Origin of the sequence: Nocardioides sp. (assembly GCF_025965415.1) — a bacterium.
Taxonomy (GTDB): domain Bacteria; phylum Actinomycetota; class Actinomycetes; order Propionibacteriales; family Nocardioidaceae; genus Nocardioides.
The window spans coordinates 1-57,671 of sequence record NZ_JAOPWY010000186.1 but is presented as its reverse complement, the minus strand read 5'-3'; the positions used below and the strand labels follow the sequence as shown (position 1 = coordinate 57,671).

Sequence of the window (57,671 nt, the reverse complement as noted above, 5' to 3'; positions counted from 1 at the left end):
CCGTCGAGCACGATGACGTGGTCGCTGACCTGCTCGAGCTCGCCGAGCAGGTGTGAGGTGACCAGGACGGCGATGCCGAAGTCGCTGCCGATGCGCTCCACCAGTCGCAGCATGTCGTTGCGGGCGGCGGGGTCGAGGCCGTTGGTCGGCTCGTCGAGGAAGACCAGCTGCGGGTCGTGCGCGAGCGCCTGGGCGAGCTTGGCGCGCTGCTTCATGCCGGTGGAGTAGCCGCCCATCGGCCGGTAGCGCTCCTCGTCGAGGCCGACGTGGCGCAGCACGTCGGCCGACCGCTCGCGGGCCGCGGAGGCGCCGAGGCCCGACATCCGGGCCATGTGGACCACGAAGTCGCTCGCGCTGACGTCGGGGGGCAGACAGTCGTGCTCGGGCATGTAGCCGACGAGCCGGCGGATCTCCTGGCTCTCGTGCTCGATGTCGTGGCCCAGCACGAGCGCGTGCCCGCCGGTCGGCTCGAGCAGCCCCAGGAGGATCTTGATGAGAGTGGACTTGCCCGCGCCGTTGGCGCCGACCAGGCCGGTCACACCGGCGCCGACGTCGACCGTCAGGTCGGTGAGCGCGTGGACGCTCCCGTAGTGCTTCGTCAGGCCTGCAGTCGTGATGACTGGTGGGCGGCCGGTGATTTCCCCCGTCACGGCAGCCACGCTAGCGGTCGGCGCCGTCCGGGGGCATCAGGGACGTCCCCGAGGCGTGTGAGGATTCGGTGAAGGTGGCACTGCCACATTCCCCGGTTGGTCTGCCGGGTCCTTGGCAGTCCCGCCCGAGGCGGGCCCTAGGCTTGTCCCACAATCCCCGGTTGGTCTGCCGGCAGGGCCCGCCTGACTTTGAATCAGGACTAGCGACGATGGTTCGACTCCATCCCGGGGAGCTCTGGATCCTGCGGGCCCGGCGCGCGGAGCGGCCGCCGCGGACTCACTCACGACGGCGGGACCTTGGACCCTGCCGGGCGACAACAGGTGCGGCGAGACTCGGGGGCACAGACCTGAGGAGACCGCCATGCGTCACGCACCAGTCCCTCGCCCACCCGCGACCGTCCGGGTCCTGGTCGAGGATGTCCCCGAGCTCCAGGAACGCGTCCACGAGGCGGCATGCCGCGCCCGGGACTCCGGCTGCGCGGTGGAGCTCGTCGAGGGGGTCGTGGGCGAGCACGACCACCCGGCACGGGCACGCATGATCCGCTGCATGGATGCGGCTCTGGAGGTGGCCCGGCACGCCGCCCCGGGTGTCGACGTCCGGGTGGGGGTGCCGATCGAGCTACCACGCCCCCGGGGCGCGCCGTGACGGGTGTGCTCGAGGTCCAGGTCGTCCCGATCCCGTTGGCACGGCTGTCGCCCCTGCTGCCACCGGAGCGGGTCGAGCGGGTCGAGGAGTACGCCGCTGCCGCCCGACAGCTGCTCGCCGACCGCACCGTGTGGAACGTGAGCTCCACGGCGCGCGGAGGCGGCGTCGCGGAGATGCTGCACACCCTCGTGGCCTATGCCGCGGGAACGGGGGTCGAGGTCCGCTGGCTGGTCCTGACCGCGGACGCCGAGTTCTTCGACATCACCAAGCGGATCCACAACCGGCTGCACGGCGTCGCCGGTGACGGGGGTGCGCTCGACGCCGCCGCCAGGGCGACGTACGACGCCACGCTCGCGCGGCACGCCGGCGACATCGACGGCCTGGTCCGGCCGGGCGACGTCGTCCTCCTCCACGACCCGCAGACGGCCGGCCTCGCCCGGCACCTGCGGGACCGTGGCGTCCACGTCCTGTGGCGCTGCCACGTCGGACTGGACGAGCGCAACGAGTGGACGGAGCAGGCATGGGGCTTCCTGCGCGAGCTGGTCGAGCCCGCGCAGGCCTGCGTCTTCTCGCGGGCCGAGTTCGCCCCGGACTGGGTCGACCGGCAGTGGCTGCGGATCATCCCGCCGTCGCTCGACCCGTTCAGCCCCAAGAACGTCGACCTGCCCGACGAGGAGGTCGAGGCACTGGTGCACCGTGCGGGGCTCGTGCTCGAGGGCGCAGCCCTGCCGTTGGACGCGCCGATCGCCCTGCAGGTCAGCCGGTGGGACCGGCTCAAGGACATGGCCGGGGTCCTGGAGGCCTTCGCCGAGCACCTCGACGGGCTTCCGCCCGACGTCCACCTGGTGCTGGCAGGCCCGGAACCGCGAGGGGTGGCCGACGACCCCGAGGCGGACGAGGTGCTGGCGGACTGCCGCGACCGGTGGCGCCATCAACCCGTCCGGGCACGTCGGCGCAGCCACCTCGTGACCGTCCCGGCGGACGACCTCGACGAGAACGCACGGATCGTCAACGCCCTCCAGCGCCGGGCGACGGTCGTGGTCCAGAAGAGCCTCGCGGAGGGCTTCGGCCTCACCGTGACCGAACCGATGTGGAAGGGCAGGGCCGTCGTGGCCTCGGCCGTGGGCGGCATCCGGGACCAGGTCGAGCACGGCGTGAGCGGCCTCCTGCTCGACGACCCCCGCGACGGCGCCCAGCTGGCGTCGGCGCTGTCCGTGCTGCTCACCGATGCCGATCGGCGCGAGGCGATGGGACGTGCCGCCCACCTGCGCGTCCGGGACCGCTACCTGCCCGACCGGCACCTCATCGAGTACGTCGACCTCTTCGCGCGGCTCATCGACGGCGACCTGGCCTAGCGACCCGGGCGGGCCAGGAACGCGCGGTAGTCCGCGGCGCTGCGCCGCGGCGCCTCCACCATCGGCATGTGCCCGAGGTCGGGATAGGTGACGGTGCGGGCACCGGGGATGCCGTCGGCCCAGGTCCGCGCAGTGCTGGGGTGGACGAGCCGGTCCTTCTCGCCCCACATGACCAGGGTCGGCGCGGTGATCTCGCCGAGCCGGTCGTCCAGCGTCGCGACGCCGTGGAAGTCCTCGAAGATCTCGGCGAGCGCCCCGCGCCGGGCGACGTAGTCGGCCGCCACGGCCGAGCGCAGGAAGCCCGGCAGGAAGGGCGGTCGCGCCATGGTCATGGCGTAGAACGCCGGGAAGTCGGCCACGTCGTCGAGCAGGAACGGGTTGCGGCCCTGGCGGAACAGCTCCTCGGCCTCGCTCGGCTCGGGGGAGGCGACGCCCACGGCGTCGCTGAGCAGCAGCGACCGGACCCGGCCGGGGTGGTCGACGGCGACCGTGGCCGCGATGAAGCCGCCCATCGAGTTGCCGGCGACGTGGGCCCGGTCGATCCCGAGCCGGTCCAGCACGGCGACGACCCGGTCGGCCTGGGCGGGCGCGGAGTGCCCGATGCCGCTGGTGAAGCCGGAGGCCCCGTGGCCGGCGAGGTCGGGCACCAGCACCCGGTGGTCGCGCACCAGGTGCTTCGCGAAGCGCATCCACACCACGCGGTCGGCGGAGTAGCCGTGCAGCAGCACCACGACGGGTCCATCGGCGGGCCCTCCCTCGAAGACGGCCAGCGTGGTGTCGCCGGCGTCGACGAGGCGCTTGCGCAGGCCGTAGGCCCTGGCCTCGGCGCCGGTCGCGGCGGCGTACATCCGGCCCGCGAGCGCCGTACGCCGGCTCACTTCGCGCCCCGCGACCGCACGACGCCGGTGATCAGCCGCTGGTAGCCGGCCGGGGCGACGCGCGCCATCGCGTCGAAGACGCGGGCGTCGGGCCCGATGAGCACGCGCCGCTTGTTCTTCTGCACGGCACCCACGATGACGTCCGCCGCCTTGGCAGGAGTCGTGATGAAGGACTTCTCGAACTCCGTCGTCGCCGCCTCCGAGGGCTTGCCGGTGGCCCCGACGACGCTGGCGTCGACGCGCGCGGCGCGGGCGATGTTGGTCTTGATGCCGCCGGGGTGCACGCAGGTGGCGCTCACGCAGGACCGGGTCAGCTCGAGGTCCTGCCGCAGCGACTCGGTGAAGCCGCGTACGGCGTACTTGCTGGCGTTGTAGCCGCTCATCAGCGGCTGAGCCGTGAGGCCGAAGACGCTGGAGATGTTGACGACGTGGCCCGCGCCCGACGCCTCGAGGTGGGGGAGGAACGCCTTGGTGCCGTGGACGACGCCCCAGAAGTTCACGCCCATGATCCAGCGGTAGTCCTCGGTGGAGAGCGAGGCCACGGTGCCCGAAAGGGCGACGCCGGCGTTGTTGAAGACGAGGTTGGCGCGACCGTGGTCGGTCACGACGGCGTCGGCCCAGGCGAGCACCGCGGCCTCGTCGGCGACGTCCACGACGGCGGTGGTCACCGCACGGGCCCGTCCGGCGAGCAGCCGCTCGGTCTCGGCCAGGCCGGCGGCGTCGACGTCGGACAGCGCGAGGCGGCACCCCGCGTCGGCGAGTCGCCGGGCCAGGGCCCGGCCGATGCCGGATCCGGCGCCGGTGACCGCGGCGACCTTGTCGTCCAGGTCCTTCATGCGGGTGTCCTCTCGAGAGCGGGTGAGGTGATGACGTGGTGCTCGGGCCGGAAGCTCCGGGCCAGGCGGCGGAACGAGAACGAGAAGCCGGGGAACATCGCGACCACCCTGCCCGAGCGCGACCGGTACCACGACGTGCAGCCGCCGTCGTGCCACACGGTGCGCTCCATCTCGCGGTGGATGGCGGTGGTGTAGGCGTCCTCGGCCTCGGGCGTGACCTCGATGCTGGCGGCTCGCGCGGCGAGCACCTCCTCGATCGCCCGCATCAGGTAGTGCATCTGCGACTCGATCACGAAGATCGCGCTGGTGTGGCCGATGCCGGTGTTGGGCCCGGTGACGACGAAGAAGTTGGGGAACCCCGGGACCGTGGTGCCGAGGTAGGCACGGGGGTACTCGTGCCAGACGTCGGCCAGCGTGGTGCCGTCGCGCCCGCGCACCTCGTAGGGGATGAGGCCGTCGGTGGCGTCGTAGCCGGTCGAGAAGACGACGACGTCCAGGTCGAGGTGCTCCCCGGTCGCGGTGACGACGCCCGTCGCGTCGAAGCGGTCGATGCCGTCGGAGCGGTCGTGCAGCGTGGTGTTGGCTGCAGACAGTGCCGGATAGAGCGTGTCGGACAGGATGATCCGCTTGCACCCGATCGTGTAGTCGGGCGTGACCTGCGCGCGCAGCACCGGGTCGGGCACCTGGGCCTCGATGTGGCGCAGCGCCTCACGCTGGGCGACCTGCCGCAGCAGCCAGCGGTTGTGCTTGAAGCCGATGACGCGCGTCTCCAGCTTCCAGTAGATCCAGGTGCGCAGCGCCCGCTGCAGGGGACGCAGGCGCAGCAGCCGTCGCTGCAGCGGGGAGAAGACCCGGTCGGGGCGGGGGAGCACCCAGTGGGGGCTGCGCTGGAAGACGTGCAGCTCGCCCACCTCGGGCTGGATCGCGGGGATGACCTGGGCGGCGCTCGCGCCGGAGCCGATGACGGCGACCCGCCTGCCGGCGAGGTCGACGCCGTGGTCCCAGCCGTTGGTGTGGAAGGCCGCGCCCTCGAAGTCGTCGAGACCGGGGAAGGGAGGCACGACGGGGGTGCTGAGCGGGCCGGAGGCGTTGACGAGGAACCGCCCGCGGTGGACGTCCCCGGTCCTGGTCCGCACGGTCCACGCCTCGCCGTCCCACTCCGCACCCACGACCTCGGCGCCGAGCACCGTGCGATCGCGCAGGCCGTGGCTGTCGATGACGTGCTCGGTGTAGTCGCGCAGCTCCGCCTGCTCGGCGTACATCCGGGTCCAGGGGTAGGGCTCGGCGGCGATGGAGTAGAGGGGCGAGGGCACGTCGACGGCCGCGCCGGGGTAGGAGTTCTGGCACCAGGTGCCGCCCATGAAGTCGCGGCGCTCGAGGATGCGGAAGTCGGTGATGCCGCGCCGCAGCAGGTTCATCGCGGTCACCTGGCCGCCGAAGCCGCTGCCGATGACGAGCACGGTGACGGGGTGCTGCTGCATGGCGCCTCCGATCTGGAATCTGGGGTCGTCACATTAGGGTGAGGACGGTCGATTCCGCATCGACAGGTGACCCACGTCACGTGCCGGGGGGCGACTCCAGCAGCGCTGCGGAGGCGCCGGCGAGGAAGCGCGCGAGCGTGTCCGCGACGATCTCGCGGGCGGGGGAGAAGTCGGCGCTGACCCAGGTCATGACGGTGTGGCTGACGGCCCCGACGGCCGTGCTCGCCATCAGCTCCCGGGCCACGTCCGGCACGTCGTCGGCGCCCTCCTGCTCCGCGAGCACCCCGACCATCAGGTGGCCGAACGCCTGCATCCGCGACAGGTACGTCGCCTCCACCCGCGGGCTGATGCCCAGCACCTCGAACCACACCAGCCGGGCCAGGCGCGGGTCGGACTCGAGCGCGCCGAGGAAGGCGTCGAGACCGCGGTGCGCGAGGGCGAGCACGGGGTCGCCGCGGTCGCCGATCGCCGCGAGCGCGGCCTGCTCGAGCCGGGCGGTCGACTCCTCGTAGACGGCCAGCAGGAGGTCCTCGGTGGAGTCGAACTGCTCGTAGAAGTAGCGGTCGCTGACCCTGGCCTCGCGACAGAGCTGGCGCACGGTCGTCACGCGGTAGCCGGCGGTGCCGAAGAGCTCGAGCCCGGCGTCCAGCAGCTGCCGGCGCCGACGCGCCAGGCGGGCGGTCGCCGACTCCCCGCCGTAGGTCCGCCCGCTCACCTGGCCATTCGACCACAGCGGACCGGCCCGGGATCCGACGGTGACAGACTGCGGCCATGGACAACCTCACCGTCATCGTCCTCGCCGCCGGCGGCGGCACCCGCATGAAGTCGAAGACCATGAAGGTGCTGCACCCCATCGCCGGGCGCTCCATGATCGGCCACGTGCTGCGCGCCGTGCAGGCCGTGGAGCCGACCAGCGTCGTCGCGGTCGTGGGCCACCAGCGCGAGCAGGTGGGTCCGCACATCACCGGGCTGCTGCCGAGCGCGGTGCTGGCCGTCCAGGAGACGCAGGAGGGCACCGGGCACGCCGTACGCATCGCGATGGAGGCCTCGGGCACCACCACCGGGACGGTGATCGTCGCCGCGGGCGACACCCCGCTGCTGGAGGGTGACTCGCTGCGCGCGTTCGCGATCGAGCACGAGGCCGCCCAGCGCGCGGTGAGCATCCTGAGCGGCAAGGTGCCCAACCCGTTCGGCTACGGCCGCATCGTCCGCAACGACGAGGGCGACGTCGAGGCGATCGTGGAGGAGAAGGAGGCGACCCCCGAGCAGCGGGAGATCGACGAGATCAACTCCGGGATCCTGGCCTTCGACGCGGAGTTCCTGGTCTCGGCGCTGGCGCGGATCACCAACGACAACGCCAAGGGCGAGTACTACCTCACCGACGCCGTGGGCCTGGCACGCGAGGACGGCCTCACCGTCGGCGCCCACCTGATCGACGACGTGGCGCAGACCGAGGGCGCCAACGACCGCGCCCAGCTCGCCGACCTCGGCAAGGAGCTCAACCGCCGCATCGTGACGCGCTGGATGCAGGACGGCGTCACCGTCATGGATCCCGCCACCACGTGGATCGAGGCCGACGTGGTCCTCGAGCCGGACGTGACGATCCTGCCCGGCACCCACCTCCTCGGCGCGACCGTGGTGCGCGAGGACGCCGTGATCGGTCCCGACACCACGCTCAAGGACTGCGAGGTCGGGGTCGGCGCCCGCGTCGTCCGCACCCACGGCGAGCTCGCCGTGATCGGTGACGGCGCCTCCGTGGGCCCCTTCGCCTACCTCCGCCCCGGCACCCAGCTCGGCACCGGCGGCAAGATCGGCACGTTCGTGGAGACCAAGAACTCCCGGATCGGCGACGGCGCGAAGGTCCCGCACCTGTCCTACGTCGGCGACGCCGAGATCGGCGAGGGCACCAACATCGGCGCCGGCACGATCTTCGCCAACTACGACGGGGTGGCCAAGCACCGCACCGTCATCGGCCGCCACGCCAAGACCGGCTCCAACAACACCTTCGTCGCCCCGGTGTCGGTGGGCGACGGTGCGGGCACCGCGGGCGGGACCGTCGTACGCCGCAACGTGCCGGCCGGGGCGCTCGCCGTGAGCAGCAACCCGCAGCGCAACCTGGAGGGGTGGACGGAGGCCAAGCGGGCCGGCACGGCCCAGGCAGAGGCGGCGCGAACGGCCCGTGAACAGCAGGAGAAGTCCGACGGGTGACCCCGGGGTTGGGGATGGACCGGTCGGTGGGCGAGAATCTGGGCAGCACCTCCGAACGAGCCACCCCCGAAGCTGACGAGCCCAGCGAGGAGTCGCGTCGCGTGACCGGAATGAAGCGGACCACCGAGAAGAACTTGATGGTCTTCAGTGGTCGGGCGCACCCCGACCTGTCGCAGGAGGTCGTCGACCTCCTCGAGTGCGGACTCGTGCCGCAGAGCGCCTACGAGTTCGCCAACGGCGAGCTCTACGTCCGCTACGAGGAGTCGGTGCGGGGCTGTGACGCCTTCGTGATCCAGAGCCACACCGCTCCGATCAACGAGTGGATCATGGAGCACCTGATCATGGTCGACGCCCTCAAGCGGGCCTCGGCGAAGCGGATCACGGTGGTCATGCCCTTCTACGGCTACGCCCGCCAGGACAAGAAGCACCGCGGCCGCGAGCCGATCTCGGCGCGGCTCATGGCCGACCTCTTCAAGACCGCCGGCGCCGACCGGCTGATCACGGTCGACCTGCACGCCGACCAGATCCAGGGCTTCTTCGACGGCCCCGTCGACCACCTGATGGCACTGCCGATCCTCACCGACTACGTCAATGAGAAGTACGGCGACCAGCAGCTCGCCGTCGTCTCGCCGGACGCCGGCCGGATCAAGGTCGCCGAGCGCTGGTCGGCCCGCCTCGGCGGCGCCCCGCTGGCGTTCATCCACAAGACCCGCCGCACCGACGTGGCCAACGAGGTCGTCGCCAACCGCGTCGTCGGTGACGTGGCCGGCAAGATCTGCATCCTGACCGACGACATGATCGACACCGGCGGCACGATCGTGAAGGCCGCTGAGGCGTGCATGGCCGCCGGCGCCGCCGGCGTGATCATCGCGGCGACGCACCCGATCCTCTCCGACCCGGCGGTCGACCGGCTCAAGAACTCGATGGCGATGGAGGTCGTGGTCACCAACACGCTCCCGATCCCCTCGGAGAAGCAGTTCGACAAGCTGACCACGCTTTCGATCGCGCCGCTCATCGCGCGGGCGATCCGCGAGGTCTTCGAGGACGGGTCCGTCACCTCCATGTTCGACGGCCACGCCTGATCAGCGCCGCCCGGCACGCACGCTGGCTGCGTTGTCCGGGGCCGAGGCTCAGAGCGTGCGGTCGAGGTCGTCGAGCGCGTCGTTCCACGACCGCGCCAGCACGGTCGGCACCTCGCCGCCGGCCAGCGCCTCGGCGACCGCGGCGCGCAGCTCACGTCGTACGCCGACGGTGAGCGGCAGCACCGGGAAGGCGTCGCCGATAACGTCGCCCATCCCCTGGCCGGAGCGGCGGGCCAGCTCGAGGCCGTCGGTGACGTAGCGGGTGAGGTAGGGGCGGACCAGGTCGGCCTGCTCCCAGCCCCAGAAGCCGATGTCGACCGCGTGGAACTCGTGGCTGCCGAGCTCGCCACCCATCAGCCGCTCCCACATCTCGGCCTTGGCCTCGGGGGTGGGGACGGCGGCCCGCGCCATCAGCTCGGCGAGGTGCCCTGAGACGGACCGGTCGCGCGCGACCTCGTCGTCGATGTGCGAGGCGTCGCCGAGCTCGGCGAGCCGGTGGACCGCCGCCCACCGCACCGCCTGCTCGACGTCGTCGCGCCCGAGCAGCTCGACGAGCGGGGCCGGGTCGGTGCCGAAGCGCGCCAGCGTGCGGCTCGCGCTCGGTGCCAGCAGGGGATTGCCGCTGTCGACCGCGGCGCGGGCGATGTCGGCGACCACGGCGAGGAGACCGGCAACCTCAGCGGGCTCGGCGTACCTGCGGATCATCGATTGGGTCGGCGCGCTGAAGGACACCGGCCCGACCAGCCAGCGCATCATGCCCTCGAAGACCACCGGGTGCTCCTCGGGGCGCAGGTGCCGGTCGGCGAGATCGACGAGGTCGGCGATGGAGATGACCTGCGACTCGCAGAGGTCGACGGCGGTCCACCACAGCATCGCGCGGGTCAGGGGGGACTCGACCGACGAGAGCCCGGCCGTGATCGCGACCCACGACTGCTCGTCGGGACGGATCACCGCGAAGGTCTCGTCGCCGGAGTTGGGGACCACGACCCGACCGGTGAACTCCTCCAGCCGCACCGGCTCGTCACCGAGATGCACGTCCCGCGAGCCGACCAGCGCCATCGCGTCGTCGTACGCCGACACGGTGAGGCGGTGCGGCCGCGAGCCCTCACGGGTGAGCACGGGGACGTCGCCCTCTCGCGTCACCACCAGGGTGTCGAAGCCCGTCGTCCGCAGCCAGGCCTGCGCCCACGACCGGACGTCGAGGTCGGTCGCGGAGTCGAGCGAGTCGAGGAAGTCGGCGAGGTCGGCGTTGCCGAAGGCGTGGGAGGTCAGGTGCCGGTTGACGCCGGCGAGGAAGTCCTCCTCGCCCAGCCAGTGGCCCAGCTGCGCCAGGGTCGCGTTGCCCTTGGCGTAGGTGATCATGTCGAAGTTGGCGAAGGCGGTGTCGACGTCGACGATCTTCTCGGTGTCCTCCGCGATCGGGTGCGTCGAGCGGCGCCGGTCGGCGCGGTAGCCCATCGGCTTGCGGGTGATCGCGGCCGAGGTCCACGCGTCGGTGTAGCCGGCCGCGACGCCCGCGACGTCGTAGCCCATGAAGTCGGCGAACGACTCGTTGAGCCACGAGTCCTCCCACCACTTCATCGTGACCAGGTCGCCGAACCACATGTGCGCCATCTCGTGCGCGATGGTCGAGGCGAGCCACTCGCGCTCGAGCTCGGTCGGCGTGCCCTGGGTGAGCGCCTGGTCGCGGAAGACGACGCACCCGGGGAACTCCATGGCGCCCCAGTTGAGCCCGGGCGCGAAGACCTGCTGGTAGTCGGCGTAGGGATATTCGGGCTCGAAGACGGTCGTGTAGTGCTGGAAGCAGGCGCTGGTGATCCGCCTCAGCTCGTCGAAGTCGCGCCGCAGCTCAGGCTCCTGCGACGCCCGGGCGTGCCAGCCGAAGGGCAGCGTGCCGCCCGGTGCGGGGGCGTAGGGCTCGTCCCAGGTCAGCGAGACCCAGGGGCCGCCGACGAGCGTGAAGAGGTAGGACGAGAAGGGCGGCGTCTTCTCGAAGGTCCACGTGTCGCCCTCCCGGCCGGCGAGCGTGCCGTTGGCCAGCACCGTCCAGTGCGTCGGCGCGGTCACGGACAGCGCGAACGTCGACTTGATGTCGGGCTGGTCGAAGCAGGGGATGACCTTCTGGGTGATGTCCATCGAGGTGTGCGCGCAGACGTAGCGCTCGCCGTCGGCGGGGTCCACGGTGACCGTCATCCCGTCACCGTCGGTGACGTAGGGCATCCGCGCGGTGACCCGCACCTCGTTGTGCTCGGCGAGGTCGGGCAGCGCGATGCGGCCGTCGGCGTACGCCGCCGGCTCGCCGTCGAGGGTGACGTCGGTGCCGCCGTTGAGCTCGAGGAACGACGAGGCGCCGGGCTCGGTGCAGCGGAAGGAGATCGTCGCCTCGACCCCGAAGTCCTCGGTGGAGGTGAGGTCGAGGTGCAGCTCGGTGTGGACGTCGGTCAGCAGGACGGCGCGCTCGCGCGCCTCGGGCAGCATCAGGGGCACCCGGCCACCCTAGGGGCAGGCTCCGTCGCACGACGCCCGCGTACGCGCCCGCCAAATGAGGGGCCCTCGGCCGTCGTCGGTCGGTAACGTGCCGCGAGTGCCGCCGTCCCAGGACCTCTCCGCCGTGGTGGCGCGCGACCTGCGCCGCACCTTCAGGACCAAGCAGGGGGTGCTCCGCCCGCAGCGCAAGACCGTCGAGGCGGTGAAGGGCGTCAGCTTCGAGATCGCTCCGGGAGAGCTCTTCGGCCTGCTCGGTCCCAACGGCGCCGGCAAGACCACCACGATCAAGATGCTCATCACCCTGCTCCTCCCGACGTCGGGCAGTGCGAGCGTGCTCGGCCACGACGTGGTCGCCGACGTGCGTGAGGTGCGCAGCCGGATCGGCTACGTCTTCGGCGGCGACCGTGGGCTCTACGAACGGCTCAGCGGCCTCGACAACCTGCGCTACTTCTCCGAGCTCTACGGCGTGCCGGCGCGCGAGCAGAAGGCGCGCATCGGCGGCCTGCTGGAGCTCGTGGGGCTGACCGGCCGCGAGGGCGAGAAGGTCGAGGGCTACTCCCGCGGCATGCGGCAGCGGCTGCACATCGCCCGCGGCCTGCTGCACGACCCCGACGTGTTCTTCCTCGACGAGCCCTCCATCGGCATCGACCCCGTCGGGGCCCGCGAGCTGCGTGCGACGATCGCGGGTCTGCGCGAGCAGGGCAAGACCGTGCTGCTGACCACGCACTACATGTTCGAGGCCGACGAGCTGTGTGACCGGATCGCGGTGATCAGGTCGGGCGAGCTCGTCGCCGAGGGCACGCCCGCCGAGCTCAAGACCCTCGTCAGCTCCGGACGGGTCGTCGAGGTCGAGACGTTCGGCGTGCCCGACGAGGCGCTCGCCGCCGTCGGGTCCGTCGCCGGCGTCCGCTCGGTCAACGTCGAGGAGCGCGGTCAGTCGCAGGTGCTGGTCGTCGCGTGCGAGCCCGGCGTCGAGGTCACCGGTGCCGTGCTCGGCCGGCTCGGCGACGTACGCGTCGGGCGGGTCAGCCACCGCGACCCCACCCTCGAGGACGCCTACGTCGAGCTGGTCACCAGATGAGCCGCCTCCGGCAGCTCTGGGTCTGCTACCAGCTCCAGCTCAAGATCCTGGTGTTCTCGCCCTTCGAGGGCTTCCTCGCGGTCTTCTTCCCGCTGATGTTCGCCACCGCCGCACTGCTCGTCTACCAGGTCGACGGCGACCCCGAGGCGATGCTGTACGCCGGCATCGGCGCCGCGGCGATGGGGATCTGGACCTCGCAGACCGTGAGCGCCAGCACCCTCGTCCAGCGCGAGCGGTGGGCGGGGACGCTCGAGCTGGTGGTCGCCGCCCCGACGCCCTTCGCGCTCGTGCTGCTGCCCATCACCTTCGCGATGGCCACCATCGGCCTCTACAGCGTGGTGGCCACCGTGCTGTGGGACTGGTGGGTCTTCGACGTCCCGCTCCGCGTCGAGAACTGGCCGCTGTTCGTCGTGGCGATCCTGATGGCCACCGTCACGATCGCGCTGTTCGGCTTCCTCCTGTCCGTGACCGCCGTGCGCTACCGCACCTCGTGGGCGCTCGGCGCGGCCCTCGAGTACCCCGGCTGGCTGCTGTGCGGCTTCGTGATCCCCCTCGACCTCCTGCCCGACGCGCTGCGCCCGCTGTCGTGGGCGCTCGCCCCGACCTGGGCGGTCGAGGCGATGCGGGCCGCGGCCGCGGGGGAGAGCCCGTGGCTGAATCTGGCGATCTGCGCGGCGGTGGGGCTGGTCTACGCCGCGATCGCCGGCTGGCTCGGCGTACGCCTCATCGACTCGGCCCGGCGCAACGCGACGCTGGCGCTGACGTGAGGGCCGCGGGATGACGAGCGCGCGCATCTTCTTCATCGGCGGGCTGATGAGCTATCGCGCGATGTTCGGGTGGATGAACCCGTGGATCTTCGTCCCGGCACTGCTGGTCTCGCCGGTCTGCCAGATCCTGCTGTTCGCCTACATCGGTCGCGCGGCGGGGGTGGGTGACGACCGGTTCTACATCATCGGCAACGCCCTCAACTACGCGGCGATCCCGTGCCTGTTCGCGATGTCGTCGACGATCGCGGGGGAGCGCTACTCCCAGACCCTGGGGCTCGTGCTGACGACGCCGGCGCGACGGATCCCGCTGTTCCTCGGGCGGGCGATGCCGGTGATCGCCAACGGCTGGTTCGTCGCGATGTTCGGCGTCGTCGTCGGCACCCTGCTCCTCGGCGCCGACGTCCCGGGGAACGCATGGCTGCCGATGGCACTCGTGGTCGCCGTCGGCTCGCTCGCCTCGACCGGGCTCGGGCTGGTCATGGGCGCGATCAACCTCGTCTACCGGGAGGGTGCGACCCTCGGCAACGTCTTCTTCCTCGTCCTGCTCGTCTTCACCGGCACCAACGTCGCGCTCGACGACCTCCCGGGCTGGATGGCCGCGGTCGGCCGCTGCCTGCCGCTGACGCACGCCATCGAGGCGACCCGGATGCTCGCCGAGGGGGCGGCCTGGGGTGCGGTGTCGGGGCTGGTGCTGACCGAGCTGCTCATCGGGCTGGCCTACCTCGCGGTGGGCATGGCGGCGATCCGGCTCTTCGAGCAGCTGAGCCGCTCCGGTGCCACCCTCGACAAGATCTGAGGATTCGACCCGGCCCACGGCGCGGGTCTAGAGTTCACGGGTTGCCTCGGCGAGGGAGCCCATCGAACGACGGGGACTCCGTGATCGACTGGGCCGGCCGTCCACACTGCGCCGCGCTCACGATCCGGAGCGCGGCGTTCGTCGTCTCCGGAGCGCCGAGCCCCAGATCCTCAGGCCCCGCCGGGCCTGACCCAGACCCCGACAGATGGAGAACAGCATGTCTGCCCCCGAGAAGATCGTCGCCGAGGCCCGCACCGAGTTCGGCAAGGGTGCCGCCCGCCGCATCCGCCGCGACAACAAGATCCCTGCCGTCATCTACGGCCACGGCAACGACCCGATCCACGTGATCCTGCCCGGCCACCAGACGATGATGGCCCTCAAGCACGGTGGCGCCAACGCGCTCCTCGCGCTCGACGTCGACGGCTCCGAGCAGCTCGCGCTGACCAAGGACGTCCAGGTCGACCCGATCCGCCGCGTCATCGAGCACCTCGACTTCGTCGCCGTCATTCGCGGCGAGAAGGTCACCGTCGACGTCCCGATCCACGTCGTGGGCGACGCCGCTCCCGAGACCCTGGTCGTCAACGAGAACACCGTGGTCTCCGTCGAGGCCGAGGCCACGCACATCCCCGAGTTCTTCGAGGTCTCCGTCGCGGGCGCCGTCGCCGGCACCCAGATCCTCGCCAAGGACCTGGACCTCCCGTCGGGCACCACGCTGCTCGCCGACGAGGAGCTGCTCATCGTCAACGTGACCGAGCAGATCTCCGCCGAGGCCCTCGAGGCCGAGCTGGAGGAGGCCGAGGCCGAGGCCGGCATCGAGCACGACGTCTCCGATGCCGAGATCGCCGACGCGCAGGTCGAGGCCAAGGCCGAGGACGCTGCCATCGAGGCCGAGGGCACCGACTCCGAGTGACCCCCGCCGAGTCGGCGCGTCTGCCCACGATCCGTGGGCGGGTGCGCCGACTCGTCGCATTTCTGCGGCGCACCCGCGCCGACCCGACGGCTTGGGAGGATGGACACATGGCGGGCACTGACGACGGGGTGTGGCTGGTGGTCGGCCTCGGCAACCCCGGTCCGGCCTATGCCGGGCACCGCCACAACATCGGCTACCTCGTCACCGACGAGCTGGCGAGCCGGATGGGAAGCTCCTTCCGCAGCCACAAGTCCGGCCGGGCCGACGTCGTCGAGGGCCGTCTCGCCCTCGGCGGTCCCCGCGTGGTGCTGGCCCGCGGCCGCGGCTACATGAACGAGTCCGGCGGGCCGGTCAAGGCGCTGGCCTCGTTCTACAAGGTCGAGCCCGACCACGTGATCGCCATCCACGACGAGCTCGACATCGCTTTCGGCGCCCTCCGCATCAAGTTCGGCGGTGGCGACAACGGCCACAACGGCCTCAAGTCGATGCGCTCGTCCTTCGGCACCGGCGACTTCTACCGCGTGCGGGCCGGCATCGGCCGCCCGTCGGGACGCCAGGACGTCGCCGACTTCGTGCTCTCCAACTACTCCACGGTCGAGCGCAAGGAGCTGCCGTTCCAGGTCTCCGACGCCGCCGACGCGGTCGAGTCGCTGATCTCCGACGGCCTGGAGAAGACCCAGCAGCGCTTCAACTCCTGAGTCCCGCACCTGCCGCACCCGCGGGTCGAAGACGCCGGTGGGTTTTCCCCCGTTTGGGCCACGCCCGGCCCCTGACCGACGCCCTAGCGTCGGAGGTCCCCGGCGGTGAGGAGCACCCGATGGCGACGCGACAGCTGGTCCGCGCGCCCGCACCGCCGGGCCGCCCGCGCCGGCGACGCGTACGCGTGGTGCTGGGGACCGTCGCGGTCCTGGGCCTGCTGGTCGTCGCGGGCGTCGTCGCGGTCGGGCTGCGCCTGGAGGCGCGCCTGGACCGCATCGACGGCGCCTTCGCCAGCCTCGCCCAGCGTCCCGCCGGCGCACCGGGGGAGACGATCCTGATGGTCGGCACCCGGCCCGGTGGCAGCGGGGACGTGGACTGGCTGCCGGGGTCGCAGTCGATCGACTCGGTGATGCTGGTCGAGCTGGACCCGCGAGGAACGCTCGGGTCGGTCGAGTCCCTGCCGCTCGGCGCCTTCACCGCGGCCGACGCGTCCGCGCGCCCCGACCGGGCCGTCGCCGAGGCCGAGTCCCGGACGGGTCGACGCGTCGACCACCTGCTCGCCCTCGACTGGCGGGCCCTCGCGCAGCTGGCGGCCGACAACGACCTGGCGGCGACCTACCGCTACGGGTCGGCGCCCGCCGTCCAGCTCGACTACCTGCAGCAGGTCATGGAGGGCACCCTGCACGCCGAGTTCCGCAAGCACCCTCTCGACCTGCACCGAGCGCTCAGCACGGTGGCCTCCGGTGCTGCCGTCGACGAGGAGTGGTCCCCCCTCGAGATGGCCCGGCTGATGCTCCACCTGCGCAACCTCCGCACCCAGGACATCGGGTTCTCGGTGGCCCGGTCGAGCGTGGCACTCCCCAAAATGGGCGAAACCACCCGAGCGCGGCCCGCGCCGGGCCCCGCACTCCCCATGATCTGAGCGTGCCGGCCGTTCTGCCGGGCACGCGACTTGGGGGAGTTGGGGATGGCCGTTGCCAGCGTCATCATTCCGGCGCACAACGAGGCGGCCACGATCGGTCGCAACCTGCGTGCGCTGCGCGAGGGCACCCGCGGGGACGACCTGGACGTGGTCGTGGTCTGCAACGGCTGCACCGACCAGACCGCCGAGGTCGCCCGCCTGGCCGACCCGCTCGCACGGGTCATCGAGATCCAGCAGCCGTCCAAGGCCGAGGCCGTCCGGGTGGGCAACACCGCCACCGACGTGTTCCCCCGGGTCCACCTCGACGCCGACATCGAGCTCCACGGCAGCGCCGTGATGCAGCTCCTCGAGCCGATCACCCGCGACCACGTCCTGGCGACCGCGCCGCGGCGCGACGTGCCCCGGGCCGGCTGCTCGCGCTGGGTGCGCTGGTACTACGACGTCTGGGAGTCGCTGCCGCAGGTGGAGTCCGGGCTCTTCGGACGGGGCGTGGTCGTCCTGTCCGAGCAGGCCCAGGCGCGGGTCACCGCCCTGCCGCGGATGATGAGCGACGACCTCGGCATGTCCGACTCGTTCGGGACCGACGAGCGACGCGTCGTCGCCGACGCCGTCGCCGTCGTCCACCCGCCGCGCACCGTGCGCGACCTGGTCCGCCGCCGGATCCGGGTCGCCACCGGCAACGCCCAGGCCGCCCGGCTCGGCGTACGCCGACCGGCCTCGCGCACCAGCGTGCGCACCCTCCTCGGCCTGGCCGTCAGCCGCCCCGGGCTCGCCCTCCGGCTCCCGGTCTTCGTCGCGGTCCACCTGGCCGCGCAGGCCGGCGCCCGACGGGCCCTGCGGTCCGGAGACTTCACCACCTGGCAACGAGACGAAAGCTCACGAACATGACAACGATGTCCCGCCCGCCCACCCGCAGGGGAGCCGACACCGTCGTCGCCCCCACAGCGTCCATCGAGGACGGCGCCCGCGTCGGCCCCGGCGCCCAGGTGTGGGACCAGTGCGTGGTCCGCACCGGCGCCGAGGTGGGTGCCGACACGATCCTGGGTCGCGGCGTCTACGTCGGCCCCGGCGCCCGGATCGGCGAGCGCTGCAAGGTCCAGAACCAGGCGCTGGTCTACGAGCCGGCCGTCCTCGAGGACGGCGTCTTCATCGGCCCCGCCGTCGTGCTCACCAACGACACCTACCCCCGGGCGGTGACGCCCGACGGGCGGCTCAAGGGGGCCGAGGACTGGGAGGCGGTCGGGGTGACCGTCCGCGAGGGAGCGGCCGTCGGGGCGCGCGCGGTCTGCGTGGCGCCGGTGACCATCGGACGCTGGGCCAGCGTCGGCGCCGGGTCCGTCGTGACCCGGGACGTGCCCGACCACGCCCTCGTCGTGGGGAGCCCTGCCCGCCAGGTCGGATGGGTCGGTCGCAGCGGCGTACCCCTCGTCTCCGACTCGCACGACCGATGGATCTGCCCGAGGTCGGGCGAGGTCTACGTGGAGACCCACGGACGACTGGAGGAGGCGCGATGAGCACCGACCCGAGCAGCACGCCGGGCACCACCCCGAGCACCCGGCTGGGCATCGCCGTGATCGGCGCGGGCTACTGGGGACCCAACCTGGTCCGCAACTTCGGCGGCTCGCCGCACTGGGACCTCCGGATGGTCTGCGACCTCGACCTCGACCGGGCGCGGCAGGTCGCCGGTCCCCACGTCGAGGTGACCGACAGCCTGGAGAGGGTGCTCGACGACCCGGACATCACCGCGGTCGCGATCGCCACCCCGGCACGCACGCACCACGGACTCGCGCTCCAGGCGCTCCGCGCCGGCAAGCACGTGCTGGTGGAGAAGCCGCTGGCCGACAGCGTGGCCAACGGGCGGGCCATGGTCGACCTGGCCGAGGAGCAGGGTCTCGTCCTGATGACCGACCACACCTACTGCTACACCCCCGCGGTCCAGAAGATGCGCGACCTCGTGGTCAGCGGTGAGCTGGGCCAGGTGCACTTCATCGACTCGGTGCGCATCAACCTCGGCCTGATCCAGCCGGACATCGACGTCCTGTGGGACCTCGCGCCGCACGACCTCGCGATCCTCGACTTCGTGCTGCCCGGAGGGCTGCCCACGGTCGGCATCGGCGCCACGGGTGCCGACCCCATCGGCGCCGGCAGGGCGTGCGTCGGCCACCTGACGCTGCCCCTGCCCGACAACGGCCTGGCCCACGTGCACGTCAACTGGCTCAGCCCCACCAAGATCCGCCAGATGGTGATCGGCGGCTCGCGCCGCACCCTCGTCTGGGACGACCTCAACCCCCAGCAGCGGCTGAGCATCTACGACCGCGGCGTCGACCTGGCCCGTACGTCGGTGGGCAGCACCGACCGCGCCGCCTCGTCGGTCTCCTACCGGCTGGGCGACACCTGGTCACCGGCCCTGCCCGAGCGGGAGGCGCTGGGCTCGATGGTCGGAGAGTTCGCGGCCGCGATCCGCGAGGGACGCCCGGCGCTCACCGACGGACGGTCCGGCCTGCGGGTGCTCGAGGTGCTGGAGCAGGCCTCGCGGCGCCTCTCCGACTCGTCGCACGCGCCGGCCGTCGACGCCCACCCGGTGCCGGCGGGACCCCCACCGGTGCCCCGCCCGACCGTCGCCGAGCCGGTCCTCGAGGTCGTCCGATGACCGCGCTCGCCGGGGCCACCGCCCTCGTGACCGGCGGCGCCGGCACCATCGGCTCGACGCTCGTCGACCAGCTCCTCGAGGCCGACGTCGCCCGGATCGTGGTGCTCGACAACCTGGTGCGGGGGCGGGAGGCCAACCTCGAGGACGCCCTCGCCGGCGACCGGGTCGAGCTCGTGCGCGGCGACATCCGCGACCGCGACCTCGTCCACGACCTGACCCGCGGCTGCGACCTGGTGTTCCACCAGGCCGCCATCCGGATCACCCAGTGCGCGGAGGAGCCGCGGCTCGCCCTCGAGGTGCTCGTCGACGGGACGTTCAACGTCCTCGAGGCGGCGGCGGACGCCGGCGTCGACAAGGTGGTCGCCGCCTCGTCCGCGTCCGTCTACGGACTGGCCGAGCAGTTCCCCACGCCGGAGTCCCAGCACCCCTACGCCAACGACACCTTCTACGGCGCGGCGAAGACCTTCAACGAGGGCATGCTCCGCAGCTTCCGGGCGATGAGGGGCCTGGACTACGTCGCGTTGCGCTACTTCAACGTCTACGGACCGCGGATGGACGTGCACGGCCTCTACACCGAGGTGCTGGTGCGGTGGATGGAGCGGATCGACGACGGTCGACCTCCGCTGATCTTCGGCGACGGACGACAGACGATGGACTTCGTCTTCACCTCCGACATCGCCCGCGCCAACGTGCTGGCCGCCGCCTCTCCGGTGGTGCAGGGCGTCTACAACGTCGCCCGCGGCGAGGAGACCAGCCTGCTCGACCTGGCCCGGACGCTGCTCCACGTCATGGGCTCGGACCTGTCGGTGGAGCACGGGCCCGAGCGCGGCGTCAACGGCGTCGTACGCCGCCTGGCCGACACCTGCGCCGCCGAGCGCGACCTCGGCTTCGTCGCCCGCACGGGACTGGAGGAGGGCCTCCGCGACCTGGTCGAGTGGTGGCGCCCGCTGCGCGAGGAGATCTCCGCCGGACGGCCCGAGGCGGCGGTGGCGCGATGAGCCTCGACCAGCAGCTCTCCCGCATCAACGTGATGCAGCCCTGGCTCGGCGAGGAGGAGGTCGCCGCCGTGTCCGAGGTGCTGCGCTCCGGCTGGGTCGCCCAGGGCCCCCGCGTCGCCGCCTTCGAGGCGGCGTTCGCCGAGTCCCAGCAGGCGGCCCACGCCGTGGCGGTCAGCAACTGCACGACGGCGCTGCAGCTGGCGCTCGTGGTGGCCGGGGTCGGACCCGGCGACGAGGTCGTGGTGCCGTCGTTCTCCTTCGTGGCCACCGCCAACGCCCCGACGTACGTCGGTGCCACGCCGGTGTTCGCCGACGTCGACGAGACGACCGGCAACCTGACCCCCGCCACCATCGCCACAGTGGTCACCGCCCGGACGCGGGCGGTGATCGCTGTGGACCAGGGCGGCGTGCCGCTCGACCTGCGGGCCGTCCGGGCCTGGTGCGACCCCCTCGGCATCACGGTGATCGAGGACGCCGCGTGCGCGGCGGGATCCACCGCCCACGGTCGTCCCGTCGGCGCGGGCGCCGACATCGCCGCGTGGTCCTTCCACCCCCGCAAGCTGTTGACGACCGGCGAGGGCGGCATGCTCACCACGTCGCGGGCCGACTGGGCCGACCGGGCCCGGCGCCTGCGCGAGCACGCCATGAGCGTCTCCGCCGCCGACCGTCACGCGAGCGTGCTGGCGCCGCCGGAGTCCTACGCCGAGATCGGCTTCAACTTCCGGATGACCGACCTGCAGGCCGCCGTCGGCCTGGTCCAGCTCGGCCGCCTCCCCGCGATGGTGGCCCGCCGACGTGAGCTCGCCGCGACCTACGCGCAGGCCGTGGCCGACCTGCCCGGACTGCGGATGGTCGCCGACCCGGAGTGGGGCACGACCAACTTCCAGTCCTGCTGGCTCGAGGTGCTGCCCGACCACCCGCTGGACCGCGAGGAGATGATGGTGCACCTCGCCGAGGCCGGCATCTCCGCCCGGCGCGGCATCATGGCGGCCCACCGCCAGCCGGCGCACGCGGACCGCGACCACGTGCCGCTCCCGGTCACGGAGCGGCTCACCGACCGCACCCTGATCCTGCCGCTGTTCCACCAGATGACCGACTCCGAGCAGGCGCGCGTCTGCGACGCCCTCAGCACCGCGTGGCGACCGTGACCGGCCTGCTGCTCGTGGGGGCCAGCGGCCTGGCGCGCGAGGCCACCTCCGTGGCGGTGATGATGCGGCACGGAGGCCCGGTCAACATCGTGGACGACAACCCCGCGACCTGGGGCACGCTGCACGGCCTCACCCCGGTGCTCGGGTCCGTCGACCTGGTCCCCGACATCGTCGACCACGACGTCGTGCTCGCGCTGGGCAAGGGCCGCTTCCGCCGCCGGGTCGCCGTACGCCTCGACATGCTCGGGGTGGACGCAGCCCGCTACACGTCCGTCGTCCACCCGCGCGTCGTGCTGCCCGGCAGCTGCTCCATCGGCGTCGGCTCGATCGTGCTGGACGGGGTCGTGCTCACCGCCGACGTCGAGGTCGGGCGGCACGTCGTGCTGATGCCGCAGGTCGCGCTGACCCACGGCTGCACCGTGCACGACTTCGCGACCATCTGCGCGGGCGTGTCCCTCGGCGGTGACGTCGAGATCGGCGAGGCCGCCTACCTCGGGATGAACTCCAGCGTGCGCGAGGGCGTGCGCGTCGGGGCCGACGCCACGCTCGGCATGGGGTCCGTGCTCCTCGAAGACCTGCCGCCCGGGGAGACCTGGGCCGGCGTACCTGCTCGACCCATCCGGATCGGAGTCCACGCATGACAAGCATCCCCTTCGTCGACCTCGCCTCGCAGCACGCGGAGGTCGCGGCGGAGGTGGAGGCCGGCATCGCTGCCGTCTTCGCCGCGACCGCCTTCGTCGACGGCCCGCCGGTGGCGGACTTCGAGCACCAGTACGCCGAGTTCGTCGGCGTCGAGCACTGCGTCGGCGTCGCCAACGGCACCGACGCCCTCGAGCTCGCCCTGCGCGCGGCGGGTGTCGGACCCGGTGGCGAGGTCGTCATCCCCGCCAACACCTTCGTCGCGACGGCGGAGGCGGTCTCGCGGATCGGCGCCGTGCCGGTGCCGGTGGACGTCGACGACCAGCGCCTGCTCCTCGACCCGGCGGCCGTGGAGGTGGCGATCACCGACCGCACCCAGGCCGTGGTCGCGGTCCACCTGTTCGGCCAGCTGGCGCCGATGGACCGGCTCGCAGAGGTGTGTGAGGCAGCAGGCGTCGCGCTCGTGGAGGACGCCGCGCAGTCGCAGGGCGCCCGGCACGCCGGGCGCGGCTCCGGGGGACTGGCGCTCGTCGGGGCGACCAGCTTCTACCCCGGCAAGAATCTCGGTGCGGCCGGCGACGCCGGCGCCGTCACGACCGACGACGCGACGATCGCCGCCGAGCTCCGCCGACTGCGCAACCACGGCTCCTCGGTCCGCTACGTGCACGACGTGATCGGGATGAACTCCCGTCTCGACACCATCCAGGCGGTCTACCTGCGGGCCAAGCTCGACCGGCTGGAGAAGTGGAACGAGCTCCGCGTCCGCGCGGCCGCCCGCTACGACAGCCTCCTCACCGACGTCGGCGGCGTACGACGTCCGCTGCTGGGGGCCGAGGGTGAGCACGTCTGGCACCTCTACGTCGTGCGGGTCGCCGAGCGCGACCGGGTCCTGGCCGAGCTCGGCCGGGCGGGCGTGGGCGCCGGGATCCACTACCCCTACCCGGTGCACCGCACGGGCGCCTACGCGCACCTGGGTCTCGGGCCGGGCACCGCGCCGGTGGCCGAGGCGGCGGCGGAGGAGATCCTCTCGCTGCCGATGCACCCGCACCTGACCGAGGCCATGCAGGACCGCGTCGTCGACGTGCTCGCCGCCGCGGTCGAGGCACACCCCGAGAGGAACCACGCATGACCACCCTGCTCGTGGCCAACGACGGCGGCCACCTCATGCAGCTCCACACGCTCCGCCCCCGCCTCGGCGTCGGCGACGACGTCGTCTGGGTGACCGTGCGGACTCCCCAGACCGAGTCGATGCTCGCCGGCGAGCAGGTCCACTGGATGCTGCCGTGCCCGCCCCGTGATGGGGCGGCCGTCGCCCGCAACGCCCTCGCGGCCCGCACGCTGTTCCGCGAGCACGACGTACGTCTCGTGGTCAGCACCGGCGCCGCCCTCGCGCTCGCGGTGCTCCCGCAGGCGCGCCTGCGCGGCATCGAGACGGTCTACATCGAGAGCGCCACGCGGCGCGACAAGCCGTCGCTGTCCGGGCGGGCCATGGCCGCCATGCCGGGCATCACCACGTTCAGCCAGTCCAGCGACCTCGACAAGGGGTCGTGGCACTACCTCGCGTCCCCGTGGGACCTCTACGACGTGACCCCGACGGCCCGGCCCTCGATCCGGTCGATGGTCGTCAGCCTCGGGACCCAGGAGGACTACGGCTTCCGGCGACTCCTCGAGCGCCTGGTGCCGCTCGTGCCGTCGGGCACCCAGGTGCTCTGGCAGACGGGCTGCACCGACACGACCGGCCTCGGCATCGACGGCCGGGCGCGGGTCCCCGCGGAGGAGATGCGCACAGCGATCCGCGACGCCGATGTCGTGGTCGCCCACGCCGGCACCGGCATCGCGCTGATGGCGCTGGAGAACGGCAAGTTCCCGGTCCTGGTGCCGCGCCGCGCCAAGCACGGCGAGCACGTCGACGACCACCAGCTGACGATCGCGCTGGACCTCGCGCTGCGCGACCTGTGCATCTCGCGGGACGCCGACAGCCTCAAGGAGCGGGACCTCGTCGCGGCAGCGAGCCACCGGGTCTCCAAGGTCACCGACCCTCCGCCGCTGCTGATCAGCGGCGTACGCGTCCCGCGCCAGCGGGGCGTGGCAGCCGCGGCAGCGGTGGTGGCGGCCGTAGACGCATGACAGGCCCCGCGCACCGAATTGTGGGGATATCGACCGACGGCCGACTCCCGGCCGGGGTGAGCGCGACCAAGATCAGTCCGTGACGTCAGTCGCGCGTCGAAGGGTGGGGTGGGCATGACCAGCACAGGTTCGGTTCGAGGTGTGCGCAGGACACGATCGTGGGGTGCGAGGGCCTCCGCCCTCCTCCTCGTGGCGGCGCTCAACGCGCTGGCCGGTCCGGCGCTCCTGGGTGGGCCCACACCCGCGAACGCCGCTGACCCGTGTGCAGCCGGCGGCAACAAGGTCGCCTGCGAGAACTCCAAGCCCGGCACCGACGCTGAGATCTGGGACATCGAGGGTGCCGGCTCCGACTCCATCCAGGGATTCTCCACCGACATCTCGGTCAACGTCGGCCAGCGGATCGACTTCAAGATCAAGACGGTCGCGACGTCCTACACCATCGACATCTACCGGATCGGCTACTACCAGGGCCTCGGTGCCCGCAAGATCGCCTCGGTGACGCCCAGCGCGTCCCTTCCGCAGAGCCAGCCCAACTGCATCACCGACATCGCCACCGAGCTCTACGACTGCGGCAACTGGGCGGTCTCGGCATCGTGGAACGTCCCGTCCACGGCGGTGTCGGGCGTGTACGTCGCTCTGCTCAAGCGGAGCAACGGCGACGCCAGCCACATCACGTTCGTCGTGCGTGACGACGCGAGCACGTCCGCCGTGGTCTTCCAGACGTCGGACCCGACGTGGCAGGCCTACAACACCTACGGTGGCTCGGACTTCTACCAGGGCGGCGCCAACGGGCGTGCCTACAAGGTGTCCTACAACCGCCCGGTCACGACGCGTGGGGACAACGGCGGTCGTGACGCTTTCTTCTCCGCCGAGTACCCGATGGTCCGGTTCCTCGAGCAGAACGGCTACGACGTCAGCTACATCGCGGGCGTCGACACCGACCGCCGGGGCAACCTGCTGACCAACCACAAGGTCTTCCTCTCGGTCGGCCATGACGAGTACTGGAGCGGGGCGCAGCGGGCCAATGTCGAGGCGGCCCGCGCGGCTGGGGTGAACCTGCAGTTCCTCAGCGGCAACGAGGTCTACTGGCGCACCCGCTACGAGCCGTCCCTGGACAGCAGCCACACGGCCTACCGCACGCTCGTCTCCTACAAGGAGACGTGGGCGAACGCCAAGATCGACCCGTCGCCCCAGTCGACGTCGACGTGGCGCGACCCGAGGCTCGCGCCCAGCAGCCAGGGGGGCGGTCGACCCGAGAACAACCTGACCGGCACCGCCTACATCTCCAACTTCAGCGAGCTGCCCATCACCGTGAGCTCGGAGGAGGGCAAGCTGCGCATGTGGCGCAACACCTCCCTCGCGTCCCTTCCTGCCGGCTCGAAGGCAGCGCTGTCCGATGCGACCATCGGCTACGAGTCCAACGAGGACCTCGACAACGGTCACAGACCTGCCGGCCTGATCAGGATGTCGACCACGATCGGCGACGTCCCGCAGGTCCTCCAGGACTTCGGCAACGTGACGCTGCCCGGGCAGACCGAGCACCACATCACCCTCTACAAGGCGGCCAGTGGTGCCCTTGTGTTCAGCGCGGGCACGATCCAGTGGTCGTGGGGGCTCGACGACACGCACGACCGGGTCGGCGGCCCTGCCGACGCCCGGATGCGGCAGTTCCAGGTGAACCTGTTCGCCGACATGGGGGTCCAGCCCTTCGCCCTCGCCTCGGGCCTGGTGACCGCCACCAAGAGCACCGACACCACCGCACCGACCGTGGCCATCACCGCGCCCGCCACGACGGCCAACCAGGACAACGGCAAGGCGGTGACCGTCACCGGCACCGCCAGCGACGTCGGTGGTCGGGTGGCGGGCGTCGAGGTGTCCCTCGACGCCGGTGAGACCTGGCACGCGGCCACGGGCACGACCTCCTGGTCCTACACCACTCTCCAGCGCGGGGTCGGTGCTGTCAGCGTGCGGGCGCGAGCCATGGACGACAGCGCCAACATCGGCGCCGCAGTGACCCGGGCCTACACGGCGAAGTGCCCGTGCAGCATCTTCGGGACGTCCGTGCCCAAGACGCCGGCCGTCGACGATGCCTCGTCGGCCGAGCTCGGCCTGCGCTTCATCGCGGGTGGGGACGGCTTCGCCACCGGCGTCCGCTTCTACAAGGGCACGGGCAACACCGGCACCCACGTGGGCTCGCTGTGGAGCTCGTCCGGGGCCAAGCTGGCCACCGTCACGTTCAGCGGTGAGACGGCGTCCGGCTGGCAGCAGGCGAGCTTCGCCTCGCCCGTCGCGCTCGCGGCGGGGCAGACCTACGTCGTCTCCTACACGGTGCCCAACGGGCACTATCCGGTGCAGTCCTACGCCTTCGCGGCCAGCCCGCTCGACACGGGTGCCCTCCTCGTCGAGGGTGGCTTCGGCGCCGCATCGGCAGGGGTCTTCGGGTCCGCGGGATCCTTCCCCAACCAGTCCTACCAGGGCAGCAACTATTACGTGGACGTCCTGTTCAACACCCAGGACGCCTCGCCGCTGATCGCGACCAACCAGCTCCCGCTGGCCGGGTCCTCGAGCGTGCCGGTCGGCTCGACGGTGTCCGCCCGATTCACCAAGCCGCTGACCGCCGGCAGCGCCGGGCTGGTGCTGAAGGACTCCACCAACGCGACCGTGGCGGGCACGACGGCGTACGACGCCACGACGCGGACGGTCACGTTCACGCCGAGCCAGCCGCTGGCCGGCTTCGTCACCTACACCGCGACCGTGTCCGGCACCGACGCGCAGGGCAACCAGGTGTCCGCGGGCACGACGTGGTCCTTCCGGTCGGCGAAGCCCCCGGCCACGCCAGGGGTCTGCCCGTGCACGCTCTTCGACGAGAACGAGGCGCCGACCGTCCTGGAGGCGACCGACGGGTCGCCCGTGACGGTGGGCACCCGCTTCACCACGACTCAGAACGGGATGATCACCGGCGTCCGCTTCTACAAGTCGCAGGCCAATACCGGGAGCCACGTTGGCACCCTGTGGAACGCGGCCGGCACGGCGCTGGCGTCGGGGACGTTCACGGGCGAGTCGACGGCCGGTTGGCAGGAACTGATGTTCGCGCAGCCGGTGTCGGTGAACCAGGCGACCGACTACATCGTCTCCTACCACTCACCGACGGGCCTGTTCTCCCACACCACGAACGGCTTCCTCGCCGAGAACCAGTCCCGAGGACCGATCACGGTGACCGGGACCTCCGGGTCGTACTCCTACGGAACCGGGTTCCCGGGCTCGAGCTCGTCGAACAACTACTACGTGGATCCGATCTTCGCCTACCCGGCACCCTCGATCTCGGTCACCTCCCAGGACCCCGCACCGGGAGCGGTTGGGGTGGCGCGTGGCAGCGTGGTGTCGGTCCGCCTGTCGGCACCGGTGGCACCCGGTTACACGTTCGCCCTGAGCCAGTCAGGAACCGCAGTCGCCGGGACGACCACCGCCAGCGCCGACAGGACGAAGCTGACCTTCACCCCGACACAGCCGCTGCCCAAGGACGTGCTCGTCACGGCGTCCCTCACGGGAGTGGTGTCCGACGAGGGGGCAGCCCTTCCGGCGCAGCAGTGGACGTTCCGCACGTCCGGCGACGACGACGTGTCCCGCCCGCAGAGCATGTTCGGTGACCTCGTGCCCCAGGTGCAGGCCGCCGACGACAGCGCCTCGGTGGAGCTCGGGACCCGGTTCGTCCCGGCCGCGGACGGCAAGGTGACCGCCATCCGGTTCTTCAAGGGGGCCGGCAACGGTGGCACGCACACCGGGTCGATCTGGAACGCCGCAGGCGTCCGGCTCGCGACGGTGACGTTCACCAACGAGACCGTGACGGGGTGGCAGACGGCCGTGCTCGCGACCCCGCTCGACGTCTCCGAGGGCCAGGAGTACGTCGTCTCCTACCTCGCTCCGCAGGGCCGCTACTCCACGACCCCGCAGTTCTTTGCCAATGCATGGGTCGACGGTGATCTCACCGCCCCGGCATCGTCCAACGGGCGCTACGTCTACGGCAGCGGCTATCCGGCCTACAGCTACAACGCCACGAACTACTTCGTGGACGTGGTCTACCGCAAGGGCGTGCCGACCATCACCTCGACGGGTCACACCCCCGCCTCGGGTGCGACCGACGTGGCCACCTCGGTCGCCCCCACCGTGTCGTTCTCCGCGCAGATAGCGACGGGCTGGTCCTTCACGGTGAAGGACGGGGCGACCACGGTGCCGGGCACGGCCGCGCTCTCGACGGACGGCAAGACGCTCACCTTCACCCCGACCGGCGGCCTGCCCGCCGGCAAGACGCTGACGGCTACCGTCTCCGGAGTGGTCTCGACCCGCGGAGCCGTGCTCGCCACGCAGACGTGGTCCTTCACGACGAAGGCGTCCGCGACCGCGGTGTCCACCCTGCTCGGCAGCTCCACACCGGCGACGGCGTCGTCGGGCGACTCGAGCGACATCGAGCTTGGCATGGCCTTCACCACCAGCAAGGCAGGTTCCGTCAAGGCGATCCGCTTCTACAAGGGGGCCGGCAACACCGGCACCCACACCGGATCCATCTGGAGCTCCGCCGGCGTCCGGCTCGCGACGGTGACCTTCGCCAACGAGACCGCCAGTGGTTGGCAGACAGCGGCCCTGGCCTCCCCGCTGGCCCTGACGCCGGGGGAGACCTACGTCGTGTCCTACTACGCACCCAACGGCAACTACTCCCTCACGGGCGCCTTCTTCACCAGTCCGGTCACGTCCGGGCCCTTGACGGCCGCGGCCACCCAGAACGGCCGTTACGTCTACGGGTGGGGAGGTGGGTTCCCCGCGTCGTCGTGGAATGCCACCAACTACTTCGTGGACATCGAGTTCGAGTACGCGGTGCCCTAGGGCCGACCTGGTGGGGGTACGGCCCGGGGGACGGGCCGGCAACAGTGATGTGACGTAGTGGGGGCACAGTGAGCAGGACCGAGGGACGGCACCTCCTCGACAAGCGCGCGCCGGAGCGGGACCGATCAGCGACGGCCCCGCCCGGGGCGCGTGGCCTGGAGTCGCGGGTCCGGTCGGGCGCCGTCTGGGGGGTCGTCAACAACCTCACCATCCGCTTCGCCAACATCGCGGTGATGGTGGTCGTGGTCCGCCTGGTCTCGCCCGAGCAGTTCGGCGTGTTCGCCGCGGCCCTGACGGTGTCGGTGGTCGTGAGCGGGTTCGCCGACTGGGGAGTCGCGGCCTACCTGGTCCGCGGCGACGTCGACCCCGACGACGTGGGCCCGACGGTGACTGCGATCGCCATGCTGAGCGGTGTGGTCCTGGCGATCCTGGTGTGCCTGTCCGCTCCGCAGCTCGCGGCGATGTTCGGAGCCCCGGCCGCCGTCGAGGAGATCAGGGTCATGTCCCTGGTCCTCGTGGTCGGAGGGATCATCGCCGTGCCCACCGCGTTGCTCGCGCGGGAGTTCCAGCAGGGTCGACTCTTCGCTGCGACCGTGGCCGGCTTCGTCCCGTCGAGCATCCTGCTCGTGGTCATGGCGCACCACGGTGCCGGGGCGATGTCGTTCGCCTGGTCCCGGGTTGCCGCCGTCGTGTTCCAGGGAATCTTCATCCTGCTCGCGGTCGGTCGGGTCTACCGTCCCCGCATCACGTCCCGCCATCTGCGCCACGTGTTCGCCTTCGGGCTCCCGCTCGCCGGCGCCAACCTCGTCAACTACGCCCTGGTCAACGCCGACTACGCCCTGGTCGGCAACCAGTTCGGCGCGGCCTACCTCGGCGTCTACATGCTCGCGTTCAACGTCTCGTCCTGGGCCACTGCGGTCCTGAGCGGGGCCATCAACGGCGTCGCCATGCCCGGGTTCTCCCGCGTGTGGGGCGACCGCGAACGACTCTCGCTCGCGCTCGGTCGCTCGACCCGCGCGGTGTGCCTGGTCGCCTTCGTCATCGCCGCGATGACCTACGTGCTGGCCGAGCCGCTCATCCGCGTGCTCTACGGCGCACGATGGGACGAGGCGGCGCCGGTGCTCGAGATCCTCGCCGTCTACGGCGGCTCCTTCGCTGTCGTGTCGCTCCTGTCCAACCTGCTCGTGGGTGCGGGGCGCACGTCCCGCGCGCTGGTGATCCAGGTCGTCTGGCTCGCCGCACTGTTCCCCGCCATGGCGTTCGGCGCACGCGCCGGCGGGCTCGAGGGCGTCGCCTGGGCCCACGTCGGGGTCGTCGTGCTGGTCGTCCTGCCCGCCTACGCCGTGGCGGTGTCGCCGTTGGTGAACGGACTGCCGGGCATCCTGGGTCGCGCGGTCGTGTTCCCGCTGACCAGTGCCGCAGTGGCCGCGGCGTGCGCTGCAGTGGCGATGCGTGTCGTCGACGGGCCCGCCACCCAGCTGCTTGTCGGGGCCGGGGTGGGAGGCCTCGTCTACGTGGCCGTCGCTGGTCGCTCGTTGCGAGCCGTGGCCACGGCAGGTCGCGGAGGAGAGGTCGGATGACGGCCGCTCCGGACCTCGAGGCGAAGCCGCGCCTGCTGTTCTTCCGCTGGGTCCGCCCGGACCTGGCGCCCTTCGTGCACGACCAGCTCGCCGAGCAGGTGCGCGGCCTCGCGCTCTTCTTCGACGTGACGGTGGTCGACCACGACGGTGACTTCGACGCGCTGTGCGACCGGCACCGGCCCGACCTCGTCCTGTTCGAGTCCGGTGTCTACGTCGGTCACCGGCGGCTCACCAACCTCGACCGGCACAAGCACGTCCCCCGGATCGGTTTCCTCAACTCCGATGCGTTCGATCCGGTCCGCGGCGTCTTCCTCGCCGACATGGCCGACTGGGGCGTCGACACCTACTTCACGGTGTCGGCGGCGATGGGCGCCTACACCCCCGAGATCGCGGACCGGCTCTTCTACTGGCCCAACTGGGTGGACCCGGAGGTGCACCGCGACCACGGCCTCCCCAAGGTCGTACCCGTCCTGCTGACCGGCAGCCAGGCGCGCCACTACCCGTGGCGCAACCGTGTCAACAAGGTGCTCGCGCAGCACTACCCCGTCCTCTCGACCCCCCACTTCGGGTGGACGGACTCGGACGGAACCCGGTCGATGCCGGTCGGCGAGGCCTACTCTCGACTGATCAACTCCGCGTCGTTCGCGCCCAGCTGCGGCAGCTTCACCCAGGACTTCGTCCGCAAGCACCTGGAGATCCCCGCCTCGGCGACCTGCCTCGTTGCCCAGGACACCCCCGCCATGCGTGCCGCGGGCTACGTCGACATGGTCAACTGCGTGCTCGCCGACGAGGACGACGTGCGCGACAAGGTGCACCACCTCGTCACGCATCCCGACGAGCTCGCCGAGGTGACCGGCGCAGGGCGACGCCTGGTCTTGGAGCGGCACACCGCCGAGCAGCGTCGCCAGCTCCGCGACTGGTACGACCTGACGACGAGCACGGGCTCGTCCTCCGGCCTGGTCCAGGACGACCCGTTCGCGCCGGTCCGGTCGGCGTCGTCCGGGCCCGCGGCCGTTGCCCCGGCGTGCACCGCGGAGGACCGCGCCTACCTGCTCGAGGGGTGGGCGGCCGTGCAGGGCGGGCGACTGCGGGCTGCCGAGCGCGCCTTCACGGGCGCCGCCAGCTTCCAGTACATCCCCGAAGCGGTCGTCGGCACCGCCACGGCGCAGCTCCTCGACGGCCGGGCCGGGGACGCCCTCGCCTCCGTCTCCCACCTGATCGAGCGGGTGGACCGGCTCTACGAGCCCACGACCCCCGATCCGGTCCAGTGGTCGGTGCTCATCTGGGCGCGACTCTGCCTGGGTGACTCGGCCGGCGCCCGCGAGGCGGCCGAGGGCCACCCCGGCCTCGGCCACCCCGAGCTCGACCGCACCCGCGTCGTCGTCGCCCGGGTGACGGGAGCGTCCCTGCCTGCTCACGTGTGCGTGCCGCGTCCGTCTCCCAACCCGCTTCCGACCGTGACGTGGGCCCAGTGGCTGCAACGGCTCGGGTCGATGCTGGAGGCCAACGGCCAGGTGGAGGCTGCCGGGGTGGTCGCCTCCCTCGTCGGCGAGCCCGACCCCCTGCGGGGAGGCGCAGGCGAGCGGACCGTCGGTCCGGTGACCCCTGCTCGCGTCACACCCGTTCCCTCCTCCGGGACCACCCGACGCGGTGCCGGGACCGCGGTGCGGCTCGCCACGACGGGGCTCCGCGGCGCACTGGGGCGGGGAGCCGAGCAGCTCCGGGAGCGTGCCCGGCGGCGGGTGGGCCACGAGTGGCTGGAGTCGCTCACCGACGTGGTGGAGCGCGAGGCGCTGGACGACGTGCTCGTCTTCGGTGCGTCCCGCCTGAGCCTCAGGGAGCGCTCGATGCGGCTGGCCGTGGCACGCAACCCTCGGCTGCCCCGGGTCTTGGACGTCGTCGCACCGGGACCCGGGTCCAGTGGTCCCCGAACGCTCGTCCACGTGGGTCGGCACGCGGCGATCACACCCGCGGTGGACGATGCCGCCCGGCTGGCACGGGTGGTGATCCTCGAGGAGGCCCTGCGCAGTCCGGTCACGCGGCTGGCCGACGAGCTGACGTGGAGCGGCGACTTCGAGCTGGTCGCGCAGTCGCGCCACCACGGCGGCTACTACATCTTCCGACACCGGCTGGGGAGTCAGCGCCCCAGTGCTGCGACCCTCCAGTCCTGATAGCGGTGGGACCAGTCATGGGCAGACCTGAAGTCTGCGAGCTCGTCAGCGGTGGGGCGGGGCAACGCTCGGGCGGCGATCACCGCGGGTGCGAGCGCCGCGCCCTCCTCGACCAGCAGGCACCTCTCGGAGACTCCGCGCATCGGCTCGAGGTCGGTGGCGACGACGGTCGCGCCGGCAGCGAGGTACTCGTAGAGCTTGAGCGGGCTCATGGCCTCGGACATCGGCGTACGACGGTGGGGGATGAGGCACACGGTGGCGCGCGACATCATCTCGAGGACGACGGGCCGTGGTTGGGGGGGCATCACGTGGACGTTCGGCAGGTCGGCCAGGGTGGCGAAGCGCGGCGGGTCCTGAAGCGGACCGACCAGCACGACCTGCCACTCGGGAAGGTCGAGGGCGAGCCGTCGGACGGCGTCGACGTCGACCCGCTCCTGCAGCGCCCCGACGTAGAGCGCCACCGGCTCGACCAGCTCGTCGAACCAGCTCGGGACGACAGCCGCTCCGGGCTCGTGGTCGACTGCGCTGATGCCGTTGGGCACGACGCTGCCGCGCGGCGACCCGATCCGGTCCACGATGGCGCGGGTGACACCGATGACGTTGACCTGTCGTTGGGCCATCAGCTCGTAGCTCCTGGCGACCAGGTCGGTCACGTGCGAGTGCCGCGGATAGCTGAGCCAGTCGTCCCAGCCGTAGTAGACGACGTCGCTCCAGTGCTCATCCTCCGCGACCGCGGCCAGCACGGGGTGGCAGCTCACGAGGACCGGCCGTTCCTGGCCCAGGCGTCGGCTTGCCGAAGCGAGCCACTGGTCGAGCCGGCGGTAGGTCTCCATCGACGTCTGCACCGACGGGTTGTCCTGACGACGCCACCTGCGGGGCTGCAGCAGGTGGCGGCGGGGCAGGTGGGGGAAGCCCTCGTCCGCGTCGTGACCTCGGCGCCGGAGCCGCTCCAGCTGGCTCCGCAAGGGATTGGCCACCACGACGCTGTCCAACGACGCATCGTTGAGCAGGTGCAGGGCCACGCGATCGGGCGACCACGAGAACTGCCGGGTGAGACCGTCTGCCCACGTGTGGTACGCCAGCGCGAGCGTCACCTCCGAGTGGGATGGACGTGGCGGCAGGGTCACGGTGTGGGCTCGCGATCGGTGGGTCCGGCACTGGCCCCTCGCACGATAGTGGCGGGATCGGCCGACGTGGAGCGAAAGCACGATCCCGTCGCCGGCGCGTCGATAGCATCAATTCGCCCAGGCACTGAGGAGAGCGACACATATGGACTTCATTGACGGTGTGATGGTGCTGCGGCGGCGGTGGTGGATCTTCCTCCTGGGGCTCGGCCTGATCGCCGGTGGCGTCGTCGTGGTGCGCTCCGTCGTACCGGTCCAGTACCAGGCCTCGGGGCTGATGCTGTTCCTGCTGCCAGCGGACGCGCCCGAGGGCAACGCGCGGGTGAACCCCTATCTCAACCTTCCCTCCGGCCTGACCACGACCGCCTCGCTGATCGCCTCCGAGGCGGTCTCCGACGACGTGGCCGGGGAGCTCGCCGACGCGGGCTTCGACGCCGCCTACTCCGTCGCCCTCGTCCCCGACACGGGTCCGCTCCTCACCATCACCGCCACGGACACCGACAACGATGTGGCCGTCGCCACGCGGGATGCAGCCATGGACTGGGTGGAAGCGCGCCTGGTGGACATCCAGGACAGCGTGGACGCCCCGGAGTCACAGGTCATGTACACCACGCGGACGAGTGTCACCACCACTGCCGAGGTGCTCTCGGGGAGTCGGCTTCGCGCGATGGCCGGTGCGGCTGCCGGGGGACTCGTGCTCCTCCTGCTCGCGGTGTTCGTGATCGACCGGTTCCTGACCCGGCGCGAGCGGCGCTCGGTCCCGGTGGCGGTGGCTGCCGCTCCGCCCGATCCGGACGAATCGGCTGTCGAGAGGGACGCTCCCGAGGAGGTCGAGTCGGCGGCTGCGGCTCCGAAGGCCGGGTCGGGCCGATCAGGTCGATCGGGCCGATCGGGGCGCACGAAGAAGCGCCCACGTCCGAAGGTCTCGAGGTGATGCATCGTGGCTGCCCTGTCGAGCAGGATCCGCTGGCCCGGGGTCGCTGAGGCGGCCGCACGTCGACGGCACCTCCCGGCGGCCCACCTCGTCTGCGTGTACGTCGTCCTGCTGCTGGGGTTGCCGTCCGTCCTGATCTTCGCTCCGCTCGGCTCGCCCGGGACACCGGCCAACATCTGGGGCCTCGGCGCCCTGCTGTGGTGGGTGCTGGCGACGCTCGGCGGGCACAACCCCGTCCGCGGCCTCACTTGGTACCGCTGTGCGACGGGCCTGTTCGTGGTGGCGGTGCTCTGCAGCTATGCCGCGGCGATGGCCCACGGGTGGTACTCCCCGGCGCACCTGCGCCGCGGCATCAACGACTTCACACTGATGGTGCCGTCGGTCACCGAGCTCGCCGACGTGCAGGTCAGCGCGGCTGACCGCGGCCTGGTCGCCGTCTTCGCGTGGGTCGGGATCACCCTTCTTGCTGCCGAGGGGCTCCGATCCTGGCGCGAGCTCGAGCGGGTGATCAGCTGGCTGGTGTTCCTCGGCGCCTTCATGTCCGTGCTGGGCATCGTCCAGTACCTCACGGGCCTGAGCATCACCTCGCTCTACGCGATCCCGGGTCTCAGCGCGAACTCCGAGTTCGGCGGCGTGGCGTCCCGGTCGGTGGTGAACAGGGTGTCGGCCACGGCGGCGCACCCGATCGAGTTCGGGGTCGTGATGGCGGCGCTGCTTCCCCTGGCGCTGCACCGCACCGTGCACGAGTGGGGGAATCGCTGGGCCCTGCTCCCGACGGTGCTGATCGCCGTCAGCGCGGGACTCTCCGTGTCACGGTCCGCCGTCGTGTCGACGGTGGCCGCCCTCTTCATCGTCCTGCTGGGGTGGCCGGCCAGGTGGCGGATCCGAGCGCTGGCGCTGCTCCCGTTCGCCGTCGTCGCGATGCGCTCCGCGTTCCCCGGTCTGCTCGGCACCATCTATGCGTTGTTCTCCAACCTCGGCAACGACCCGAGCATCTCCGGGCGCACCACCGACTACGACGCGGTGGCCATGCTGTGGGGGCAGAGCCCGACGTTCGGCCGCGGTTTCTTCACCTTCGTGCCGCAGTTCTACCGGATCCTGGACAACATGTACCTGCTGCTCCTCCTCGAGCTGGGAGTGGTGGGCCTGGTGTGCACCCTGGTGCTCTTCATGACCGGGTTCCTCTCGGCACGTGCCGCGCGCTCACGGGCGCTCGACGCGCGGTCGCGCCACCTGGGCCTCTGCCTGTCGGCATCCCTGGCCGGCCTCCTCCTCGCCCTCGGGACCTTCGACGCACTGGTCTTCTCGATGACCGCGGGGACGCTGTTCCTGCTGCTCGGTCTCTCCGCGGCAGCCTGGCGCCTGAGCGCCGAGGAGAGGGGGGCCGCCGATGCGCCCGGATGAGCGTCCGGACGAGCGCCCGGACGAGCAGGTGGTGGTGGCCGTGGTCACCTACAACAGTGCAGCCCTGGTGGGTGACCTGATCGCTTCCCTGCCCCTCGGCATGGGGGAGGTGCCCTGGCGCCTCGTCGTGGCCGACAACGACTCCCACGACGGGTCGTTGGAAGCGGTCCGGGCGTTGGCGCCGAAGGCCGTGCTGGTGCCCGTCGGTCGCAACGGTGGCTACGCCGCCGGCATCAATGCCGCCGTGGCCGCGACCGGGGTCGGTCGCGCCGTGCTCGTGCTCAACCCGGACGTACGGCTCACCCCGGGCTGTGTGCCGGCGCTGATGGAGGCCTTGGCGCTGCCCTCGACCGGTCTCGCCGTCCCGCGCCTCCTCGACGGTGACGGCGTCCTGGTGCCGTCGATGCGCCGCGAGCCCACCGTGCTCCGTGCGCTGGCCGACGCGGTCCTGGGTGCCTCGCGGGCCGGCGGCCTCGGCACGCTGGGCGAGGTGGTGACCGATCGCACTGCCTACGACCGCCCCAGGACCACGGACTGGGCCGAGGGATCGACGCAGCTCATCAGTGCCGAGTGCTGGCGCGCCTGCGGGCCGTGGGACGAGAGCTTCTTCCTCTACTCCGAGGAGACCGAGTACCACCTGAGGATCCGTGACCTCGGCTACGTCACCCGCTACGTGCCCGCCGCGACCGCCGTCCACCTGGGTGGCGACTCCACGACATCGCCGAGGCTGTGGTCGATGCTGGTCGCGAACCGGTTGAGGCTGTTCGCGCGGCGCCATGGGCGCGTGCGCACCACCGCCTACTGGACGGTGCTCCTCGCCCGCGAAGTGAGCCGGTCTGTCCTGGGGAAGCAGACGTCGCGCGCCGCCGTCCGTGCGCTGGTGTCCCCGTCGACGCTGCGAGCCCCTCGCGGTCCGGACTGGTCCCCGTGACGGGGTGTCGTCAACGCAGCTGCTTCACGAGGCCGATCGTCTCCAGCCTGACCTGCGTGGCGCGAGCCTGCGGCGTCAGCATCTCGAGGCGGACCGAGTCGAGCGTGTCGTGCGACCGGACGCTGAACCTGGGCTGCAGCCACGCCGTCTCGCTCGACCACCGACGGTCGCTCGTCGCCACCGAGGTGTAGCCGAGCCGCCGCAGATGGGAGAGCGTACGGCGGTCGTAGCGCCCGAGCGGGAGGGCAGCCCGGTCGACGGCTCGACCCGCAGCGTCCGCGATCAGGGAACGCGCATCGATCAGCTCGCGATGGACCTCTGCGTGCCGGAGGCCACGCCACGGCCGGTGGTCCATGCCGTGCGTCCCGATGCTCATGCCTGCCGAGACCAGCTCACCGATGCCCGCCCGGGAGAGGCTCCCGGGCTGGTCGAGCCGGGCGGCCAGGACGTAGAAGGTCGCGGTGAGGCCGCGCTCCACGAGCCCCGGGAGACCGATCTCCACGTCGGACGCGTTGCCGTCGTCGAAGCTGATCCGCACCCGAGGATCCTCGGCGACCTCGTCGAGGAGCTCGTCATAGGTTCGTGGCGTGATCCAGTAGGGCGCCTCGCCGTCCTCGAGCACGCGTGAGGGCCGGCCGATCCCGTGGAAGCAGATGTTGACGATCCGGGTGCTCACCCCTCGGCGCATGGCCCATTCCTCCCCCACCCGCGCGCGTGCGCACGCGGATCACCCCTTGGCAGGTCACCAGTCGAACGCGGAGCGGATCCCGTGCCCGTGGATCCGGGTCGACATCCCCCGAGTTGGGTATGCCTGCTCGTCTCCCGTCTCCTGTGTTCCGGTCCGTCCTACCGTTGTCCATCGGTTCCGCAGGGGGCTCGGTGTGGGGGAAGCGCCGCGTTGGTCAGGACGTCGGGGCTCGAGCTCGAGGAGGGTGAACGTGGGTGTGTCCGTGGAGCCGATCACGTCTGTCGACGTGTCCGATGTCGGCCGCTTCCTCCACCAGCACCTCAACCCGCGGGTTGCCCCGCAGCAGTGGGTCGATGCCCTCACCGTGCCCTGGGAGGTCGACCAGCCCAACCACGGCTACCACCTCCGTGCTGACGGCGAGGTGGTGGGCGCCTACCTCGCCTACTACTCCGACCGGGTGCTCGACGGCTCGGTGGAGCGATTCTGCAACCTGGGCGCGTGGTGCGTGCTCGAGGGGCAGCGCCACCGCGGCACCCGACTGCTGACCCGCCTGCTGGGGCAGGAGGGCTACCACTTCACCGACTTCTCGCCCAGCGGCAACGTGGTCCCCCTCAACCGCAAGCTCCACTTCGCAGACCTCGACACCAGGACCAGCCTGGTGCCCAACCTGCCGGCTCCGGCTCGCGGCGTCCGGGTCTCGAGCAGGCCCGCGGACCTGCTCGCCACGCTGACAGCCACTGAGCTCGAGTGCTATCGCGACCACTCCCGGGCAGCCGCAGCCCGGCACCTGGTGGTCAGCACCTCACGCGAGCACTGCCACGTCGTCTTCCGGCACGACAGACGCAAGAACGTCCGCGCCTTCGGCTCGATCCTGCACGTGAGCAACCCGGAGCTGTTCCGCGCCGCAGCCGGCCAGGTTGCCGGCCACCTGCTCACGAGGCACCGCATCCCGATCACGCTGGTCGAGCACCGCGTTGCCGGAGGACCCGTGCGCCACGGCCGGGAGCTGGCCCGTTCGCGACCCAAGATGTTCCGCAGTCCCACGCTGGCGCCGGAGCAGATCGACTACCTCTACAGCGAGCTCACATGCCTGGCGTGGTGAGCGACGGCCCGGACCTGCTCGTGGGGGGTGTGCCCGTACGCCGCCTCGCCGACCGCGTCGGGAGCACCCCGTTCTTCGCCTACGACCGGTCGAGGCTGACCGAGCGCGTCGCCCTGCTCAGGGCGACGCTGCCGACCGACCTCGAGCTGAGCTATGCGATCAAGGCCAACCCGATGCCGGCGGTCGTGCAGCACCTCAGCGGCATCGTCGACTCCCTCGACGTCGCCTCTGGCGCCGAGATGAGACTCGCCCTCGACACTCCGATCGATCCGGAGGCGGTCAGCTTCGCCGGTCCGGGGAAGTCGGAGGCCGAGCTGTCGCAGGCGATCGCCGCCGGTGTGGTCATCGAGATCGAGTCCCGGCTCGAGGCGGAGCGGATCACGAAGGAGGCCGAGCAGGTCGGCATCCGTCCTGTGGTCGCCGTCCGCGTCAACCCGGACTTCGAGGTCAAGGGGTCCGGGATGCGCATGGGCGGGGGCCCCCAGCAGTTCGGCGTGGACGCCGAGGACGTGCCCGACCTGATCCGTGAGCTCGAGGCGCGCGACCTCGACCTGCGGGGCTTCCACGTCTTCGCCGGGTCGCAGAATCTCCATGCGGAGATCCTCATCGAGGCGCAGCGCAAGACGGTGGACCTCGTGATGAGGATGGCGGAGGTGATGTCGACGGTGCCGTCGTACCTCAACCTGGGAGGCGGATTCGGCATCCCCTACTACGGCAAGGACCAGCCTCTCGACCTCGCGGCGATCGGCGGAAACCTGCACGAGCTGGTGCGCGAGAGGCTGCGCCCGGCGTTTCCCGATGCTCGAGTCCTGCTGGAGCTGGGTCGCTTCATCGTCGGCGAGGCCGGGGTCTATGTCACTCGGGTCGTGGACCGCAAGGTCTCCCGGGGCACCACCTTCCTGGTGGTCGACGGCGGCATGCACCACCAGCTGGCCGCCTCCGGCAACTTCGGCCAGGTGATCCGACGCAACTACCCCATCGCGGTCGCGACGCGGATGGACCAGCAACCGTCCGAGACCGTCCAGGTGGTCGGTTGCCTGTGCACACCGCTGGACCTCCTCGGTGACAAGGTCGACCTGCCACCCAGCGACGTGGGAGACCTGGTGGTCCTGTTCCAGGCCGGCGCCTACGGCCTGACCGCCAGCCCGACCCAGTTCCTCAGCCACGCGGCACCGCTCGAGGTGCTCGTATGATCTCCCGAAAGGCGACGAGATGACCGACCAGATGCTCACCCGGACCACCGAGGTGCTCGCCGAGGTCCTTGCCGAGCTGCTCGGCGGGGACCGTGCGACCTATCCGCCCGAGACCGAGCTGTTCGGCTCGCTCCCGCAGCTCGACTCGCTCGCCCTCGTCGAGCTGATCACGGTGATCGAGGACCGGTTCGACTTCGAGCTGGACGAGGACGACATCACCGCCGAGGTGTTCGGCACGGTCGACTCCCTCGCGCGCCACATCGACGCCTGCACGACCTGACCATGTCGGAGCTGCACGCGCTCGTCGAGGAGGCTGCCGGGAGCGTTCGTGCTCCGCGGGTGTCGGATCGACGAGACGAGCGCACCCTCGCCGAGATCCTGCGGAACGCCGAGGACCTGGCCGGCCGCATCACCGAAGCTGCGGTGCGCGATCGACCGGTGGTCCTGGCACGGGTCCCGGCGACCATCGAGGCTGTGGAGCTGCTCCTCGCCGCCGTCGTGGGTGACTTCGCCATCTGCTTCGTCGATCCCTCGGCCCCTGCCGAGCGGGCGGACGCGATCCTCACCGGTCTCGACCCCGATGTGGTGGCCGGCAGCGGCGAGCTGACGAGCAGGCACCCGGATGGCGAGGGTGTTCCGGGGTCGGGCTATGTCGCCACCTCCTCCGGCACCACTGGGGGCGGGCCCAAAGGGGTGCTCTCCTCGTGGACGTGCATGGCGGAGTTCGTCCCGCACGGCGCGACCGCGCTCGGGCTGGGCCCCGGTGACTGCCTGGCCGAGCCCTCGCACCCGGCCTACGACCTGTCGATGACGAACTGGCTGCTCGCCCTCGCGAGTGGCGCGTCGCTGGCGGTGTCGCACGCACTGACCGACCGTGTGCGACCCCTCGCCTTCGCGGGCCGGGCGGGCGCCACGCACGTCCGGCTCGCGCCGCGCTTCATCGACCTGGCACGGGCCGAGCACGAGCGCTCGGCGCCACCGCTGTCGCTCCGGGTGTGGGGGTCGGGCGGCGATCGTCTCTCGCACCGCCAGGCGGAGAGCGTCTTCGGCCTCGGCGTGCCCACGTTGGTCAACACCTACGGCACGAGCGAGACCGCGGGCTTCGCGAGTGCCGCGACCTTCGACGACGTCCGGGCGGTGACGTCGCGACACGGCTCGGTCTCGATCGGCACGGGGCGGGTCGGCCCGTGGCGGACCGCCCTGGTGGAGGAGCGTCGCGACGACCGGACGACCGGGATGCTCGCGATCAGCGCCCCGCACCTGACGACGGGCTACCTCATGGGTGGCGGCGCGGGGGTGGGAGGTGAGCCGACGTACCCCCGCTGGGAGGCCGACCGGGTGGTCACGGGTGATCTCGGCTGCGCGAGCGGTGACGAGCTGTTCTGCCTCGGCCGCTCCGGTCGACTGGTCAAGCGGAGCGGGATCTTCGTCAACCTGGACGACGTCGATCGCGTGCTGCGCGAGAGGTGCGGTGTCGACACGATGACGGTGGCGATCCGCAGTGGCGAGCTGGTGACCCTTGTCGCACCGGCGTCGGCGTCGGCGTCGGCCGACATGGAGGGTCTGCGGCAGGGCCTCGCCGCCCACGTGTCGCCGGACTCGCGCCCCGACGTGCTGATCCCCGTGGCCCGGGTGCCGCGCCTGGCCAACGGGAAGTCCGACCACGCGCAGGCCGTACGGATGGCCGAGCAGGTGGCCGCCGGGGAATCTTGACGGACCCTGAAGGAAATACCTACCAAATTGTGGGCATATTGCCGGTGTTGTGTGACGTGTGTGTCTCATGTGGCTTGAGTGACGACTGCGAATCGAGATGACTTTGCGCCTCTCGACCCGTGTGCCTTACTGAGGGCACGGGGTCAGGCCACATCGTCGTATGAAAGTTGCATCCATGTTCCACAGCTCACGTCAGTCTGCCCGCAACCGATCCACCTTCCGCCGGTCCGCATCCCTTGTGCTGACCGGCGTCGCGGCGGTCGTCGCGGCGGCCACGATCCAGGCGTCGCCGTCACCGGCCGCACCCGACCTCCGCCCCGGAGCTCGCGCTGCCTCCGTAGTCGGCCTGTTCGGCGCCGGGTCGCCGGGCTCCGCGACCTTGGACAGCGACTCGCGGCCCGTCGAGCTCGGGCTGCGGTTCGAGGTGCTCGCGAAGGGCAGGATCACCGGCGCCCAGGTGTACAAGCTCGCCAAGGGCTCCGGGAAGACGCCGACCAGGGCCTCGCTGTGGAATGCGAAGGGCAAGCGCCTGACCACCGCCCGCATCCAGCGCCGCAAGGGTGCCGGATGGGTCGACGTGAGCTTCCCGCGCACGATCGCGGTCAAGCCCGGAAAGACCTACACGGTGTCCGTCTTCGCGCCGAAGGGTCGCTATGCCGTCACCGAGCGTGGGCTGCGCAAGCAGCGGTCCAACGCCTACCTCCGCACCGTCAGCGGCTCCAGCGGCGTCTTCCGCTACGGCGCGACGTCGGAGCTCCCGACACGGAGCTACCGCGACTCCAACTACTGGGTCGACGTCCGGTTCAGCCCGAAGGGCGGCACGCAGACCACGCCGACCCCGACGCCGACCCCGACACCCGTCTCGTCCGGGTGGCCCAACGAGGGCAACACCGGCGTGCCGGCCGGCACCGCGCTGACGGCCTACAACGGCCCGATGAACATCACCCAGGCCGGAGCGGTGATCGACGCCAAGACCATCACGGGCGACCTGACCATCTCCGCGCCCAACGTCACCGTGTCGCGCTCCTCGATCGTCGGCACCGTCGGTGTCGGTTCCGGCGGCAGCCTGACGATCTCGGACTCGATGATCGACGCCGGCAACAAGGAGGGCACCGGCCTGGGTGAGACCGACTTCGTCGCCGAGCGCATCCACGTCATCGGCGGCAACCGGTCGATCAACTGTGCCGAGGACTGCACGGTCAAGGACTCCTACGTCCACGGCCAGTTCAAGGACGAGTCGGGCTACTACCACGAGTCCGGGATCAGGATGGGGATCAACTCCCAGATCCTGCACAACACCATCGCCTGCGATGCCCCGGACGTCGCGCCGGAGGCCGGCTGCTCCGCCCCGCTCACCGGCTACGGCGACTTCGGACCGGTCCAGAACAACCTGATCCAGAACAACCTGTTCAAGGCGACCCCGGCCTACTTCTGCGCCTATGGCGGGTCGTCCGCGGGCAAGCCCTACTCCGACGACGCCCGTGGCATCCGGTTCATCGACAACGTCTTCGAGCGTGGCACGACGCGCAAGTGCGGGCGAGCCGGACCGGTGACCGACTTCGACACCAACGCGCCCGGCAACGAGTGGACCGGCAACACCTACGACGACGGTGCCGTCGCGAGGCCCTGAGCCTCCACCCCCTCTGCGTGCTCCTGCCCAGTTTTGGGCAGGAGCACGTGGCGTTGCGGCCCTAGGCTGTCGTCATGCAGCCGGGGGTGCTCTGCGTGTCGCGCCGCGGTGCCGTGCCCACGTCCGGTGACGTACGCCGCGCGCTCGCGCTCGCCGGCATCGAGGACCCGACCGTCGAGGAGACCGGCGGGCTTGTCGTCGCGCTGTGGGGAGGGTTCGCTCTCCCCGACACCGGCTACGTCGCCCTGGCCAGCGTGGCTCGCCGCCACGAGCGCCAGCTCTCGGACGACGACGTCGTCCGACTGCTCGACGACGAGGACCTCGCCGGCCTCGCGGAGGTGCTCCCTCCCTTCGGCGCCTTCCGCCGGGTGTCCGCGGACGAGGCGGTCGCCGTCACCGACGCGCTCGGGTTCCGACACGTCTACCACGCCCACGGGCCGGACCACGCGGCGCTGAGCACGTCGTCCCGCGTCCTGGGGGCGCTGGGCGGCGAGGGCCTCGACCGCGAGGCCTTCGCGGTGCAGAGCCTGCTCGGGTGGCAGGTCGGGCAGGGCACCCTGCACGCCGGCGTCACGAAGCTCGCCCCGGGCCACCTGGTGCGACTGCGGCACGGTCGTCTGCACCTGGTCGACGGTCGCCCCACCCCGTGCGCACCCCTCGGGCTCGACGAAGCGGTCACGGCAGCGACCGACATGCTCCGCGCGCACCTCACCGCCTACGTCACCGACCACCCCGACGCCACCCTGCAGCTGACCGGCGGCCAGGACTCGCGGATCCTGCTCAGCGCCGTGCCACCGGACCTGCGCCGCGGCCTGCGCGCCATGACCCTCGCCGTGCCGGGCTCGCCCGACGCCGAGATCGCCGCGCGCATCGCCGACCGTACGGGCCTCGAGCACCAGGTCGAGGTGCTGGAGAGCCTCGACGGACTCACCGCCGAGCAGGCCTACGCCCTGGCGGCGGAGGCCAGTCTGCGGCTCGAGGAGATGGCCGACCCCCTCGCGCTGGCGGCGCTGACCGTGGTCGAGCAGAGCTTCGACCAGGGGCATCGCATCGCGGGGCTCGGGGGCGAGGTGGCCCGCGGGTTCTACTACCTCGGCAGCCCGCGGAGGACCGCCGTCACGCGCTCGCGCGTGTCTCGACTGACCGGTTGGCGGATGTTCGCCAACGAGGCCGTCGACCCCGCCGCGCTCGCGGCTCCGCTCCGGGAGGTCGCCGAGCAGGTGGCCGTCGACCGGATCCACGGCCTGATGGCCGCGACCGGCAAGGAGTGGCTCGCGGCGACCGACGACTTCTACCTCGAGCAGCGCATGCAGCGCTGGGCCGGCGTCACGGACACGGCGGTCTGTCTCGACCGCTCGGTGGCCAACCCGATGCTGGACGACCGCTTCATCGCCATCGCGCAGGCCATGTCGCCGGTGAGCAAGCGAGGGTCCCTGTTCCTGGCCCGACTGCAGATGTCGCTCGACCCCGCGCTGGGTGCGATGCCGCTCGACGGGCGTCCTCCACCGGCGTCTTTCGCCCGACCGGGGATGGCCAACACCGCGCGAGCGGCGCAGAGCGTCGCCCGCAAGGCGGTCGCCAAGGCACGACAGCGCTGGTCGAGCACGACGAGGCCGCCTGCCGGCGGGACGATCCTCGCCGCCCGGGTGGTCGAGCACTGGCGCCGGCACCCTGGCCTGCTCGACAGTGCGCGCGAGCACCGGGTGCTCGACGACGCCTGGCTCGACCGGCTCATCTCGGGAGAGGTGTCTCCGGACCCCAGCACGGTGGCGTACGTCCTCAACGTCTCGACGCTGCCTGCCTCGCGCAGCCGAGACCTGGCCTGACCCTCAGCGCACCACGGTCGGCGACCAGGCCTGCTCGATGAGCAGCTCGGGCGCTGCGTCGGCTGCGGTGTCGACCGACCACACGTCGGTCACGCCCGGCTCGTCCGCTCGAGGCATCCCGTAGAGCAGGGTGTCGTCGTCGAGCCACTCCACCTGGTCGTCGAGGCCTCGAGGGCCCTGCTCCAGGAGCGTCCGTGCACCCGTCGCGAGGTCCTGGACGGCGATCTGCCACACGATGGGTCGCCCCGGGTCCACGTCCACCTTGAACGCGACGCGGGTGCCGTCCGGCGAGAGGGCCGGACACTCCGCATCCGGTGACACCGAGGTCAGGGTGCGTGCGGCGAGGTGGCCCTCGACCAGGAAGGTGCGCCCGCCGGTGCCGACGGTGGCGTAGAAGGTGTCGTCGTCGACGAACGTGACACCCCAGATGTTGCGGTCGACAGGATTCACGGCGCGTCCGTCGAGGACGAGGTCGAACTTCTCCAGGGTGCCCCGCCGGGTGCCCCCACCGAACTCGTGCACCTCCGTGGTCGTGGAGAAGCCCGTCGACATGTAGGAGTGGCCGCTCACGAACACCGTCGTCGCGACCAGCGTCCCGTCGGGGGACAGGCGGGTGCGGCTGGGGATGCCCGGCAGGGGAGAGGAGTCGACCTGCTCCCACTGGGCGTTGAGCTCCTGCACCTCGAACGTCGTCGTGACGCCGGCGTCGGTGACCAGGCACGAGGCTCCCTCGGGTCGGGCCGCCACCCGGTCGCAGGCCACGCCGGTGAAGGCGCGCGGACCGCCGGGATCCGAGAGGGGCACGATGGCCACGACGCCGAACTCGTTGTCGAGGCCCGTGTGCCGGAAGACGATCCTGGGCCCCTCGGCCACCGAGGCGACGGGCGTCCGGGGGGCGTCGGGGTCGGTCGCGCGCTGCGCCCGGACCTCGTGCCCCTCGTCGACGACGTAGAGGCCCGCCCCGACGACCAGCACCACCACGACGGCCACGAACGACAGCACGCGGGCGCGGACGCTCATCCGCGCCTCACGGGGTGATCACGGCGGTGTCGAGACGGCCCACCCGGGTCGCCGCGGCCAGGATCGCCACCACGAGGGTCGCGGCCACCGTGAGCATCGCCGCGGCCGGCCCCAGCAGCACCCACAGCAGGCCGAATCCGGCCGAGGCGAGCATCCGCGCCAGGGCGACCACGGTCTGGGCGGCGGCGATGCCGCTCGTGCGTGCCTGCACGGGCACCAGCCTACCGGCGATGGCGGCGATGACGCCGTCCGTCGCGGCGTAGAAGGTGCCGAGCAGGAGCAGCGTCCCGATGGTGGCGGCCGCGGTCGACGCGGGCAGCACCGAGCACAGGTACGCACCCACCAGCGCCAGGTGTCCCACGACGAAGGTCCTCGCCCGACCGACCCGGTCGGCGAGCCGGCCGATCGGCACGGCGAGCAGCAGGTAGGCGAGGTTGGTGCCGACGTAGAACAGGGGGAACCACGACACGTTGACGTCACCGTGGTCGAGGAGTGCGAGGTAGATGAAGCCGTCCCCGACCATCAGCAGGCCCAGCACGCCGGAGACCGCCAGCAGGGGACGCAACCGGCGGTCGGTGAGGTCACGCCACTGGAACGGCGGTGGCGTGGCGCCGGTGCTCGGCGGGCGGGTCCTCACGTCGGGGCCGAGCAGCCCGAGGAGGGCCACGCCGGCCAGCGCGAAGGCGAGCGAGACGACCAGCACGACCGAGTAGCCGTCGGGCACCAGCTGCAGCAGCCCGAACGCGATGAGCGGACCGAGTGCGGCCCCGATCGTGTCGAGCATCCGATGCATGCCGAAGGCCCGGCCGAGGTGCTCGCTGGGGGTCGAGGTGCTGATCATCGCGTCGCGGGGAGCCGTGCGGATCCCCTTGCCGATGCGGTCGGCGGTGACCACTGCGGCGATCCCCGCCGCCCCCGAGGCGAACAGCAGGAACACGCGCGCGAGCGCCGAGAGCCCGTAGCCGAGGAACGCCACCCACTTCGGCCGGTCGGAGGCGTCCGCCAGCCAGCCACCCCCGAGGCGGACGAGCGCGCTGACGCCCTGGTAGAGGCCGTCGATCAGCCCGTACGCCACGGGCGTGAGGCCCACGACGACCGTGAGGTAGAGCGGGAGGATCGCCGAGACCGACTCCGAGGAGACGTCGGTCAGCAGCGAGACCACCCCGAGGATGATCACGACGCGGCCGACCGGCGGCCGCGCCGTCGACGCACCCGTCTGTGCCCCCGCGTCCGAGGCCGGCCGATCGCGCACGGAGATGTACATCCGGCTCACTCACCCCCGGCGTGCAGGGCGGCGTGGACGGAGTAGGTCGTGCGGCCCCCGTTCGCGGACACGATGAGCGTGATCACGCTTCCTCCGCGCCGGAAGGCAGCGGACTCAGACCCGAGGACGACCGCCGGGGCCTGCCGCTCGACGAGTCCACGGAGTGCCAGTCGCGTGCGGAAGGCCAGCAGCACCTCGTGGGGTGCCAGCGAGGTCGAGGCGACCAGTCCGACCTGGAGCCGGTCGCCCGAAGGGGAGATGCTGCTGCTCTCCACCGCAGACCTCTCGGTCGGCCGGAGCAGTGCGGGAAACTGCCCCACCAGCCGGCCGACCGCACTCGCCATCCGAGGAAGGGGCTTGGAGACCAGAGGCGCGACGTCCGGCTCCGCCAGCAGGTCGGACAGGTCGACGTCGGCATCCTCTGGGGCCACAGGCATCTCTGCCTCCCGCTCGTCGACGCTGCCCTCATCGCTCGAGGTCCCGTCGTTGCCTCCCGGCGTGACGTCCTCGTGGGGACCCTCCGGGTCCGTCGCCGGCGGCGCGACGGCGCTGGGGGTGGCCGTGGCCCGCGGGTCCGCCGCCCCTGCGCTGGTCGGTGCTGGCCCTGTCGACACCTGATCCGGCGCGCGGGCGCCGCTGTCGGCGCGAGGCGTGGACACGTGGCTGGCGCAGCCGACGAGCACGAGGGCCGTCACTGAGCCGAGCACAGCTGCTCGGAGACGTCGCATGGTCATGGTGTGGCCCCCCCAGGGCCGATGAGCACGAGCGTCGAGACGCCGCGGTCAGTAGGCACCGCGGTGCCCCAGGACCGCTTGGACGGTGCGGGCGAGGATCAACAGGTCGAGGCGCAGCGACCAGTTGTCGACGTACTTCAGGTCGAGCCTGACCGATTCGGCCCAGCTCAGGTCCGAGCGACCCGAGACCTGCCACAGTCCGGTCACCCCGGGCTTGACGACGAGTCGCCGGCGCGGGTCGGTGTCGTAGCGGGCGACCTCGCACGGGAGTGCGGGTCGGGGGCCGATGAGGGACATGTCGCCGCGTACGACGTTCCACAGCTGAGGCAGCTCGTCGAGCGAGTAGCGGCGCAGCCGCCGTCCCAGCGGGGTGATCCGCGGGTCGAGCTGGATCTTGAAGAGGATGCCGTCGCCCTCGTTGGCCTCGGTGAGCCCGGACCGCTCGTCCTCGGCGCCGACACCCATCGACCGCAGCTTGAGCATGGTGAACGGGACTCCGTCGCGGCCGATGCGGTCCTGGCGGAACAACGCCGGGCCCGGTGTCTCGAGTCGGATCGCGAGGCACAGCAACGCCAGCAGCGGCAGGGTCGCGACGAACGCGACGAGGGCGACGGACCGCTCGACCACGTCCTTGAGCAGGCGTCGCGGGCCGTGGAGGACGGGAGAGGTGACGTGGAGGATGTCGATGCCGCCGGTGGAGACGACGCGGGTGCGCTGCGGCTCGACGTCCAGGAGTCCGGTGCCGAGGTAGAGCTCGGCACCCACTCCGGCCAGCGACCAGTGCAGGCGACGCACCTCCACGGGAGACAGGCGCGCACCGGGGAGCACGACGAACGAGTCGGCCTGGTGGTGGTGCGCGACGGCGGAGGAGGCCTCGAAGCCGACGTAGGTCGGCAGGTCGCCGAGGGACATCTTGGACGTCCGCGTGAGGCACGCGGCGACGACCTCGTGGGTGTTGGCGGACCGGAGCTCGGCCATGGCCTCCCGGACGTCGCGCGGGCGGCCGGCGAGCACGACCCGCGGCCGCCGGTGGCGGGCACCGAGCAGCGCCGGGACGGAGCTGGCGACGCTGAGGACGGCCACCAGCTCGGCCAGGGCGACCAGGTCGACCGTGACGAACCACGGGGACACGGCGAGCACCAGCACGGCGGACCGGACGCCGGTGCCCAGGACCCGCGTGGGCCGCGCGAGGCGGCTCTCGCCGAGGACCGGGCGGCGGTAGTGGCCGGCCGCCAGCAGCAGCAGTGGCCAGGCCATGGCCGCGACGACCGCGGCCACCATCGGCACCAGGTCCAGCATCGCCGCAGCCGCGGCGAGCGTCGCGGCGAGCGCCGCGTCCAGACCGAGGGCGTGCCCCTTCGGTGCTGTCGAGGACGACAGCACGGGCGGGACGGTCACGACGGCGGCGACCGGCTCGGATGGTCGTGCCGGCCGCAGGAGCCCGCGTGGGCGGGGGATCGTCGCGGTCAGCAGTGCAGCATCGGGTGTGATCCGACCGACCGTGGTCTGCGTCATGTCACGAACCCCTCCCCCCAGCTCCCCGGCGGCACCCCTGCCGCTCGTGGTGCGAGCCTATGGACGCCTCCTGCCCGCGGCATGCCGCAAATCAGCGAAAGCCCTGCACGGCGCCGGGCCTCCGGGCGGTCCCGGCGGCGGGCAGATACCCAGTCGGTGGGATGTGCGCCGTGCCGGTCTGGACCTAGCCTCGAAGTGGTGCACCTCACTGGTCTCGCCGCACTCATGCCGTCCCTGCGCCGGCCCTCGTGGCCGCACGGGTGACGAGGGACCCCCACGCCCCGTCACCTCGGACGAAGCGAACCAGTGGCGGCGGTCGAGGATCCCCCAACCCCGGCCGCCGCCGCACCCTCCGCCGCACCCTCCCCCGCACCCTCGACAGGTGGGCGCGGCGGACGACGCTCGGGCGCGGGGCATCAGGCGCGGGCCTCAGGCGCGTCGGCCGGGGGCCGCGACCGACGGCGACTCCCGGCGGGGCCTGGGTGCCGTCGGGGGAGCGCCGAAGAAGCAGTCGTGCCACATCTCCAGGCACAGCAGGGTCCAGAGTCGGACCTCCTCGCCGGCCCCGCGCTCGTGCCGGTCGACGAGGTCGCGCACGAGCGAGCGGTCGAGGGTGTTCGCGACCCAGGAGCCGGGCCCGGTGAGCCGGTCGCGCGCGGTGTCACGCAGACCGCTGCGCAACCAGGAGTCGACGGGGACCCGGCCCGGGGACGGTCGCCGGTCGATCACCTCGTCGGGCAGGAACGGTCGCGCGACCTCACGGAGCACCCACTGGGCGGTCCCGGCGCGCACCTTCACCGAGGAGGGGAGCCGGAAGGCCAGCTCGACCAGCCGGTGGTCGAGCATCGGGGGGCGCACCTCGAGAGAGGCCGCCATCGACATCCGGTCCATCCGCTCGAGGAGGTCGTCGGGTAGGCGGTGGTGCAGGTCGTCCCGCAGCACCCGGTCCACGGGATCGGCTCCTAGCGTCGCCGACGTACGCCGCTCGAGCGGCGGCGGGGTGCCGAGCAACCGCTCCCGCTCGGGTGCGGTGAACGACTCGGACCAGGAGGTCCCCAGGTGCCGCTCCACCGGCCTCGCGAGCGTCGAGCGCAACCGCGCGGGCAGTGCCGTGGACCGCTCCGCGAGCCGGGCGTAGCGCGCCTTCGGGTGCCCCCCGAAGAGCTGGTCCCCGCCCTCCCCGGTGAGCGCCGCCGGCACGTGGTCGCGCGCCGCGCGCGCCAGGAGGTGGGCGACGACGTCGCCCGGCCCGGAGATCGGCGCGTCGCGGTGCCAGGTCAGCCGGGGCCACAGGTCCTCGAAGTCCGCCGCGCGCACCCGCACCTGGTGGTGCTGCGTGCCGAGCAGCGTGCTCAGTCGCCGCGCCCAGTGCGGCTCGTCGCCGTCGTCGAAGCCGGCGGAGAAGGTGTGGACCGGCTCGTCGCCCCGCAGCTGGCGCACCTGGGCGGCGACGAGGCTGCTGCCGAGGCTCCCGGAGAGGTGGACGCCGACGGGGAGGTCCGCGGAGAGTGCCGACCGGACGGACTCGCGTACGCCGTCACCGACCGCCTCCACCGCGTCCGCGGGGCTCCAGGCGCCCTCGGGGTCCATCTCCGGCGGCATCCAGTAGTGGGTCTCCTCGACGTGCCCGCCGGGCATGATCGAGACACGGTGCGCGGGGCGCACCTTCTTGACGCCCTCGAACAACGTGTCCGGCGCCGGCACCACCCGCGTGCCCAGGTAGGCGTCGAGGCTGCGGTGGTCGACCTGCGGCGGCGGGCCCACGGCCAGCAGGGCCTTCACCTCGGAGCCGAAGGCGAGGCCGCCCGGCACGTGGCGGTAGTAGAGCGGACGGATGCCGAGGCGGTCGCGCACCAGGTGGGTGGTGTCGGTGCGCAGGTCGTGGGCGACGAGGGCGAACTCACCCTGCAGCCGCTCGACGAAGCTGATGCCGTCGATGGCGAGCCCGGCCACCACGACCTCGGCCTCGCTGCCGGTGCGGAACGGGTAGTCCAGGTGAGAGCGGAGGCTGTCGTGGTTGGCCACCCGCCCGTCGAGCACGAGCACCCAGCGGCCGTCCCCGGAGTGCAGGGGCTGGCGGGACCGGTCCTGGTCGCCGAGGTCGAGCCTGGTGTGGGCCAGGCCGACGTCCTGGCCGACCCACACCCCGGAACGGTCGGGCCCGCGGTGGTGCAGCAGGTCGGCCATCCGGCGCAGTGCATCCGTCGCGAACGCCCCTGTCGAGAACGTCCGTATCCCCCCGATGCCGCTCATCAGCTGTCTCCCGTCACGCGCCCTGTTTCCAACCGACCTGGTTCGCCATACCGACGGCGGCCAGCTGTGACGACACCTCGAGCTTGCTCAGGATCGACTTGACCTGCGTGCGCACCGTCGCCTCCGAGACGACGCTCTCCTCCGAGATCGCCCGCACCGTGTGCCCCTCGATCAGCGCGCCCAGCACCTGTCGCTCGCGCGGCGTGAGCAGGTCGAGGCGACGGCGGAGGTCGTCGTGGACCCTCCGCTGCTTGGCCCATGCGTCGAGGAGCGTCTCGAGCTCCGCGCTGCTCGTCACCGGGAGCCCCTGGTGCAGGCGGCGTACGGTCGACAGCGCCTGCTGCAGGGCACCGCTCTTGGGCAGCACCCTGCGCGCACCCAGCCGCATGCACCCGCCCCAGCGGCCGAGGTCCTCCGAGGCGGTCAGCACCACGACGTTGATGTGGGCACGCGCCAGCGGGGCGATCAGGTTGGTGCCGTCGCCGAAGCGCCCCAGGTCGAGGTCGAGCAGCACCGTGCGCGGGTTGGCCCGCAAGGCGAGCGAGCGCAACGTGGCCATCGAACCGCCCTCCTCCGGCATCTCGAGCCGACGTACGTCGTAGCCCTCCAGCGACAGCGCGAGCTCCAGCGACTCCGCGAAGAGCACGTGGTCGTCGACGATGAGCACGCGGTGGTCAGCCCGAGCGACGCCAGCCACGGCCGTCCTCCAGAGTCAGGGCGTCCTCCGGCGAGCGCCGCACCGCCGGGAGGGAGATGACGAAGGACGAGCCGACGCCCCGGTCCTCGGCCAGGCGCAGCGAGCCGCCGTCCTCGGCCATCAACCGCTGGGCCAGGTGGAGGCCGATCCCCTCGCCGGGGGAGTCGCTGCCGCGCCGGCCCCACTCGAAGATCTGCGGCCGCTGGTCGGCCGGGATGCCGCGGCCGAAGTCGGTGACCGTGATGTCCACGGTCTCCTCGTCGCGGCGCACGACCTCCACCAGGCTGCCGTCCGACCCACCGTGGGTGACGGCGTTGTCCATGAGGATGTTGACGACCTCGGCGAGCGCGTCGAACCGGGCGTGCACCTTGTCGCCGCTGCTGCGGAGCTCGACGCGACGGCCCTTGAGCCGCTGCAGGTCGAGGATCAGGCCGAGCTCCTCGTCGAGGTCGATGTCCGTGGCGGACACGTCCTGCCCCGACAGCAGGCGCTCCATGCGGTCGAGCTCGCGTCGCACCGAGAACCAGAGGCGCTCGCGGGTCTCGGAGGAGACCTCCGGGCTGTCGAGCAGCGCCGAGCCGCTGACCAGCCCGGCCACCGTGCTCCGCAGCTCGTGCATGCGCTCGCGCTGGTCGCGCGAGGCGGAGTCCAGCACCTGCTGGAGGGTGTTGATGCGGCGGCGGTCGTCCTCGAGGGACCGGCGGATGCTGATCAGGAGGATGCTGAACCAGGCGGCACCGACGCCCGCGCGGGCCACCGAGACCCCGACAGCCCAGGTGGCGTCGCCGAGGACGGCGGTGTGGGTGAGGAGGCCCAGGGCGACGACCGGCACGGTGACGGCCAGCAGCCACGACATCGGCCGCGACAGGGCCCGCTGTCGCAGCACCAGCGCAGTGGCAGCGACGTGGGTCGCGACGAGCACGCCGATCACCGCCGGCATCAAGGTGGCCGGGGGCGTCGCCATCGGCAGCTGCAGCAGGAGGTGCCCGGCGGCGGTGAGCCCCATGCCCAGCCCGATGCCGAAGCCGTCGTCGAGCACGTGCTTGGCGCGGTGCAGGCGGAGCAGCGGCCCCACCACGGCCAGCAGGCCCAGCACGGCGACGGCGAGGAGCACGCCGATGTCGGCGGCGCTCCGGGGCAGCTGGTTGCGGAGCGCGAGCAACGTGACCAGCAGCGCCTGGGTGGCGACGAGCGCGCCCGTCGCGACGATCCATCCCGTCATCGGTCCGGCGTGCCGGCGCCAGGACACGACAGCGGCGCAGGCGGCCCCGGCGACGAAGACGCCGCTGACGACGCCGTCGCCCGGCGACGGCAGCGCCGTCGACGAGGCGGACCACAGCCGGGCGCCCCCGGATCCGATCCAACCCACGACGAGCAGGGCGAGCCCTCCCGCGACCCCCATCCCGATCTTGTGGTGCAGCTCCCCGTTGAAATGCCGGAGCATGGTTCCCCCCCAAAGCAAGCGTTGCGATTCCCTTCGGTCGGGTCCCCAAGACCCTTCCGTGCTGCCAGCCCCCGTGCCGGACGAATGCGTCCGGTGCTTCCCCACACCGAGTGGAACCCGGATCCGGGGGCGCTGGGTCGATTGTGTGGGTGTACCGAAAACGGGTCAAAGCCGGTCTGGTCCGCCATCCGAAGGGCTCCGGCAGTCTTCGTCAAGAGCACCCGAAGGCAGTGCCAAGCACGTGTGCAGGCCGTGGCAAGGTGCGAGAAGACGCGTCCCGGTCGCAGCACGGCGGTCGACGGCGCGACCGGCCTCCCCCATTTGGTTGACGTTGGGTGGTCACGGACGCCGTAGGAGTCCTCGTCGGCCACGTTTGTCCCAGGCTCGGCACGAGGGAGGCGGGATGGGAGACGCGACACCCCGCGCCCGCACGCGGCCGGAGACGACCGCCGACGGCCGGGGCACCACCTGGGTCGTCTCGCCCCACCTCCTGGTGGCACAGGCGGTGACCGCCGCGCTGCGCTCGGTGGGTGCGGACGCGGACTTCCGCGCGTGGGACGGCCTCGTCGAGGAGGCGGCAGCACGCGCGGAGGAGGGCAGGACCCGGCACGTGGTGGCCATCTTCGACGGCCTCGACGACCCGGTCGTGGTCGAGGAGGTCGGCCGGCTCGTGGCCCTCGGCGACGTACGGGTCGCGGTGGTGACGTCGGACCCGTTCGCCTTCTGGTGGGGCGGGCTCGTGGCCGACGGTGCCGTCGACGTCGTCACGACCGCCACCTCCATCGACCAGCTCGCCGACGTGGTGGATCGTCTCTCCTCCGGGTCAACCTTGATGGAAACTGGAGAACGCGCCGAGCTGCATGCCAGGTGGACAGAAGCCCTTGACAGGCGTCAGGACCTCGTTGCGCTCATGCGGACGCTCTCCCCGCAGCAGCTGCGGGTCCTGGAGCTGCTGGCCTCCGGGAGCCGGGTCCGTGAGGCGGCCGAGGTCATGGGGGTGGCCGACGGCACGGTCCGCAGCCACGTCAAGTCGCTGCGCAGCAAGCTGGGGGCGCGCACCCAGCTGGAGGCGGTGGCGATGCTGCGCCAGGTCCAGGAGAGCGGCGTCGCCGCCGACATGGTGCCCCGCCCACGGACGTGATGGCTGCCGCGAGCGGACGCTCGCGCGTCGATAGGCTGCCGACATGACCCCACACCCCGACGAGCCTCGCTTCGCTCCCCTCGACGCAGGGACCCCGGAATGATCGATCCCACCACGCTCGACGACCATGCCTTCGCCGTCTGGGCAGCCGAACGCGCCGGCACCGTGCTGCTCGACGTACGCGCGGGGGCGGCGGCCGACGGCCTCGAGGGCAAGGCCCTGAAGGACGCCGGGGACGCCGCCGCACAGGCCGAGCTCGACCGGGTCCTGACCCAGCACCGCCCGGGCGACGCCGTCCTGTCCGAGGAGGCGGCCGACGACAAGTCACGCCTCACCGCGCGCCGGGTCTGGATCATCGACCCGCTCGACGGCACCCGAGAGTTCTCCGAGCCGCCGCGCGACGACTGGGCGGTCCACGTCGCGCTCTGGGAGGACGGCGACCTCGTGGCGGGCGCGGTCGCCCAGCCGGCGCTGGGGGAGACGTTCCACACCGGCCGCCCCAGCGTCGTACCTCCGCGCACCTCCGAGCGTCCCCGCATCGCCGTGTCGCGCAGCCGCCCACCGGCCTTCGTCGAGGCGCTGGCCGCGGAGCTCGACGCCGAGCTCGTCCCGATGGGCAGCGCGGGCGTGAAGGTGATGAGCGTGGTGCGCGACATCGCCGACGCCTACGTCCATGCCGGTGGGCAGTACCAGTGGGACAACGCGGCACCCGTGGCGGTCGCCCGCGCGGCGGGTCTGCACTGCAGCCGCGTGGACGGCTCGCCCCTGGTCTACAACGCCGACGACACCTCGCTGCCCGACCTCATCGTCTGCCGGCCCGAGCTGGCCGAGCAGATCGTGGACTTCGTACACCGCAACGGCACGGACTGACGCCGCGGTGACCTCCTTCGTCTCGCACACCACCGTCGACTGCCACCACGCCTACGAGCTCTCCGAGTGGTGGAAGGGGCTGCTGGGCTACGTCGACGTCGAGGGCGATCCCAACGAGCCCGGCCACGAGGAGTGCATGATCCTCGACCCGGACACCGGGCACTCGATCCTCTTCATCGAGGTCGCCGACACGGAGCTGCCGGCCAAGCGGATCCACTTCGACGTCCGCCCGCGCGAGGGCACCCGCGACGACGAGGTCACGCGCGTGCTCGCGATGGGGGCGCGCCAGGTGGGTGACCAGCGCGGGAAGTACGGGCCGGGGAGCGGCTGGGTCGTTCTCGCCGATCCCGAGGGCAACGAGTTCTGCATCCTGCGCTCGCAGGCCGAGGTCGACGGGACCCTCTAGGGGGGCCCTCAGGGCAAGCGCTCGGGGTGCGCAGCGACGTACGACTGCACGGGCACGGGGCGACGATGGGCGTAGCCCTCCGGCAGCCAGACGCTCCCGACGCGGGTCAGGTAGTAGACCTGCCACGCGAGGTAGCCGCGGAGCTGGTGCGGGTCGCGCTGCATCGCCCGTGCGTGGAGGGTGACGCCGCGGACGTAGGCCCAGGAGTTGTTGTAGCGCCACAGCGCCGCGCCCTTGTCGCGGGCGAACCCGTTGGCGCGCAGCAGCCGGCCGGCGGCGAGGATCGCGTCGTGGGCGTCGTCGATGTCGCCGCCCGCGCCGTAGATGTCCCACGTGGTCGGGATGAACTGCATCGGTCCCTGCGCACCCGCCACCGACGTGCCCCGGATCCGGCCGAAGGCGGTCTCGACGAGGTTGATCGCGGCGAGGTACTCCCAGTCCACGCCGAAGCGGCGCTCCGCCTCGCGGTAGCTGCGCAGCAGGGTGCGGGCCGGGGCGGGCGCCACGATCCGCCACGCGGGCAGCTCGTCGGCGAGGTCGGCGTTCGACGTGGGGTGCATCGAGCGGAACTCGCGGCGCGCTGCGACGTTGGCGCGCACCCAGGCCGCGTTGCCCGGCCCGAGCCGGTCGAGCACGCGGGGCAGCCAGGCGGGGCGTACGGCGACCTCGCGGATCGCGAGCTGGGCGGTGTGCCCGGCCGCGGCGAGGAGGTCCGGGTCGGGGGCGCCCGAGCGGATCACCCGCTGCGCCGCGGTCACCATGGCCGCCGCCTCGGCGGGCGTGGCGGGACGGC

General features: G+C 71.9%; 49 protein-coding genes and 1 tRNA gene (1 of these 50 running past the window's edge). 34 read left to right on the top strand and 16 right to left on the bottom strand.

Annotation, left to right across the window (positions count from 1 at the left end):
• Positions 1-650 carry the 5' portion of an ABC transporter ATP-binding protein gene (locus JWN97_RS19640; RefSeq protein ID WP_297626966.1) on the bottom strand. The gene continues 313 nt to the left of window position 1, outside the view, so 650 of the gene's 963 nt are visible here — the first part of the coding sequence; the start codon lies at positions 648-650; the stop codon falls past the left edge of the window.
• Positions 651-804: 154 nt separating this feature from the next.
• Here JWN97_RS19640 and JWN97_RS19635 point away from each other — a divergent pair.
• From JWN97_RS19635 to JWN97_RS19625, 3 genes are all read left to right on the top strand, one after another.
• Positions 805-883: transfer RNA gene (locus JWN97_RS19635), tRNA-Gln, on the top strand.
• Between the two features lie 128 nt (positions 884-1,011).
• The gene (locus JWN97_RS19630) at positions 1,012-1,296 is read left to right on the top strand and encodes a hypothetical protein (protein WP_297626964.1); all 285 of its coding nucleotides are present in this window, start codon (positions 1,012-1,014) and stop codon (positions 1,294-1,296) included.
• Entirely contained in the window at positions 1,293-2,651 is a 1,359-nt protein-coding gene (locus JWN97_RS19625; protein WP_297626960.1) for a glycosyltransferase, read from the top strand. Before JWN97_RS19630 ends, JWN97_RS19625 begins: the two co-directional genes overlap by 4 nt.
• Here the strand turns inward: JWN97_RS19625 and JWN97_RS19620 are convergent.
• The 4 genes from JWN97_RS19620 to JWN97_RS19605 all read right to left on the bottom strand — a co-directional run bounded on the left by JWN97_RS19620 (position 2,648) and on the right by JWN97_RS19605 (position 6,561).
• Entirely contained in the window at positions 2,648-3,529 is an 882-nt protein-coding gene (locus tag JWN97_RS19620; protein ID WP_297626957.1) for an alpha/beta fold hydrolase, read from the bottom strand. The two genes, JWN97_RS19625 and JWN97_RS19620, sit on opposite strands and share 4 nt — an antisense overlap.
• Positions 3,526-4,365, bottom strand: coding sequence for an SDR family NAD(P)-dependent oxidoreductase (locus JWN97_RS19615; RefSeq protein WP_297626955.1), 840 nt, complete (start codon positions 4,363-4,365; stop codon positions 3,526-3,528). Before JWN97_RS19615 ends, JWN97_RS19620 begins: the two co-directional genes overlap by 4 nt.
• Positions 4,362-5,846, bottom strand: coding sequence for an NAD(P)/FAD-dependent oxidoreductase (locus tag JWN97_RS19610; protein WP_297626953.1), 1,485 nt, complete (start codon positions 5,844-5,846; stop codon positions 4,362-4,364). Before JWN97_RS19610 ends, JWN97_RS19615 begins: the two co-directional genes overlap by 4 nt.
• Before the next feature lie 76 nt (positions 5,847-5,922).
• The gene (locus tag JWN97_RS19605) at positions 5,923-6,561 is read right to left on the bottom strand and encodes a TetR/AcrR family transcriptional regulator (protein ID WP_297626948.1); all 639 of its coding nucleotides are present in this window, start codon (positions 6,559-6,561) and stop codon (positions 5,923-5,925) included.
• A gap of 56 nt (positions 6,562-6,617) precedes the next feature.
• On the opposite strand from JWN97_RS19605, the gene glmU reads away from it, so the two are divergent.
• Positions 6,618-8,054 carry a bifunctional UDP-N-acetylglucosamine diphosphorylase/glucosamine-1-phosphate N-acetyltransferase GlmU gene (gene glmU / locus JWN97_RS19600; protein WP_297626944.1) on the top strand — a complete coding sequence of 479 codons (1,437 nt, stop codon included), beginning with the start codon at positions 6,618-6,620 and terminating at the stop codon, positions 8,052-8,054.
• A 110-nt stretch (positions 8,055-8,164) separates the two neighbouring features.
• Positions 8,165-9,136: a ribose-phosphate diphosphokinase gene (locus JWN97_RS19595; RefSeq protein ID WP_363321315.1), complete on the top strand. Its 972-nt coding sequence runs from the start codon at positions 8,165-8,167 to the stop codon at positions 9,134-9,136.
• A 48-nt stretch (positions 9,137-9,184) separates the two neighbouring features.
• Here the strand turns inward: JWN97_RS19595 and pepN are convergent, their stop codons facing one another.
• Positions 9,185-11,614: an aminopeptidase N gene (pepN, locus tag JWN97_RS19590; protein WP_297626993.1), complete on the bottom strand. Its 2,430-nt coding sequence runs from the start codon at positions 11,612-11,614 to the stop codon at positions 9,185-9,187.
• A gap of 106 nt (positions 11,615-11,720) precedes the next feature.
• Between pepN and JWN97_RS19585 the strand changes: the two genes are divergently transcribed.
• The 17 genes from JWN97_RS19585 (at position 11,721) to JWN97_RS19505 (ending at position 32,989) form a co-directional block, all read left to right on the top strand.
• A complete protein-coding gene (locus JWN97_RS19585) occupies positions 11,721-12,704 on the top strand; it encodes an ABC transporter ATP-binding protein (protein WP_297626938.1) in 984 nt (327 codons plus the stop codon).
• A complete protein-coding gene (locus JWN97_RS19580; protein ID WP_297626935.1) occupies positions 12,701-13,471 on the top strand; it encodes an ABC transporter permease in 771 nt (256 codons plus the stop codon). The genes JWN97_RS19585 and JWN97_RS19580 overlap by 4 nt, the downstream gene beginning before the upstream one ends.
• Before the next feature lie 10 nt (positions 13,472-13,481).
• A complete protein-coding gene (locus JWN97_RS19575) occupies positions 13,482-14,267 on the top strand; it encodes an ABC transporter permease (RefSeq protein WP_297626932.1) in 786 nt (261 codons plus the stop codon).
• A 217-nt stretch (positions 14,268-14,484) separates the two neighbouring features.
• Positions 14,485-15,177 carry a 50S ribosomal protein L25/general stress protein Ctc gene (locus JWN97_RS19570; RefSeq protein WP_297626929.1) on the top strand — a complete coding sequence of 231 codons (693 nt, stop codon included), beginning with the start codon at positions 14,485-14,487 and terminating at the stop codon, positions 15,175-15,177.
• Between the two features lie 107 nt (positions 15,178-15,284).
• Entirely contained in the window at positions 15,285-15,875 is a 591-nt protein-coding gene (pth, locus tag JWN97_RS19565) for an aminoacyl-tRNA hydrolase (protein ID WP_297626927.1), read from the top strand.
• A 119-nt stretch (positions 15,876-15,994) separates the two neighbouring features.
• The gene (locus JWN97_RS19560) at positions 15,995-16,798 is read left to right on the top strand and encodes a hypothetical protein (RefSeq protein WP_297626924.1); all 804 of its coding nucleotides are present in this window, start codon (positions 15,995-15,997) and stop codon (positions 16,796-16,798) included.
• A 45-nt stretch (positions 16,799-16,843) separates the two neighbouring features.
• Positions 16,844-17,686 (top strand): glycosyltransferase, encoded by an 843-nt coding sequence (locus tag JWN97_RS19555; protein ID WP_297626921.1) that lies wholly within the window; start codon positions 16,844-16,846, stop codon positions 17,684-17,686.
• Between the two features lie 5 nt (positions 17,687-17,691).
• Positions 17,692-18,312 carry an acyltransferase gene (locus JWN97_RS19550; protein ID WP_297626916.1) on the top strand — a complete coding sequence of 207 codons (621 nt, stop codon included), beginning with the start codon at positions 17,692-17,694 and terminating at the stop codon, positions 18,310-18,312.
• Positions 18,309-19,448: a Gfo/Idh/MocA family oxidoreductase gene (locus tag JWN97_RS19545; protein ID WP_297626913.1), complete on the top strand. Its 1,140-nt coding sequence runs from the start codon at positions 18,309-18,311 to the stop codon at positions 19,446-19,448. Before JWN97_RS19550 ends, JWN97_RS19545 begins: the two co-directional genes overlap by 4 nt.
• The gene (locus tag JWN97_RS19540; RefSeq protein WP_297626910.1) at positions 19,445-20,446 is read left to right on the top strand and encodes an NAD-dependent epimerase/dehydratase family protein; all 1,002 of its coding nucleotides are present in this window, start codon (positions 19,445-19,447) and stop codon (positions 20,444-20,446) included. The genes JWN97_RS19545 and JWN97_RS19540 overlap by 4 nt, the downstream gene beginning before the upstream one ends.
• Complete coding sequence (locus JWN97_RS19535) at positions 20,443-21,594, top strand: DegT/DnrJ/EryC1/StrS family aminotransferase (RefSeq protein ID WP_297626908.1); 1,152 nt, start codon at positions 20,443-20,445, stop codon at positions 21,592-21,594. The genes JWN97_RS19540 and JWN97_RS19535 overlap by 4 nt, the downstream gene beginning before the upstream one ends.
• Entirely contained in the window at positions 21,582-22,235 is a 654-nt protein-coding gene (locus tag JWN97_RS19530; protein WP_297626905.1) for a NeuD/PglB/VioB family sugar acetyltransferase, read from the top strand. The genes JWN97_RS19535 and JWN97_RS19530 overlap by 13 nt, the downstream gene beginning before the upstream one ends.
• Positions 22,232-23,362 (top strand): DegT/DnrJ/EryC1/StrS family aminotransferase, encoded by a 1,131-nt coding sequence (locus JWN97_RS19525; protein ID WP_297626902.1) that lies wholly within the window; start codon positions 22,232-22,234, stop codon positions 23,360-23,362. Before JWN97_RS19530 ends, JWN97_RS19525 begins: the two co-directional genes overlap by 4 nt.
• Positions 23,359-24,360 (top strand): glycosyltransferase, encoded by a 1,002-nt coding sequence (locus JWN97_RS19520; RefSeq protein WP_297626899.1) that lies wholly within the window; start codon positions 23,359-23,361, stop codon positions 24,358-24,360. The genes JWN97_RS19525 and JWN97_RS19520 overlap by 4 nt, the downstream gene beginning before the upstream one ends.
• A gap of 141 nt (positions 24,361-24,501) precedes the next feature.
• Positions 24,502-29,238, top strand: a complete 4,737-nt coding sequence (locus JWN97_RS19515; protein WP_297626896.1) for a DUF4082 domain-containing protein — start codon at positions 24,502-24,504, stop codon at positions 29,236-29,238.
• Between the two features lie 68 nt (positions 29,239-29,306).
• A complete protein-coding gene (locus JWN97_RS19510) occupies positions 29,307-30,818 on the top strand; it encodes an oligosaccharide flippase family protein (protein ID WP_297626892.1) in 1,512 nt (503 codons plus the stop codon).
• Complete coding sequence (locus JWN97_RS19505; protein ID WP_297626889.1) at positions 30,815-32,989, top strand: glycosyltransferase; 2,175 nt, start codon at positions 30,815-30,817, stop codon at positions 32,987-32,989. Before JWN97_RS19510 ends, JWN97_RS19505 begins: the two co-directional genes overlap by 4 nt.
• On the opposite strand, the gene JWN97_RS19500 is transcribed toward JWN97_RS19505, so the two are convergent.
• A complete protein-coding gene (locus JWN97_RS19500; protein ID WP_297626886.1) occupies positions 32,956-34,083 on the bottom strand; it encodes a glycosyltransferase in 1,128 nt (375 codons plus the stop codon). The two genes, JWN97_RS19505 and JWN97_RS19500, sit on opposite strands and share 34 nt — an antisense overlap.
• Positions 34,084-34,258: 175 nt before the next feature.
• On the opposite strand from JWN97_RS19500, the gene JWN97_RS19495 reads away from it, so the two are divergent.
• Genes JWN97_RS19495 through JWN97_RS19485 form a run of 3 tightly spaced genes read left to right on the top strand, consistent with a single transcriptional unit; the run spans position 34,259 to position 37,382 of the window.
• Positions 34,259-35,047, top strand: coding sequence for a hypothetical protein (locus JWN97_RS19495; RefSeq protein WP_297626883.1), 789 nt, complete (start codon positions 34,259-34,261; stop codon positions 35,045-35,047).
• A gap of 6 nt (positions 35,048-35,053) precedes the next feature.
• Complete coding sequence (locus JWN97_RS19490; protein ID WP_297626880.1) at positions 35,054-36,451, top strand: O-antigen ligase family protein; 1,398 nt, start codon at positions 35,054-35,056, stop codon at positions 36,449-36,451.
• Positions 36,438-37,382, top strand: coding sequence for a glycosyltransferase family 2 protein (locus JWN97_RS19485; RefSeq protein WP_297626877.1), 945 nt, complete (start codon positions 36,438-36,440; stop codon positions 37,380-37,382). Before JWN97_RS19490 ends, JWN97_RS19485 begins: the two co-directional genes overlap by 14 nt.
• 10 nt (positions 37,383-37,392) lie before the next feature.
• Here the strand turns inward: JWN97_RS19485 and JWN97_RS19480 are convergent, their stop codons facing one another.
• On the bottom strand, positions 37,393-38,070 hold the full coding sequence (locus JWN97_RS19480) for a polysaccharide deacetylase family protein (protein WP_297626874.1): 678 nt from the start codon (positions 38,068-38,070) through the stop codon (positions 37,393-37,395).
• A 250-nt stretch (positions 38,071-38,320) separates the two neighbouring features.
• Between JWN97_RS19480 and JWN97_RS19475 the strand changes: the two genes are divergently transcribed.
• From JWN97_RS19475 to JWN97_RS19450, 6 genes are all read left to right on the top strand, one after another.
• Positions 38,321-39,172 carry a hypothetical protein gene (locus JWN97_RS19475; protein ID WP_297626871.1) on the top strand — a complete coding sequence of 284 codons (852 nt, stop codon included), beginning with the start codon at positions 38,321-38,323 and terminating at the stop codon, positions 39,170-39,172.
• On the top strand, positions 39,157-40,365 hold the full coding sequence (locus JWN97_RS19470) for a pyridoxal-dependent decarboxylase, exosortase A system-associated (RefSeq protein WP_297626868.1): 1,209 nt from the start codon (positions 39,157-39,159) through the stop codon (positions 40,363-40,365). The genes JWN97_RS19475 and JWN97_RS19470 overlap by 16 nt, the downstream gene beginning before the upstream one ends.
• A 19-nt stretch (positions 40,366-40,384) precedes the next feature.
• On the top strand, positions 40,385-40,645 hold the full coding sequence (locus tag JWN97_RS19465) for an acyl carrier protein (protein ID WP_297626865.1): 261 nt from the start codon (positions 40,385-40,387) through the stop codon (positions 40,643-40,645).
• Positions 40,646-40,647: 2 nt separating this feature from the next.
• Complete coding sequence (locus JWN97_RS19460; protein WP_297626862.1) at positions 40,648-42,078, top strand: AMP-binding protein; 1,431 nt, start codon at positions 40,648-40,650, stop codon at positions 42,076-42,078.
• Positions 42,079-42,316: 238 nt separating this feature from the next.
• On the top strand, positions 42,317-43,708 hold the full coding sequence (locus JWN97_RS19455) for a DUF4082 domain-containing protein (protein WP_297626858.1): 1,392 nt from the start codon (positions 42,317-42,319) through the stop codon (positions 43,706-43,708).
• 74 nt (positions 43,709-43,782) lie between these two features.
• Positions 43,783-45,534 carry an asparagine synthase-related protein gene (locus tag JWN97_RS19450; protein ID WP_297626855.1) on the top strand — a complete coding sequence of 584 codons (1,752 nt, stop codon included), beginning with the start codon at positions 43,783-43,785 and terminating at the stop codon, positions 45,532-45,534.
• Between the two features lie 3 nt (positions 45,535-45,537).
• Here JWN97_RS19450 and JWN97_RS19445 read toward each other — a convergent pair whose 3' ends face one another.
• The 7 genes from JWN97_RS19445 to JWN97_RS19415 all read right to left on the bottom strand — a co-directional run bounded on the left by JWN97_RS19445 (position 45,538) and on the right by JWN97_RS19415 (position 54,461).
• The gene (locus tag JWN97_RS19445; protein ID WP_297626852.1) at positions 45,538-46,554 is read right to left on the bottom strand and encodes a hypothetical protein; all 1,017 of its coding nucleotides are present in this window, start codon (positions 46,552-46,554) and stop codon (positions 45,538-45,540) included.
• Between the two features lie 7 nt (positions 46,555-46,561).
• Positions 46,562-47,818: an MFS transporter gene (locus JWN97_RS19440; protein WP_297626849.1), complete on the bottom strand. Its 1,257-nt coding sequence runs from the start codon at positions 47,816-47,818 to the stop codon at positions 46,562-46,564.
• Positions 47,819-47,823: 5 nt separating this feature from the next.
• Positions 47,824-48,546 (bottom strand): hypothetical protein, encoded by a 723-nt coding sequence (locus JWN97_RS19435; RefSeq protein ID WP_297626846.1) that lies wholly within the window; start codon positions 48,544-48,546, stop codon positions 47,824-47,826.
• A 54-nt stretch (positions 48,547-48,600) separates the two neighbouring features.
• Positions 48,601-50,067, bottom strand: a complete 1,467-nt coding sequence (locus JWN97_RS19430) for an exopolysaccharide biosynthesis polyprenyl glycosylphosphotransferase (RefSeq protein WP_297626843.1) — start codon at positions 50,065-50,067, stop codon at positions 48,601-48,603.
• A gap of 429 nt (positions 50,068-50,496) precedes the next feature.
• Positions 50,497-52,320 carry an asparagine synthase (glutamine-hydrolyzing) gene (gene asnB / locus JWN97_RS19425; protein ID WP_297626839.1) on the bottom strand — a complete coding sequence of 608 codons (1,824 nt, stop codon included), beginning with the start codon at positions 52,318-52,320 and terminating at the stop codon, positions 50,497-50,499.
• 13 nt (positions 52,321-52,333) lie between these two features.
• Positions 52,334-53,017 (bottom strand): response regulator transcription factor, encoded by a 684-nt coding sequence (locus tag JWN97_RS19420; protein ID WP_297626836.1) that lies wholly within the window; start codon positions 53,015-53,017, stop codon positions 52,334-52,336.
• Complete coding sequence (locus JWN97_RS19415; protein WP_297626833.1) at positions 52,995-54,461, bottom strand: HAMP domain-containing sensor histidine kinase; 1,467 nt, start codon at positions 54,459-54,461, stop codon at positions 52,995-52,997. Before JWN97_RS19415 ends, JWN97_RS19420 begins: the two co-directional genes overlap by 23 nt.
• A 403-nt stretch (positions 54,462-54,864) precedes the next feature.
• Here JWN97_RS19415 and JWN97_RS19410 point away from each other — a divergent pair, with 403 nt between their 5' ends.
• The 3 genes from JWN97_RS19410 (at position 54,865) to JWN97_RS19400 (ending at position 56,878) form a co-directional block, all read left to right on the top strand.
• Positions 54,865-55,602, top strand: coding sequence for a LuxR C-terminal-related transcriptional regulator (locus tag JWN97_RS19410; RefSeq protein ID WP_297626829.1), 738 nt, complete (start codon positions 54,865-54,867; stop codon positions 55,600-55,602).
• A gap of 99 nt (positions 55,603-55,701) precedes the next feature.
• The gene (locus JWN97_RS19405; RefSeq protein ID WP_297626817.1) at positions 55,702-56,472 is read left to right on the top strand and encodes a 3'(2'),5'-bisphosphate nucleotidase CysQ; all 771 of its coding nucleotides are present in this window, start codon (positions 55,702-55,704) and stop codon (positions 56,470-56,472) included.
• 7 nt (positions 56,473-56,479) lie between these two features.
• Positions 56,480-56,878 (top strand): VOC family protein, encoded by a 399-nt coding sequence (locus tag JWN97_RS19400; protein WP_297626814.1) that lies wholly within the window; start codon positions 56,480-56,482, stop codon positions 56,876-56,878.
• An 8-nt stretch (positions 56,879-56,886) separates the two neighbouring features.
• Here JWN97_RS19400 and JWN97_RS19395 read toward each other — a convergent pair.
• A partial coding sequence (locus tag JWN97_RS19395) for a lytic transglycosylase domain-containing protein (protein ID WP_297626811.1) occupies positions 56,887-57,671 on the bottom strand: 785 nt, incomplete at its 5' end.

Excerpts from the sequence above, each read along its gene's own strand:
- JWN97_RS19560 (WP_297626924.1), top strand. The coding sequence starts at position 15,995 with ATGGCGACGCGACAGCTGGTCCGCGCGCCCGCACCGCCGGGCCGCCCG.
- JWN97_RS19410 (WP_297626829.1), top strand. The coding sequence starts at position 54,865 with ATGGGAGACGCGACACCCCGCGCCCGCACGCGGCCGGAGACGACCGCC.
- pth (WP_297626927.1), top strand. The coding sequence starts at position 15,285 with ATGGCGGGCACTGACGACGGGGTGTGGCTGGTGGTCGGCCTCGGCAAC.
- JWN97_RS19470 (WP_297626868.1), top strand. The coding sequence starts at position 39,157 with ATGCCTGGCGTGGTGAGCGACGGCCCGGACCTGCTCGTGGGGGGTGTG.
- JWN97_RS19610 (WP_297626953.1), bottom strand. The coding sequence starts at position 5,846 with ATGCAGCAGCACCCCGTCACCGTGCTCGTCATCGGCAGCGGCTTCGGC.
- JWN97_RS19570 (WP_297626929.1), top strand. The coding sequence starts at position 14,485 with ATGTCTGCCCCCGAGAAGATCGTCGCCGAGGCCCGCACCGAGTTCGGC.
- JWN97_RS19450 (WP_297626855.1), top strand. The coding sequence starts at position 43,783 with ATGCAGCCGGGGGTGCTCTGCGTGTCGCGCCGCGGTGCCGTGCCCACG.
- glmU (WP_297626944.1), top strand. The coding sequence starts at position 6,618 with ATGGACAACCTCACCGTCATCGTCCTCGCCGCCGGCGGCGGCACCCGC.
- JWN97_RS19505 (WP_297626889.1), top strand. The coding sequence starts at position 30,815 with ATGACGGCCGCTCCGGACCTCGAGGCGAAGCCGCGCCTGCTGTTCTTC.
- pepN (WP_297626993.1), bottom strand. The coding sequence starts at position 11,614 with ATGCTGCCCGAGGCGCGCGAGCGCGCCGTCCTGCTGACCGACGTCCAC.
- JWN97_RS19630 (WP_297626964.1), top strand. The coding sequence starts at position 1,012 with ATGCGTCACGCACCAGTCCCTCGCCCACCCGCGACCGTCCGGGTCCTG.
- JWN97_RS19435 (WP_297626846.1), bottom strand. The coding sequence starts at position 48,546 with ATGCGACGTCTCCGAGCAGCTGTGCTCGGCTCAGTGACGGCCCTCGTG.
- JWN97_RS19555 (WP_297626921.1), top strand. The coding sequence starts at position 16,844 with ATGGCCGTTGCCAGCGTCATCATTCCGGCGCACAACGAGGCGGCCACG.
- asnB (WP_297626839.1), bottom strand. The coding sequence starts at position 52,320 with ATGAGCGGCATCGGGGGGATACGGACGTTCTCGACAGGGGCGTTCGCG.
- JWN97_RS19405 (WP_297626817.1), top strand. The coding sequence starts at position 55,702 with ATGATCGATCCCACCACGCTCGACGACCATGCCTTCGCCGTCTGGGCA.
- JWN97_RS19540 (WP_297626910.1), top strand. The coding sequence starts at position 19,445 with ATGACCGCGCTCGCCGGGGCCACCGCCCTCGTGACCGGCGGCGCCGGC.
- JWN97_RS19415 (WP_297626833.1), bottom strand. The coding sequence starts at position 54,461 with ATGCTCCGGCATTTCAACGGGGAGCTGCACCACAAGATCGGGATGGGG.
- JWN97_RS19480 (WP_297626874.1), bottom strand. The coding sequence starts at position 38,070 with ATGCGCCGAGGGGTGAGCACCCGGATCGTCAACATCTGCTTCCACGGG.
- JWN97_RS19550 (WP_297626916.1), top strand. The coding sequence starts at position 17,692 with ATGTCCCGCCCGCCCACCCGCAGGGGAGCCGACACCGTCGTCGCCCCC.
- JWN97_RS19575 (WP_297626932.1), top strand. The coding sequence starts at position 13,482 with ATGACGAGCGCGCGCATCTTCTTCATCGGCGGGCTGATGAGCTATCGC.
- JWN97_RS19465 (WP_297626865.1), top strand. The coding sequence starts at position 40,385 with ATGACCGACCAGATGCTCACCCGGACCACCGAGGTGCTCGCCGAGGTC.
- JWN97_RS19520 (WP_297626899.1), top strand. The coding sequence starts at position 23,359 with ATGACCACCCTGCTCGTGGCCAACGACGGCGGCCACCTCATGCAGCTC.
- JWN97_RS19535 (WP_297626908.1), top strand. The coding sequence starts at position 20,443 with ATGAGCCTCGACCAGCAGCTCTCCCGCATCAACGTGATGCAGCCCTGG.
- JWN97_RS19595 (WP_363321315.1), top strand. The coding sequence starts at position 8,165 with ATGAAGCGGACCACCGAGAAGAACTTGATGGTCTTCAGTGGTCGGGCG.
- JWN97_RS19430 (WP_297626843.1), bottom strand. The coding sequence starts at position 50,067 with ATGACGCAGACCACGGTCGGTCGGATCACACCCGATGCTGCACTGCTG.
- JWN97_RS19545 (WP_297626913.1), top strand. The coding sequence starts at position 18,309 with ATGAGCACCGACCCGAGCAGCACGCCGGGCACCACCCCGAGCACCCGG.
- JWN97_RS19615 (WP_297626955.1), bottom strand. The coding sequence starts at position 4,365 with ATGAAGGACCTGGACGACAAGGTCGCCGCGGTCACCGGCGCCGGATCC.
- JWN97_RS19580 (WP_297626935.1), top strand. The coding sequence starts at position 12,701 with ATGAGCCGCCTCCGGCAGCTCTGGGTCTGCTACCAGCTCCAGCTCAAG.
- JWN97_RS19525 (WP_297626902.1), top strand. The coding sequence starts at position 22,232 with ATGACAAGCATCCCCTTCGTCGACCTCGCCTCGCAGCACGCGGAGGTC.
- JWN97_RS19445 (WP_297626852.1), bottom strand. The coding sequence starts at position 46,554 with ATGAGCGTCCGCGCCCGCGTGCTGTCGTTCGTGGCCGTCGTGGTGGTG.
- JWN97_RS19440 (WP_297626849.1), bottom strand. The coding sequence starts at position 47,818 with ATGTACATCTCCGTGCGCGATCGGCCGGCCTCGGACGCGGGGGCACAG.
- JWN97_RS19495 (WP_297626883.1), top strand. The coding sequence starts at position 34,259 with ATGGACTTCATTGACGGTGTGATGGTGCTGCGGCGGCGGTGGTGGATC.
- JWN97_RS19460 (WP_297626862.1), top strand. The coding sequence starts at position 40,648 with ATGTCGGAGCTGCACGCGCTCGTCGAGGAGGCTGCCGGGAGCGTTCGT.
- JWN97_RS19485 (WP_297626877.1), top strand. The coding sequence starts at position 36,438 with ATGCGCCCGGATGAGCGTCCGGACGAGCGCCCGGACGAGCAGGTGGTG.